This window comes from Flavobacterium sp. WV_118_3 (genome assembly GCF_039778605.1).
Taxonomy (GTDB): domain Bacteria; phylum Bacteroidota; class Bacteroidia; order Flavobacteriales; family Flavobacteriaceae; genus Flavobacterium.
In genome coordinates this window covers 338,187-395,857 of record NZ_CP156060.1, presented here as the reverse complement: position 1 = coordinate 395,857, position 57,671 = coordinate 338,187, and the positions used below count along the sequence as shown (strand labels likewise).

49 protein-coding genes, 4 tRNA genes and 3 rRNA genes (2 of these 56 cut by a window edge) are annotated in these 57,671 nt (G+C 39.3%); 21 read left to right on the top strand and 35 right to left on the bottom strand.

The genetic code is table 11. The annotated features are described in order from the left end of the window. Together ABFU83_RS01805 and lpxK are read right to left on the bottom strand one after the other, a co-directional pair. Positions 1 to 608, bottom strand: the 5' portion of a protein-coding gene (locus ABFU83_RS01805) for a purine-nucleoside phosphorylase (RefSeq protein WP_347068444.1). The gene continues 205 nt to the left of window position 1, outside the view; only the first 608 of its 813 coding nucleotides appear in the window; its start codon is at positions 606 to 608; its stop codon lies off the left edge, out of view. After that, entirely contained in the window at positions 580 to 1,602 is a 1,023-nt protein-coding gene (lpxK, locus tag ABFU83_RS01800; protein ID WP_347068442.1) for a tetraacyldisaccharide 4'-kinase, read from the bottom strand. The genes ABFU83_RS01805 and lpxK overlap by 29 nt, the downstream gene beginning before the upstream one ends. A 106-nt stretch (positions 1,603 to 1,708) precedes the next feature. Here lpxK and ABFU83_RS01795 point away from each other — a divergent pair, with 106 nt between their 5' ends. Genes ABFU83_RS01795 through rluF form a run of 4 tightly spaced genes read left to right on the top strand, consistent with a single transcriptional unit; the run spans position 1,709 to position 5,392 of the window. Continuing rightward, complete coding sequence (locus tag ABFU83_RS01795; protein WP_347068440.1) at positions 1,709 to 2,803, top strand: Nif3-like dinuclear metal center hexameric protein; 1,095 nt, start codon at positions 1,709 to 1,711, stop codon at positions 2,801 to 2,803. Between the two features lie 3 nt (positions 2,804 to 2,806). Further along, positions 2,807 to 3,586 carry a C4-type zinc ribbon domain-containing protein gene (locus tag ABFU83_RS01790; protein WP_347068438.1) on the top strand — a complete coding sequence of 260 codons (780 nt, stop codon included), beginning with the start codon at positions 2,807 to 2,809 and terminating at the stop codon, positions 3,584 to 3,586. Between the two features lie 33 nt (positions 3,587 to 3,619). After that, positions 3,620 to 4,477 (top strand): alpha/beta hydrolase, encoded by an 858-nt coding sequence (locus tag ABFU83_RS01785; protein ID WP_347068437.1) that lies wholly within the window; start codon positions 3,620 to 3,622, stop codon positions 4,475 to 4,477. Between the two features lie 54 nt (positions 4,478 to 4,531). After that, on the top strand, positions 4,532 to 5,392 hold the full coding sequence (rluF, locus tag ABFU83_RS01780) for a 23S rRNA pseudouridine(2604) synthase RluF (protein WP_347068435.1): 861 nt from the start codon (positions 4,532 to 4,534) through the stop codon (positions 5,390 to 5,392). 188 nt (positions 5,393 to 5,580) lie between these two features. On the opposite strand, the gene rrf is transcribed toward rluF, so the two are convergent. The 8 genes from rrf to ffh form a co-directional block, all read right to left on the bottom strand. Beyond that, positions 5,581 to 5,690 (bottom strand): 5S ribosomal RNA (rrf, locus tag ABFU83_RS01775). A gap of 109 nt (positions 5,691 to 5,799) precedes the next feature. Next, positions 5,800 to 8,680 (bottom strand): 23S ribosomal RNA (locus tag ABFU83_RS01770). Between the two features lie 183 nt (positions 8,681 to 8,863). Beyond that, positions 8,864 to 8,937 (bottom strand) — tRNA-Ala (locus ABFU83_RS01765). Positions 8,938 to 9,027: 90 nt separating this feature from the next. Then, a tRNA-Ile gene (locus tag ABFU83_RS01760) sits at positions 9,028 to 9,101 on the bottom strand. Positions 9,102 to 9,275: 174 nt separating this feature from the next. Then, positions 9,276 to 10,791, bottom strand: a 16S ribosomal RNA gene (locus ABFU83_RS01755). The 16S, 23S and 5S rRNA genes sit together here with 2 tRNA genes alongside, the layout of an rRNA operon. Positions 10,792 to 11,608: 817 nt before the next feature. Next, positions 11,609 to 12,103 carry a GNAT family N-acetyltransferase gene (locus ABFU83_RS01750; protein ID WP_347068434.1) on the bottom strand — a complete coding sequence of 165 codons (495 nt, stop codon included), beginning with the start codon at positions 12,101 to 12,103 and terminating at the stop codon, positions 11,609 to 11,611. 1 nt (position 12,104) lies between these two features. Further along, entirely contained in the window at positions 12,105 to 12,992 is an 888-nt protein-coding gene (locus ABFU83_RS01745; protein ID WP_347068432.1) for a tetrahydrofolate dehydrogenase/cyclohydrolase catalytic domain-containing protein, read from the bottom strand. Positions 12,993 to 13,054: 62 nt separating this feature from the next. Continuing rightward, positions 13,055 to 14,392, bottom strand: coding sequence for a signal recognition particle protein (gene ffh / locus ABFU83_RS01740; RefSeq protein WP_136403175.1), 1,338 nt, complete (start codon positions 14,390 to 14,392; stop codon positions 13,055 to 13,057). Positions 14,393 to 14,787: 395 nt separating this feature from the next. Between ffh and ABFU83_RS01735 the strand changes: the two genes are divergently transcribed. After that, positions 14,788 to 16,059: an NAD(P)/FAD-dependent oxidoreductase gene (locus ABFU83_RS01735; RefSeq protein WP_347068430.1), complete on the top strand. Its 1,272-nt coding sequence runs from the start codon at positions 14,788 to 14,790 to the stop codon at positions 16,057 to 16,059. A gap of 283 nt (positions 16,060 to 16,342) precedes the next feature. On the opposite strand, the gene ABFU83_RS01730 is transcribed toward ABFU83_RS01735, so the two are convergent. Continuing rightward, positions 16,343 to 16,465 (bottom strand): hypothetical protein, encoded by a 123-nt coding sequence (locus tag ABFU83_RS01730; protein WP_347068428.1) that lies wholly within the window; start codon positions 16,463 to 16,465, stop codon positions 16,343 to 16,345. Between the two features lie 18 nt (positions 16,466 to 16,483). Here ABFU83_RS01730 and ABFU83_RS01725 point away from each other — a divergent pair, with 18 nt between their 5' ends. The 3 genes from ABFU83_RS01725 to ABFU83_RS01715 all read left to right on the top strand — a co-directional run bounded on the left by ABFU83_RS01725 (position 16,484) and on the right by ABFU83_RS01715 (position 18,221). After that, positions 16,484 to 16,642, top strand: a complete 159-nt coding sequence (locus ABFU83_RS01725; protein ID WP_347068426.1) for a hypothetical protein — start codon at positions 16,484 to 16,486, stop codon at positions 16,640 to 16,642. Between the two features lie 462 nt (positions 16,643 to 17,104). Further along, a complete protein-coding gene (locus ABFU83_RS01720; protein ID WP_347068424.1) occupies positions 17,105 to 17,371 on the top strand; it encodes a helix-turn-helix transcriptional regulator in 267 nt (88 codons plus the stop codon). Next, positions 17,349 to 18,221: a hypothetical protein gene (locus tag ABFU83_RS01715; protein ID WP_347068422.1), complete on the top strand. Its 873-nt coding sequence runs from the start codon at positions 17,349 to 17,351 to the stop codon at positions 18,219 to 18,221. The genes ABFU83_RS01720 and ABFU83_RS01715 overlap by 23 nt, the downstream gene beginning before the upstream one ends. Positions 18,222 to 18,335: 114 nt before the next feature. On the opposite strand, the gene ABFU83_RS01710 is transcribed toward ABFU83_RS01715, so the two are convergent. From ABFU83_RS01710 to argS, 5 genes are all read right to left on the bottom strand, one after another. Continuing rightward, a complete protein-coding gene (locus ABFU83_RS01710; protein WP_347068420.1) occupies positions 18,336 to 18,542 on the bottom strand; it encodes a hypothetical protein in 207 nt (68 codons plus the stop codon). Positions 18,543 to 18,665: 123 nt separating this feature from the next. After that, on the bottom strand, positions 18,666 to 20,351 hold the full coding sequence (locus ABFU83_RS01705) for an MBOAT family O-acyltransferase (protein WP_347070191.1): 1,686 nt from the start codon (positions 20,349 to 20,351) through the stop codon (positions 18,666 to 18,668). Between the two features lie 14 nt (positions 20,352 to 20,365). Then, complete coding sequence (locus ABFU83_RS01700; RefSeq protein ID WP_347068418.1) at positions 20,366 to 21,787, bottom strand: GDSL-type esterase/lipase family protein; 1,422 nt, start codon at positions 21,785 to 21,787, stop codon at positions 20,366 to 20,368. Further along, entirely contained in the window at positions 21,777 to 23,240 is a 1,464-nt protein-coding gene (locus ABFU83_RS01695; RefSeq protein ID WP_347068416.1) for a hypothetical protein, read from the bottom strand. The genes ABFU83_RS01700 and ABFU83_RS01695 overlap by 11 nt, the downstream gene beginning before the upstream one ends. A 29-nt stretch (positions 23,241 to 23,269) precedes the next feature. Next, positions 23,270 to 25,045, bottom strand: a complete 1,776-nt coding sequence (gene argS, locus ABFU83_RS01690; RefSeq protein WP_347068414.1) for an arginine--tRNA ligase — start codon at positions 25,043 to 25,045, stop codon at positions 23,270 to 23,272. 298 nt (positions 25,046 to 25,343) lie between these two features. Here argS and ABFU83_RS01685 point away from each other — a divergent pair, with 298 nt between their 5' ends. Further along, complete coding sequence (locus tag ABFU83_RS01685) at positions 25,344 to 27,734, top strand: TonB-dependent receptor (protein WP_347068412.1); 2,391 nt, start codon at positions 25,344 to 25,346, stop codon at positions 27,732 to 27,734. A 67-nt stretch (positions 27,735 to 27,801) separates the two neighbouring features. Here ABFU83_RS01685 and ABFU83_RS01680 read toward each other — a convergent pair whose 3' ends face one another. Next, positions 27,802 to 28,476, bottom strand: coding sequence for a sterol desaturase family protein (locus tag ABFU83_RS01680; RefSeq protein ID WP_347068410.1), 675 nt, complete (start codon positions 28,474 to 28,476; stop codon positions 27,802 to 27,804). A 235-nt stretch (positions 28,477 to 28,711) separates the two neighbouring features. Between ABFU83_RS01680 and ABFU83_RS01675 the strand changes: the two genes are divergently transcribed. Beyond that, the gene (locus ABFU83_RS01675; RefSeq protein ID WP_347068408.1) at positions 28,712 to 28,918 is read left to right on the top strand and encodes a hypothetical protein; all 207 of its coding nucleotides are present in this window, start codon (positions 28,712 to 28,714) and stop codon (positions 28,916 to 28,918) included. Positions 28,919 to 29,134: 216 nt separating this feature from the next. Here ABFU83_RS01675 and ABFU83_RS01670 read toward each other — a convergent pair whose 3' ends face one another. After that, positions 29,135 to 30,142, bottom strand: coding sequence for a beta-ketoacyl-ACP synthase III (locus ABFU83_RS01670; RefSeq protein ID WP_347068406.1), 1,008 nt, complete (start codon positions 30,140 to 30,142; stop codon positions 29,135 to 29,137). Between the two features lie 222 nt (positions 30,143 to 30,364). On the opposite strand from ABFU83_RS01670, the gene ABFU83_RS01665 reads away from it, so the two are divergent. After that, positions 30,365 to 32,782 (top strand): prolyl oligopeptidase family serine peptidase, encoded by a 2,418-nt coding sequence (locus tag ABFU83_RS01665; RefSeq protein WP_347068404.1) that lies wholly within the window; start codon positions 30,365 to 30,367, stop codon positions 32,780 to 32,782. A 2-nt stretch (positions 32,783 to 32,784) separates the two neighbouring features. On the opposite strand, the gene ABFU83_RS01660 is transcribed toward ABFU83_RS01665, so the two are convergent. The 6 genes from ABFU83_RS01660 to ABFU83_RS01635 all read right to left on the bottom strand — a co-directional run bounded on the left by ABFU83_RS01660 (position 32,785) and on the right by ABFU83_RS01635 (position 37,697). Beyond that, entirely contained in the window at positions 32,785 to 33,000 is a 216-nt protein-coding gene (locus ABFU83_RS01660; RefSeq protein ID WP_347068402.1) for a hypothetical protein, read from the bottom strand. Positions 33,001 to 33,205: 205 nt separating this feature from the next. Beyond that, on the bottom strand, positions 33,206 to 33,607 hold the full coding sequence (locus ABFU83_RS01655; RefSeq protein ID WP_347068401.1) for a hypothetical protein: 402 nt from the start codon (positions 33,605 to 33,607) through the stop codon (positions 33,206 to 33,208). A gap of 10 nt (positions 33,608 to 33,617) precedes the next feature. Further along, positions 33,618 to 34,562, bottom strand: a complete 945-nt coding sequence (locus ABFU83_RS01650) for an ABC transporter ATP-binding protein (RefSeq protein WP_347068400.1) — start codon at positions 34,560 to 34,562, stop codon at positions 33,618 to 33,620. Positions 34,563 to 34,631: 69 nt separating this feature from the next. Further along, positions 34,632 to 35,945, bottom strand: coding sequence for an AarF/UbiB family protein (locus tag ABFU83_RS01645; protein ID WP_347068398.1), 1,314 nt, complete (start codon positions 35,943 to 35,945; stop codon positions 34,632 to 34,634). Between the two features lie 26 nt (positions 35,946 to 35,971). After that, positions 35,972 to 36,643 carry a TetR family transcriptional regulator C-terminal domain-containing protein gene (locus ABFU83_RS01640; RefSeq protein WP_347068396.1) on the bottom strand — a complete coding sequence of 224 codons (672 nt, stop codon included), beginning with the start codon at positions 36,641 to 36,643 and terminating at the stop codon, positions 35,972 to 35,974. A gap of 175 nt (positions 36,644 to 36,818) precedes the next feature. After that, positions 36,819 to 37,697, bottom strand: a complete 879-nt coding sequence (locus ABFU83_RS01635) for an NAD(P)H-binding protein (RefSeq protein WP_347068394.1) — start codon at positions 37,695 to 37,697, stop codon at positions 36,819 to 36,821. Positions 37,698 to 37,777: 80 nt separating this feature from the next. Here ABFU83_RS01635 and ABFU83_RS01630 point away from each other — a divergent pair, with 80 nt between their 5' ends. Both ABFU83_RS01630 and ABFU83_RS01625 read left to right on the top strand, forming a co-directional pair. Beyond that, positions 37,778 to 38,137: a helix-turn-helix domain-containing protein gene (locus ABFU83_RS01630; RefSeq protein WP_347068392.1), complete on the top strand. Its 360-nt coding sequence runs from the start codon at positions 37,778 to 37,780 to the stop codon at positions 38,135 to 38,137. 26 nt (positions 38,138 to 38,163) lie between these two features. Continuing rightward, positions 38,164 to 38,943, top strand: a complete 780-nt coding sequence (locus ABFU83_RS01625; RefSeq protein WP_347068390.1) for an alpha/beta hydrolase — start codon at positions 38,164 to 38,166, stop codon at positions 38,941 to 38,943. A gap of 65 nt (positions 38,944 to 39,008) precedes the next feature. Here the strand turns inward: ABFU83_RS01625 and ABFU83_RS01620 are convergent, their stop codons facing one another. Together ABFU83_RS01620 and ABFU83_RS01615 are read right to left on the bottom strand one after the other, a co-directional pair. Further along, entirely contained in the window at positions 39,009 to 39,704 is a 696-nt protein-coding gene (locus ABFU83_RS01620) for an OmpA family protein (RefSeq protein ID WP_136403155.1), read from the bottom strand. Between the two features lie 20 nt (positions 39,705 to 39,724). Next, positions 39,725 to 40,201, bottom strand: coding sequence for a lipocalin family protein (locus ABFU83_RS01615; RefSeq protein ID WP_136403154.1), 477 nt, complete (start codon positions 40,199 to 40,201; stop codon positions 39,725 to 39,727). 177 nt (positions 40,202 to 40,378) lie between these two features. Between ABFU83_RS01615 and htpG the strand changes: the two genes are divergently transcribed. Then, the gene (gene htpG / locus ABFU83_RS01610) at positions 40,379 to 42,259 is read left to right on the top strand and encodes a molecular chaperone HtpG (protein ID WP_347068387.1); all 1,881 of its coding nucleotides are present in this window, start codon (positions 40,379 to 40,381) and stop codon (positions 42,257 to 42,259) included. Between the two features lie 69 nt (positions 42,260 to 42,328). Here the strand turns inward: htpG and ABFU83_RS01605 are convergent, their stop codons facing one another. Together ABFU83_RS01605 and ABFU83_RS01600 are read right to left on the bottom strand one after the other, a co-directional pair. Then, a complete protein-coding gene (locus tag ABFU83_RS01605) occupies positions 42,329 to 43,114 on the bottom strand; it encodes a hypothetical protein (protein ID WP_347068386.1) in 786 nt (261 codons plus the stop codon). A 4-nt stretch (positions 43,115 to 43,118) separates the two neighbouring features. Then, positions 43,119 to 43,280 carry a hypothetical protein gene (locus ABFU83_RS01600; RefSeq protein WP_168732783.1) on the bottom strand — a complete coding sequence of 54 codons (162 nt, stop codon included), beginning with the start codon at positions 43,278 to 43,280 and terminating at the stop codon, positions 43,119 to 43,121. Positions 43,281 to 43,580: 300 nt separating this feature from the next. On the opposite strand from ABFU83_RS01600, the gene ABFU83_RS01595 reads away from it, so the two are divergent. From ABFU83_RS01595 to ABFU83_RS01565, 7 genes are all read left to right on the top strand, one after another. Next, positions 43,581 to 44,369: a hypothetical protein gene (locus tag ABFU83_RS01595; RefSeq protein WP_347068384.1), complete on the top strand. Its 789-nt coding sequence runs from the start codon at positions 43,581 to 43,583 to the stop codon at positions 44,367 to 44,369. Between the two features lie 172 nt (positions 44,370 to 44,541). Further along, positions 44,542 to 45,438, top strand: coding sequence for a DMT family transporter (locus ABFU83_RS01590; protein ID WP_347068382.1), 897 nt, complete (start codon positions 44,542 to 44,544; stop codon positions 45,436 to 45,438). 382 nt (positions 45,439 to 45,820) lie between these two features. Continuing rightward, complete coding sequence (gene aqpZ, locus ABFU83_RS01585; RefSeq protein WP_347068381.1) at positions 45,821 to 46,504, top strand: aquaporin Z; 684 nt, start codon at positions 45,821 to 45,823, stop codon at positions 46,502 to 46,504. Positions 46,505 to 46,943: 439 nt separating this feature from the next. Then, a complete protein-coding gene (locus tag ABFU83_RS01580) occupies positions 46,944 to 47,225 on the top strand; it encodes a TIGR03643 family protein (protein ID WP_300486143.1) in 282 nt (93 codons plus the stop codon). A 56-nt stretch (positions 47,226 to 47,281) separates the two neighbouring features. Next, positions 47,282 to 48,229 (top strand): alpha/beta hydrolase, encoded by a 948-nt coding sequence (locus tag ABFU83_RS01575; RefSeq protein WP_347068379.1) that lies wholly within the window; start codon positions 47,282 to 47,284, stop codon positions 48,227 to 48,229. Between the two features lie 45 nt (positions 48,230 to 48,274). Further along, positions 48,275 to 50,119, top strand: a complete 1,845-nt coding sequence (locus ABFU83_RS01570; protein WP_347068377.1) for a peptidase M61 — start codon at positions 48,275 to 48,277, stop codon at positions 50,117 to 50,119. A 155-nt stretch (positions 50,120 to 50,274) separates the two neighbouring features. Continuing rightward, positions 50,275 to 51,006 (top strand): DUF4369 domain-containing protein, encoded by a 732-nt coding sequence (locus ABFU83_RS01565; RefSeq protein WP_347068375.1) that lies wholly within the window; start codon positions 50,275 to 50,277, stop codon positions 51,004 to 51,006. A gap of 121 nt (positions 51,007 to 51,127) precedes the next feature. On the opposite strand, the gene ABFU83_RS01560 is transcribed toward ABFU83_RS01565, so the two are convergent. The 7 genes from ABFU83_RS01560 to ABFU83_RS01530 all read right to left on the bottom strand — a co-directional run. After that, on the bottom strand, positions 51,128 to 53,623 hold the full coding sequence (locus tag ABFU83_RS01560; RefSeq protein WP_347068374.1) for a M43 family zinc metalloprotease: 2,496 nt from the start codon (positions 53,621 to 53,623) through the stop codon (positions 51,128 to 51,130). Positions 53,624 to 53,627: 4 nt separating this feature from the next. Next, complete coding sequence (locus tag ABFU83_RS01555) at positions 53,628 to 54,911, bottom strand: hypothetical protein (protein ID WP_347068372.1); 1,284 nt, start codon at positions 54,909 to 54,911, stop codon at positions 53,628 to 53,630. Positions 54,912 to 55,629: 718 nt separating this feature from the next. Then, positions 55,630 to 55,703: transfer RNA gene (locus ABFU83_RS01550), tRNA-Thr, on the bottom strand. A gap of 85 nt (positions 55,704 to 55,788) precedes the next feature. Next, positions 55,789 to 55,862, bottom strand: a tRNA-Thr gene (locus ABFU83_RS01545). Positions 55,863 to 55,941: 79 nt separating this feature from the next. Then, entirely contained in the window at positions 55,942 to 56,208 is a 267-nt protein-coding gene (locus tag ABFU83_RS01540) for a hypothetical protein (protein ID WP_300486244.1), read from the bottom strand. Between the two features lie 56 nt (positions 56,209 to 56,264). Beyond that, entirely contained in the window at positions 56,265 to 57,233 is a 969-nt protein-coding gene (locus tag ABFU83_RS01535; RefSeq protein WP_347068370.1) for a type I phosphomannose isomerase catalytic subunit, read from the bottom strand. A gap of 89 nt (positions 57,234 to 57,322) precedes the next feature. Further along, positions 57,323 to 57,671, bottom strand: partial view of a peroxiredoxin gene (locus ABFU83_RS01530; RefSeq protein ID WP_347068368.1) — the 3' portion only. It continues 107 nt past the right edge of the window; the window shows 349 of its 456 coding nt (coding positions 108-456); the start codon falls outside the window, past its right edge; the stop codon is at positions 57,323 to 57,325.

Here is a 57,671-nt window from a genome sequence, read left to right as displayed (position 1 = left end):
CCAACGGTTTTCACCATACGGTATTCGGCCAGTGTTTCGAAAGTTGGCCCTTGTAAGCCAAGATACACACCGTCCTGTACTTCAATTTCTAAAGTTGCGGCCAGTTCTTTTGCTTTGGCGATCATCTTACGGCTATACGGTTCACTCATATTCACAAAACGCGGTCCGAAACGCTCGTCATTTTTTCCGCGCAGCGGATGTTCCGGCATCATATTGATATGATCTTTAATAATCACAATCGATCCTACTTTATAGTCCGGATTAACACCACCCGAAGCATTCGAAACGATTAATTTTTCCACTCCTAAATATTTCATCACACGAACCGGGAAGGTTACCTCTTTCATCGAATAACCTTCGTAAAAGTGAAAACGGCCTTGCATGGCTACCACTTTCTTAGTCCCGATAGTTCCGAAAACCAAAGCGCCTTTATGTCCCTGAACGGTCGATACCGGAAAATTTGGAATCTCGTTATACGGCAAGGTAAATTCAATTGTAATATCATTGGTGAATCCACCCAGGCCGGAGCCTAAAATCACACCATATTCCGGAGTAAAATTTGTTTTTTCTTTAATGTAACTAACTGTTTCTTGTACTTGCTCCCACATAATCTAAAATAGTTTTATCAAAATCGTTTTCATTATTTAAAAATGCGCTAACGATGGGCAGGTAAAACAATTGCTCCGATGGCAATTTCCCTTCCAGTCGCACATAATCTTTTTCTGTTGTAATAATTTTTCTGGTTCCGGCTTTTTCCAGAATCGCAGCAATATCCTTGTTCGTAAAATGATGATGATCCGGAAAGGTCATACAATTGGACGCCTTTACTTTTAGGTGATCAAAAAAGGGTTGGGGTTTTGCAATTCCGGCTACCAGGAACAGGTTTTCGGGATCCAGGCCGGTAACTTTTAATATTGTTTTTTCCGAATAGACACTGTCGTCGTATTTAATACAGGTAAAAAACAACTGTTGGCAGGACTTCAGTTTTAGTCGTCCTTTTATTTCATTTTGCTGAATCTGTGTTAACGATGGCGGACATTTGGTTACCACAATAATCGCAGCGCGCGCTACACCATCCCGGCTTTCCCTTAAATTTCCGGCCGGCAGGATCAGATCATCAATATACAAATCGTTATAGGCGGTTAGCAAGATATAAAATCCGGCTTTTACTTTACGGTGTTGGTAGGCATCGTCCAGCAAAATCACTTCCGGTTTTACCAATTCCAGTAATTGTGTAATTCCGTTGGTTCGATTGGCATCAACCGCTACGTTTATATTCGGAAACTTTTTATAAAACTGATACGGTTCGTCTCCCAATATTTCCGCAGTAGCTTTTGTATCGGCCAAAACAAAACCTTCCGATTTACGTTTATAACCTCTGCTCAAAGTAGCAACTTTATAGGTACCGGACAACAATCGGATCAAATATTCGATTTGCGGTGTTTTACCGGTTCCGCCAACACTAAGGTTTCCAACGGCAATTACAGGTGTATTGAAAAAACTGGATTTTAGTATGTCTTTGTCATACAAAAAATTACGAACCCCGGTAACGCATCCGTAGAGGATGGAAAAAGGAAAAAGTATTTTTCGCAAAAAATTCATAGTACGAAAGTAGCTATTTTTTATCTTTGAAAATAACTTTTACCGTAAAGTTTAGCCGGTTTGGGCTTAAAACTAACGGTTCCATCCACAAAATAAAACCGTTCTGATGAAAATAAAAGCAATACTCGACGTACTGGAAGAAATGGCGCCACTGGCCTATGCCGAAGACTTTGACAATGTGGGCTTACTCGTTGGCGATGCCAATACCACTGCAACCGGTGTGCTCGTTTGCCACGACGCACTGGAAAATGTAATCGACGAAGCCATCCGACGCGAATGCAATCTTATTGTTTGCTTCCATCCGATTTTATTTTCGGGTCTGAAAAAGATTACCGGAAAAAATTATGTCGAGCGTTCTGTTTTAAAAGCCATCAAAAATGATATTGCAATCTATGCCGTTCATACTGCGTTGGACAACCATCAGCAAGGTGTCAATAAAATCTTTTGTGATGCACTCGGACTTACCAACACCCGTGTATTGATTCCAAAAGCCAATTTTATCCAAAAACTGGTTACGTATACGATTCCGGAAAACGCGACAACACTTCGCAACGCGCTTTTTGAAGCCGGAGCCGGAAAGATTGGAAATTACGAAGACTGTAGTTTTACGTCTCAGGGAATGGGTTCTTATATGGGTAACGAAAACAGCAACCCGGAAATCGGTGAGCGTTTTGAATTTGTAGAAGCAACCGAAATTAAAATCGAAGTAACCTTTGAAAAACACCTTCAGAGCAAAATTTTAAAAGCCTTATTCCAAAACCACGTTTACGAAGAAGTTGCCTATGAAATTTATGCATTGCAAAATGCACATCAGAATATCGGCTTGGGCATGACCGGCGAACTGGAAAATCCGATGGATGAATCCGAATTCCTGCAACTGGTAAAAGACAAAATGCAGGCCGACGGTATCCGTCATAGTGCCTTTTCCGGTAAAAAAATACAAAAAGTAGCGGTATTGGGCGGATCGGGAAGTTTTGCGATTGGAAATGCTATTTCGGCTCAGGCAGATGCTTTTATCACAGCTGATTTGAAATATCATCAGTTTTATGAAGCCGAAAACAAGCTACTTTTAGCCGATATTGGGCATTTTGAAAGTGAAAGGTATACAAAAAACTATATAGTTGATTATCTTACGAAAAAAATTCCTAATTTTGCAATCATTTTATCGGAAGAAAATACAAATCCAGTTAAGTACTTTTAAAATATGGCAAACATCAAAGAACTAAGTGTAGAAGAGAAGTTACGAGCAATTTATGACTTACAGTTAATCGATTCACGCATTGATGAAATTAGAAATGTAAGAGGTGAATTACCTCTTGAAGTGGAAGATTTAGAAGATGAAGTAGCTGGATTAAGCACTCGTTTAGAGAAATTGAAAGCAGATTTAGAGACTATCGAAGAGCAAATCAAAGAAAAAAAGAATGCTATCGACGGTCATAAAGAATCGATTAAAAAATATACCGAACAACAAAAGAATGTTCGTAACAACCGTGAATTTAACTCTTTAACAAAAGAAGTTGAATTTCAGGAATTGGAAATCCAATTAGCGGAAAAACACATCCGTGAGATGAAAGCATCTATCGAGCACAAAAAAGAAGTGATCTCGCAAACAAAAGAAAAATTAGACGGCAGACAATCGCACTTAAAACACAAAAAAGCGGAATTGGAAGACATCATGTCTGAAACCGAAAAAGAAGAAAACTTCTTATTGGAAAAATCAGCTGAATTTCAGGAGCAGATTGAAGAGCGTTTATTAAATGCTTACAACAGAATCCGTACCAGCGTTCGTAACGGATTGGCAGTCGTTTCTATTGAAAGAGGTGCTTCTGCAGGATCTTTCTTTACAATCCCGCCACAAACGCAAATGGAGATCGCTTCCCGTAAAAAAATCATCACCGATGAGCACAGTGGAAGAATCTTAGTTGACAGCGCATTAGCAGACGAAGAAAAAGAGAAAATGCAACAATTATTCTCTAAAATATAAGTAACTTAAAGCCTCCAACCGGAGGCTTTTTTTATGAAACTGTTTGACAAAATATCCTATTTTATACTAACCAAAACCATTGGATTGTATATTAATCTTATGGGCTTTTTATTCCCCGAAAAAGCCACAAAACTGGCGTATCGCTTTTTTACAGAACCCAGGGATGGAAAACTCGACGCTACTAAAATCCCAAAAATACTGAGTGAAGCACATCCGGAAACGGTCGCTTTTGGTCAGCATCAGATTCAAACCTATACCTGGAAAGGGAATGATCATCGTATTTTATTAGTACATGGCTGGGAAAGTAACGCCGCCCGATGGGAACGCTTTATCGGATGGCTTAAAAAATCCGGAAGCACCATTATTGCACTCGACGGTCCGGCTCAGGGATTGTCCAGCGGAACCGAATTCAACATTCCTGAATATGCGCGCTTTGTAGACGCTATCATGCAGAAATTCAACCCTACATCCATCATTGGCCATTCTATGGGCGGTGCTACCTGTATTTATTACCAGTACACCTATCAGAATCCTTTATTGGAAAAAATGGTCATTTTAGGTGCTCCAAGTGAATTTATGATTGTACTGAACAATTATAAAAAAACACTAAGTCTGAATAAAAAAGTATCCCGTCTTCTGGAAAAACGAATCATGGAGCGTTTTAATATCGATCCAAACGAATTTTCAGGCAAACGCTTTGTCTCCGGACTTAACCTTAAAGGCCTGATAGCTCATGATGAAGACGATACTATTGTTTCCTATAACGAAGGAAAACAGATCGCGGAAGCCTGGAAAACAGCCGAGTTTATCTCAACAAAAGGACTGGGACACAGTTTGCACGACGATCAGCTTTACCAACGCATCTATCATTTCCTTTTTGAAGCCGATTAAGCAATTCACCGGCTATAAATTGTCATTCCTTATTATTTAGCGTATTTTTGCCAGATGGAAGAAAATTTAAAACGACTTAACAAATTCTTATCCGAAACCGGATTTTGCTCCCGTAGAGAAGCCGATAGGCTAATCGAAGAAGGAAGAGTTACCATAAACGGAATAGTCCCGGAAATGGGCACTAAAGTCACTCTTGATGACGAAGTAAGAGTCGATGGTAAATTGGTCCGTGAAAAGACTGAAAAACCGGTATATCTGGCTTTTTATAAGCCGGTAGGTATTGAATGTACGACCAACCAATCTGTTCGCAATAACATTGTCGATTATATTAATTATCCGAAACGTATCTTCCCGATCGGACGTCTGGACAAAGCCAGTGAAGGTTTGATTTTTATGACCGATGATGGCGATATTGTAAATAAAATCCTTCGTGCCCGTAACAATCACGAAAAGGAATATATCGTAACCGTAAACAAACCCATAACCGATCGTTTTATACAACGTATGGGTAATGGAATTCCTATTTTAGATACGATTACAAAAAAATGTAAGGTGGAACAAATCAGTAAATTTGTATTCCGGATTATCCTTACGCAGGGACTGAACCGACAAATTAGACGAATGTGTGAATATCTTGATTATGAAGTAACCGCTTTAAAGCGTGTCCGTATCATTAATATTTCCCTTGATATTCCGGTAGGCCGATATCGCGACCTAACAGACGGTGAAATCAAAACCCTTAACGAGCTGATTGCTCCTTCCAGCAAAACCGAAGAAGCCAGTTTGCCCAAAGCAAAAGTACATCAGCAGCCTAAAACACAATCGTCGGCTACTCCTGCAAAAAGATCTTTTAGTAACAATAAAGGCGGTAGTAACAATCGAAATACTTCTTATAACAGAAATAAAAATAAATAACGCATTAAAATAATTACTAAACCGGACTTGATCCGGTTTTTTTATGGTTTATGGTGAACATCTGACAGGTTTTTAGAACTTGTCAGGTGTAGTTTATAGCAAAAAAGGAGCTGATCATTTTATGATAGCTCCTTTTTGGTAATCTTATAAAACAAAAAACCCTATCCGTATGGATAGGGTTTTCAAAAGAAAGGCGGCGACATACTCTCCCACAGGATTGCAGTACCATCTGCGCAGGCGGGCTTAACTTCTCTGTTCGGAATGGGAAGAGGTGAGCCCCGCCGCAATAACCACCTTAAATCGTTGATTATACTTCAGGTATAACACTAATATTGTAACATATTGAGATAAAAAATCAAAAACAATTTTCAGAAAGACTTCCCTTCCGCCCGAAGGCGGAAGGACACGTACATAAGCTTACGGGTTATTAGTACTACTCGACTATGACATTACTGCCTTTACATCTATAGCCTATCAACGTGGTCATCTTCCACGACCCTTTAAAGAAATCTCATCTTGTGGTGGGTTTCGCGCTTATATGCTTTCAGCGCTTATCCCTTCCAAACGTAGCTACTCTGCGGTGCTCCTGGCGGAACAACAGATACACCAGAGGTTTGTCCAACTCGGTCCTCTCGTACTAGAGTCAGATCCACTCAAATTTCTAACGCCCACAGTAGATAGAGACCGAACTGTCTCACGACGTTCTGAACCCAGCTCGCGTGCCACTTTAATGGGCGAACAGCCCAACCCTTGGGACCTTCTCCAGCCCCAGGATGTGACGAGCCGACATCGAGGTGCCAAACCCCCCCGTCGATATGAGCTCTTGGGGGAGATCAGCCTGTTATCCCCGGCGTACCTTTTATCCTTTGAGCGATGGCCCTTCCATGCGGAACCACCGGATCACTATGCTCTACTTTCGTACCTGATCGACCTGTATGTCTCTCAGTCAAGCTCCCTTATGCCATTGCACTCTACGCACGGTTACCAAGCGTGCTGAGGGAACCTTTAGAAGCCTCCGTTACTCTTTTGGAGGCGACCACCCCAGTCAAACTACCCACCAAGCAATGTCCTCTTCATCGAAGAGTTAGGCCTCAGATAAGCAAAGGGTGGTATTTCAACAATGACTCCACAACTCCTGGCGAAGCCGCTTCATAGTCTCCCACCTATCCTACACATCACTTATCCAAGGTCAATACTAAGCTATAGTAAAGGTGCACAGGGTCTTTTCGTCCCACTGCGGGTAATCGGCATCTTCACCGATACTACAATTTCACCGAGCTCATGGCTGAGACAGTGTCCAGATCGTTACACCATTCGTGCAGGTCGGAACTTACCCGACAAGGAATTTCGCTACCTTAGGACCGTTATAGTTACGGCCGCCGTTTACTGGGGCTTCAATTCAATGCTTCTCCGAAGATAACATCTCCTCTTAACCTTCCAGCACCGGGCAGGTGTCAGGCCCTATACTTCATCTTACGATTTGGCAGAGCCCTGTGTTTTTGATAAACAGTCGCCTGGACCTTTTCACTGCGGCCAGCATTGCTGCTGGCGACCTTTCTCCCGAAGTTACAGGTCTATTTTGCCTAATTCCTTAGCCATGAATCTCTCGAGCACCTTAGGATTCTCTCCTCGACTACCTGTGTCGGTTTACGGTACGGGTACTTATAATCTAAGTTTAGAGGTTTTTCTTGGAAGCCCTTAGGTACACTATCACTTTGTCCGAAGACTCCGTGTACTATCGCATTTCACCAGTTCCCGCGGATTTGCCTACGGGACCTATAGCTAGGTGCTTTAACGAACTATTCCGTCAGTTCGCGGTACTTTCATCACTCCGTCACCCCATCACAATTATAAGTAGTACGGGAATATTAACCCGTTGGCCATCGACTGTCCCTTTCGGGTTCGCCTTAGGACCCGACTAACCCTCAGCTGATTAGCATAGCTGAGGAAACCTTAGTCTTTCGGTGTGCGGGTTTCTCGCCCGCATTATCGTTACTTATGCCTACATTTTCTTTTCTAAACAGTCCAGCAATACTCACATATCACCTTCAACCCAGTTTAGAATGCTCCCCTACCACTTGTATATAAATACAAATCCATAGCTTCGGTAGTATACTTATGCCCGATTATTATCCATGCTCGTCCGCTCGACTAGTGAGCTGTTACGCACTCTTTAAATGAATGGCTGCTTCCAAGCCAACATCCTAGCTGTCTGGGCAGACAAACCTCGTTTTTTCAACTTAGCATACATTTGGGGACCTTAGCTGATGGTCTGGGTTCTTTCCCTCTCGGACATGGACCTTAGCACCCATGCCCTCACTGCTGAAAATCATTATATAGCATTCGGAGTTTGTCAGGAATTGGTAGGCGGTGAAGCCCCCGCATCCAATCAGTAGCTCTACCTCTATATAACTAAATCAGCGCTGCACCTAAATGCATTTCGGGGAGTACGAGCTATTTCCGAGTTTGATTGGCCTTTCACCCCTACCCACAGGTCATCCGAAGACTTTTCAACGTCAACCGGTTCGGACCTCCACTGTGTGTTACCACAGCTTCATCCTGCCCATGGGTAGATCACACGGTTTCGCGTCTACCACTACTGACTATAGCGCCCTATTCAGACTCGCTTTCGCTACGGATCCACACCTGAAGTGCTTATCCTTGCCAGCAACGGTAACTCGTAGGCTCATTATGCAAAAGGCACGCCGTCACCCCACTTAAGGGCTCCGACCGCTTGTAGGCGTATGGTTTCAGGATCTTTTTCACTCCGTTATTCACGGTTCTTTTCACCTTTCCCTCACGGTACTGGTTCACTATCGGTCTCTCAGGAGTATTTAGCCTTAGCGGATGGTCCCGCCAGATTCAGACAGGGTTTCACGTGCCCCGCCCTACTCAGGATACCACTATTCTTATCTTCTCTTACTTGTACGGGACTATCACCCTATATCGTTAACCTTTCCAGGTTATTCCAATTCAATCCGCAAGAAATATCGTGGTCCTACAACCCCACAACTGCCGTAACAGCTCTGGTTTGGGCTTTTCCGCGTTCGCTCGCCACTACTTACGGAATCACTTTTGTTTTCTTCTCCTCCGCCTACTTAGATGTTTCAGTTCAGCGGGTTCGCCCATCTATCGATGTACTATGTCTTCAACATAGTGGGTTGCCCCATTCGGATATTTACGGATCAATTCGTATGTGCCAATCCCCGTAACTTTTCGCAGCTTATCACGTCCTTCTTCGCCTCTGAGAGCCTAGGCATCCCCCATACGCCCTTATTTTGCTTATTGTACTTACTTTTTTTAAAATATACCTTAACGGTACACCCTAAATTCTGTGCTTTCTAATTTTTTTGTTTTCTTATCTCAATATGTCAATGAACGGTTTCTTTTAGAGGAAAGAGTCTAGAACAAAGATCAAAGACAACGTCTTTTATCTTGATTCTTGTTTCTCTTTTCTACCTCCTAAGATAGTGGAGAATATCGGAGTCGAACCGATGACCTCCTGCGTGCAAGGCAGGCGCTCTAGCCAGCTGAGCTAATCCCCCATTCTTTTTTTTTGAATGTTGAATTTTGAATGTTGAATCAATCTTTAATTCAATTCTCAACTTCCAGAATTTCCTTATAAGTAAAAATTGTAGTCCCGGGCAGACTCGAACTGCCGACCCCTACATTATCAGTGTAGTACTCTAACCAGCTGAGCTACGAGACTATTTTTAAATTATTTTAAATTTTGAACGTTAAATTTTAAATGATATATCTAAAACCTAAGTATCACTCTTTAAAAATAGTATAAACTCTTTTTTTTACTTATTCTTCTTTTTTTTGAACTAACAGCGAGAGTAAAATCTCTTGTATGCATAAACCCTAATTATCGTGTCTCTAGAAAGGAGGTGTTCCAGCCGCACCTTCCGGTACGGCTACCTTGTTACGACTTAGCCCCAGTTACCAGTTTTACCCTAGGCAGCTCCTTGCGGTCACCGACTTCAGGTACCCCCAGCTTCCATGGCTTGACGGGCGGTGTGTACAAGGCCCGGGAACGTATTCACCGGATCATGGCTGATATCCGATTACTAGCGATTCCAGCTTCACGGAGTCGAGTTGCAGACTCCGATCCGAACTGTGACCGGTTTTATAGATTCGCTCCTGGTCACCCAGTGGCTGCTCTCTGTACCGGCCATTGTAGCACGTGTGTAGCCCAGGACGTAAGGGCCGTGATGATTTGACGTCATCCCCACCTTCCTCTCGGTTTGCACCGGCAGTCTCGTTAGAGTTCCCGACATGACTCGCTGGCAACTAACAACAGGGGTTGCGCTCGTTATAGGACTTAACCTGACACCTCACGGCACGAGCTGACGACAACCATGCAGCACCTTGTAATGTGTCCGAAGAAAAATCTGTTTCCAAATCTGTCACACTACATTTAAGCCCTGGTAAGGTTCCTCGCGTATCATCGAATTAAACCACATGCTCCACCGCTTGTGCGGGCCCCCGTCAATTCCTTTGAGTTTCAAACTTGCGTTCGTACTCCCCAGGTGGGATACTTATCACTTTCGCTTAGCCACTGAGCTTGCGCCCAACAGCTAGTATCCATCGTTTACGGCGTGGACTACCAGGGTATCTAATCCTGTTCGCTCCCCACGCTTTCGTCCATCAGCGTCAATATATTGATAGTAACCTGCCTTCGCAATTGGTATTCCATGTAATATCTAAGCATTTCACCGCTACACTACATATTCTAGTTACTTCCCAATAATTCAAGTCTTGCAGTATCAATGGCCGTTTGATCGTTAAGCGACCAGATTTCACCACTGACTTACAAAACCGCCTACGGACCCTTTAAACCCAATGATTCCGGATAACGCTTGGATCCTCCGTATTACCGCGGCTGCTGGCACGGAGTTAGCCGATCCTTATTCCTACAGTACCGTCAATCTACCACACGTGGTAGGGTTTCTTCCTGTATAAAAGCAGTTTACACACCATAGATGCTTCATCCTGCACGCGGCATGGCTGGATCAGGCTTGCGCCCATTGTCCAATATTCCTCACTGCTGCCTCCCGTAGGAGTCTGGTCCGTGTCTCAGTACCAGTGTGGGGGATCTCCCTCTCAGGACCCCTACCCATCATCGTCTTGGTAAGCCGTTACCTTACCAACTAACTAATGGGACGCATGCTCATCTTGTACCGTTGGAACTTTAATAATCAAATGATGCCATTCGATAATACTATGAGGTATTAATCCAAATTTCTCTGGGCTATCCCTCTGTACAAGGTAGATTGCATACGCGTTACGCACCCGTGCGCCGGTCTCAGGTTAGCAAGCTAACCCTACCCCTCGACTTGCATGTGTTAGGCCTGCCGCTAGCGTTCATCCTGAGCCAGGATCAAACTCTTCATCGTATATTTTTAATATTTTACGATAATTTCTAGGTCTAATTTGTTATACTCGAAAAATCTTACTCTCTCTTTGTATGCTGTCAATCCAATATGTCTATGAACTTAATTCTCTTTGTTTTATCACTAACGCGTCTCCTTGTTAGCGGCTGCAAAACTAAAAATTCTTTTTGTTTCTCGCAAGATTTTTTTGAATTTTTTTTTGAAAAAATTTTCTTCGTTTATCTTACTCAATATCTTTAAGAACTTCCCTGTTTTGCGGGTGGCAAAGGTAAATCACTTTTTTATTTCTCGCAAATCTTTTTTGACTTTTTTTCTAACCTTAGTCAATCCCAATCTGCCGTACTATACTTCAATGAACTCCCTTATTGCGGCTGCAAAACTAGAACCTTTTTCCATCTTTACAAACTTTATCAAACCTTTTTTTAAATCTTTTTCTTAACAACCTCATTACAAAGACGTAACATCAACATGTTTTTTTCGAATATCCGGGCTTTGCTCGCGCAAATCCAAGGATTGGGAAGGTTTTACGCATTTTTAAACTATATATACCGGGTATGACAGGTTCCAAAAACCTGTCAGGTCTTCCGAAATTAGTACAATCATACCTATATATAGGTGCGTTTTCTAAAAAATAATATCTGATCCGTTGTAAAAAATCGGATATCTGTAAATAAAAAAGCTACTACTATATATAGGTAATACTAAATCCCAACCAAAAATTCCTTTGATCAAGATACTTTATATAATAAAAATACCCGACAGCTTTCGAAAACCTGTCAGGTGTAAAAACAAAAAACCGCAGGATTTCCTGCGGCTTCTACTATTTTATTTTCTTCTCCATTATATAATCTTCCATCAGATAACCTTCACCGATAGCAATATCCTCTTCACCGATCACTTCAAAACCTTGTTTCCTATAAAAATCGATAGCTTTATTAAAACGATTCACATTTAACAACAAGGCTGAATTCTTATTTTGATCAACTGTCGATTCCACATATTGCAAAAGTGATTTTCCAACCCCCTTACCTTGTGTTTGTGGCAGGACGTATATTTTATGCAATTTGGTTTTCCCTTCTTTATAATTAACCTGAAAAGAAGCAAATCCATAATACACCCCATCTTCTTCTGCCAAAACAAATTGTTGTCCGTTTTGCCGTTGCTGCTCCAATGCCGGAATTGCATATATTTGATCAAGCATATAATCCAATTGCGCTTCCGATAAAATAGCGCCATAAGCATCCGGCCAGATGGTATAGGCCAAAGACCGTACAATTTCTAATTGCTCTTGGGACGTTACCGTAATAATGGTCATTTTATTTTACTTTTAATCTTTTTTGCTCTCTTGCTAATAATGTATTTTTCATCAACATTGCAATAGTCATCGGACCAACACCTCCCGGTACCGGTGTAATAAAGGATGCTTTTTTACTTACATTATCAAAATCGACATCTCCGGTGATCACATATCCTTTTTCCGATTTTTCATCTGCCACTCGGGTAATTCCCACATCGATGATCACTACATCATCCTTAACCATTTCTGCTTTCAGATAATTAGGAACTCCCAATGCCGTGATAATAATATCCGCCTGACTGGTGATCTGGGTAATATTTTTAGTATGACTATGCGTTAAGGTAACTGTAGAATTTCCAGGAAACCCTTTTCTTCCCATCAAAATACTCATCGGGCGCCCTACAATATGACTTCTTCCGATTACCACCGTGTGCTTTCCTTTTGTTTCTACGTTGTAACGCTCTAACAATTCCAGGATTCCAAATGGTGTCGCCGGAATAAACGTTGACATATCCAATGCCATTTTTCCGAAATTCTCCGGATGAAAACCATCCACATCTTTACTCGGATCGATCGCCATTAATACTTTTTGCGTATCAATCTGATCCGGTAACGGCAATTGCACGATAAATCCATCGATAGCATCGTCTTCGTTTAATTCTTTGATTTTTTTCAGTAATTCCGTTTCTGAGGTCGTACTTGGCAATTTTACCAAAGTCGATTCGAAGCCTACTCTTTCGCAAGCTTTCACTTTACTACCTACATAAGTAAGACTCGCTCCGTCGTTTCCAACGATTACAGCCGCCAGGTGCGGCACCTTTTCTCCGTTTTCTTTCATTTTCTGCACTTCGGCAGCAATTTCATTTTTGATTTCCTCCGAAATCTTTTTTCCGTCTAGTAGTTGCATTCGTGTGTATTTGTGTGTTGTTTTTATCTAAAAAAGAAGACGCGACTAATCGCGTCTTTATTTTATCTCATTCCTTTCATTCCTCCCATCATTCGCATCAGGTTTTTCCCACCTGCTCCCTGCATCATCTTCATCATTTTGCTCATCTGGTCGAATTGTTTCAGCAATTGATTTACCTGCTGAATATTGGTTCCGGATCCTTTCGCGACTCTTGCTTTACGTTTCGCATCCAATAGTGCCGGTTTTTTTCGTTCGTCTGGTGTCATCGAATAAATAATGGCTTCAATATGTTTGAAGGCATCGTCTTCAATTTCCACGTCCTTCAAGGCTTTTCCAGCTCCGGGAATCATTCCGACAAGGTCTTTCATGTTACCCATTTTCTTAACCTGCTGAATTTGTGTCAGGAAGTCATCAAATCCGAATTCATTCTTCGCGATTTTCTTTTGTAATTTTCGTGCTTCTTCCTCGTCATATTGTTCCTGAGCTCTTTCCACTAAGGACACTACATCTCCCATACCTAAAATACGGTCGGCCATACGTGACGGATAGAAAACGTCAATCGCTTCCATTTTTTCTCCGGTTCCGATAAATTTAATCGGTTTGTTTACCACCGATTTAATCGAAATAGCCGCTCCACCACGAGTATCCCCGTCTAATTTTGTTAGCACAACTCCATCAAAATTCAAACGATCGTTAAACGCTTTTGCCGTATTTACCGCATCCTGACCCGTCATGGAATCCACTACAAAAAGGGTTTCCTGTGGTTCGATTGCTTTGTGAACATTGGCAATTTCGGTCATCATCTCTTCGTCAACTGCCAAACGTCCGGCCGTATCGACAATCACCACATTATAACCGTTGGCTTTTGCGTGTTTAATTGCATTTTGTGCAATTTCAACCGGGTTTTTATTTTCCGGTTCGGAATATACTTCCACACCGATTTGATCCCCAACTACGTGCAACTGATTGATCGCTGCCGGTCGGTAGATATCACAGGCTACCAATAAAGGTTTTTTGTTTTTCTTTGTTTTCAGGAAATTTGCCAGCTTTCCGGAGAAAGTGGTTTTACCGGATCCCTGTAAACCGGACATCAAAATCACAGATGGATTTCCAGACAAATTCACTCCGGCTACATCCCCCCCCATCAACTCGGTTAACTCATCTTTAACGATTTTTACCATTAATTGCCCCGGTTGTAAGGTTGTTAATACATCCTCACCAATGGCTTTTTCTTTTACACGTGTGGTAAAATCTTTGGCAATTTTAAAATTAACGTCGGCATCCAGTAACGCTCTACGCACTTCCTTTAAGGTATCGGCAACGTTTACTTCCGTAATTTTTCCATGACCTTTTAATATATGAAAGGCTTTATCGAGTTTATCACTTAAATTATCAAACATGATTCTGTGTTTCGTTTAATGAGGTGCAAATTTAAGAATTTGATTTTGAAGTTCCACAGAATCGTTCCACAAAAAAACAGGAATTGCAACCACAAGTCAATCCTTTTGCGAATTACGCAGCTTTACAAGGGATTCCAACCCAAACACCGACACTTTCAGGTCGATTATATTCCGTTTTTTCAAAAAACACAGGGTCTGATTTTGGCGACTCAATTTTATTTTATTGCTTTTTTTAGTGTATCGATGAAAATAGTGTTTAAAAGTTAATGCTTTGTTATATTTTATATGAAATCGTGTTTTCCAATTGGTTATCCGTTTATAAATGGGTAAATTTATAGTGTTGATTTAACACGAATACTACTGTAAAAAAATTCGTTTTTTAAAACACTACGCGTATGAAAATAGTCATCATAGGAGGTGGTTTTGCCGGTATCAATCTGGCAAAAGCTTTGGCCAACAATCCCAATTTTAAGGTCACGCTGGTCGACAAAAACAATTATAATTTTTTCCCACCGCTCATCTATCAGGTAGCGACCGCTTTTCTGGAACCTTCCAGTATTAGTTATCCGTTTCGAAAATTATTTTCGGGCAAAAAAAACATCACGTTCCGATTGGCAGCACTCCTTCGGGTAGACGCCAACAACAACAAAGTACTCCTTTCGAATGGCGAATTAGAATACGACCAACTGGTATTTGCTACCGGAGCCGAGAGTAATTATTTCGGCATGGAAAATGTTCGCAAAAATGCCATTCCGATGAAAACCTTAAACGATGCCGTCGAAATGCGAAATCGTTTATTGCTACAAATGGAAAAAGCAGCGATTTGCGAAGACCCGCGCAGAAGACGACAGCTATTAACCATCGTAGTTGCCGGTGGTGGACCAACCGGAGTCGAATTATCCGGAATGTTTGCCGAAATGCGTAACGGAATCATGCGAAAAGAATATCCGGAACTGGCCAATACCTTAAGCGACATTTATCTGGTTGACGGCGGGAAGGCTGTTTTGGCTCCGATGAGTGTCAATTCGCAACAAAATACCTATAAAGCGCTAACGAAACTTGGTGTTAAAGTGCGTTTAAATTCACAGGTTAAAGATTATGTAGATGGTACGGTTTATTTTGCCGATGGAAAAACCATTAAAACCGAAACCCTGATCTGGGCGGCTGGTGTAAGTGCCAAACTATTTGACGGTATCCCAGAAACCGTTTACGGTCGTGGCAAACGAATGCAGGTGGACGAACACAACAAACTGAAAGATTTTCCGAATATCTATGCCGTAGGCGATACCTGTATACAGGTTACCGATCCGAAATTTCCAAACGGACATCCGCAGTTGGCACAGGTTGCCATTCAACAAGCGCGCCATCTGGCGAAAAACTTTAAGGCTATGGTGGCCCAAAAACCACTAACTCCTTTTAGCTATAATGACAAAGGATCGATGGCCATTATCGGAAAAAACAAGGCCGTCGTTGACCTCGAAAAACCGAAAGTCCATTTTAACGGATTTTTTGCCTGGTTGGTTTGGTTGTTTATTCACCTGATGTCACTGGTTACCTATCGCAACCGATTGCAAACTTTATATAACTGGACGGTTGCCTATTTTTCAAAAGACCAGCCATTGCGAATGATCATTCGACCGGGTAAAAACGATGATACGTCATCCTAAATCAATATTATAAAACAGCTTCGGCTGTTTTTTTATGATCATAATAGCAGTTCAATGCTACTCTCATTTCGTTATCGTATTATATTCTTTAATTTATAAGATTAATCATAACTTATTTTTAAATTTAATCACAATGAGAATTCTATCCGTCCGGGAAAAGCCGGAATATACAGACACAGCGATCGCCTATTTACAACAAAGCTAGCCGGAAGTACCGGCTATAATTTATAAAGATTGCATCCGTCATTGTATCGATGCAGCTCAACCGTTACCCCAATGGTATTTACTGGAAAAAGATTCCGAAATCACTGGCTGTTCCGGTTTGATCACAAATGATTTTATAAGCCGAATGGATCTTTACCCATGGGTTTGCGCCATATATATTTCCGAAGTTCATCGTGGTCATGCCTAGGGTTCTTCACTATTGGATCAGGCAAAAAAAGATACCCGGGCAGCCGGTTTTAAACACCTGAATCTTTGTACAGATCTTACCGAATATTACGAAAAATACGGCTTCCAGTATATCGGAGATGGTCACCATCCGTGGGAAGAAACTTCAAGGATCTACCAGATAGAAGTGTAAGTACCATTAGTAAGTCATTTGTAAGACTAATCACAATTACATATCAAGAATAAATAAAAATCATCCTTTTTTATTAAACGGATAATAATAACGTTATTATTCCAATTAAAAGATTTACATATCCGGACGCTTTTAATTGATCAATCAATATTTATAATCCGTTTCAAACAGTTTTACATAAAACTACAGGATTGATCACTGTACTTCATTGTCTTTTTAAGACATCTTGTTGCCATTATTACCCCATTCTTTTAAAAAAGAATTCAAAAAAATATAATGTTGATTTTTCAATTTCACAATAACCTTCTCATTTAATCCCTTTTTATAATACTGTTATTATCCTGAGCGGTATATAATTCAGGTCTTTTCAAAATTATAATGGCAAATATTACAACAATTCCCTTGATGTAGCCACAACATCCTGTTTTGGGATATGCGGTAACAATCAATACTTTAGTTCTCATGAATAAAAGTCTTTATAGTAAAGAATACCGAATACTGCGGGAAATCTTATATAATTTAAGAACCGACAACAATATACGACAGCACGATCTGGCGATTCAATTACGCGTCCCTCAGTCATTAATCAGTAAAATTGAGAATGGCGAAAGAAGGATTGATCTTATCGAATTGAAATCCTTTGTTGAAGCAATGAATATGACATTAAGTGAGTTTATAACAAAATTTGAACAGAAATTAAAATCAGATGAAACCAAACGAAAGATTTAAAAACCAGCCGTTGGAATTTTGGGCCAACATTAAAATATTAAATCAAAGGCTTGGTTTTACCAAAAAACCGAGTGCCGCGAATCCACAAACCAATCTGGTAGTTCCGACAATTCAACAAATCATTGAGGCCTTCAAGAACGATCATTACAACTATAGCAAATTGATTAATAATGATGGCCTAACAGAATTTGGCCGGCATATTATTGCTTATATGAAATACCGAAGAGAATTATTAACCAACGTCATTTTTCCGCTATTAATGAATCGGAATGAGGCAGAGGAACTATTTTATTCCTTGAAAAAGGAATTAAATTCCGATTGTCCGTTGCCACTAAACAAACAAAAAAAGGAGAAAAAAGACTATGCTTATTTAAAAGGGATTGTCAATATGCTTATTTGCAAGCATAAAGGAGAATACAGTTGTGATTTTGCACCAAAGGAATTAACAGTCATTACGGAAGATAATTTTCCGGTACGAGTACTACCCCGAAGAGCGAACGGTGTTTTTCCATCGGTAACAAACCCGAGAGCGATATGGGAAATCAAGGAGTACTATTACACCACTACTTTCGGCAGCCGTGTGTCCGACAGTGTTTATGCGGTTCAACTGGATGGCTGGGAATTATCCGAAGCCCAATCTCAAACCGGGAAATCAATAAAAAATTATCTAATAATAGACGACTATTATACCTGGTGGATGAAAGGAAAATCCTATTTGTGCCGGCTGATTGATTTGATGCATATAGGATTGGTCGACGAAGTAATTTTTGGACGTGAAGTTGTAACCCGAATCCCAGAATTAGTGGAAGAATGGAAAAAAGATATAGAATCCAATCGCAACTCCAAATAGGTATCGTGAGCTAACAGTAAAAACTTATCTTATACTTGCTGCCCCAACAAGTTCTGACATAAAAAAAGGGGCTGTCTCAAAAGTGAGTCAGCCCCTTTTAAAGTTGTAATATCCTTATGCTTTTTTAGCATCTTTAGAACAACATGCCTTTTTTTCAGTGCTTGCTGTAGCTTTATCTGCAGAACAACATGCTTTTTTAGCTTCCCCTTTTCCTTTAGCAGAGCAACACTCTTTTTTATCTTTTGTTTTTTGCTCCTGTGCATTAACATTCATCGATACGGTGAAAAGCGCTACCGCTGCAATTGCCATTAATTTTTTCATTGTTTACTTATTTTTGATTAATTATTAGATTGTTTTCAAGGTATCTGCTCTAGCAGAATTGTTTCAAAATTAGCAAAAAAACAGAATGATCCTCATAATACCTTCTTAATATTTCCTTATATTTTAAAACTGGAAATAGATAAACGGTTGTGGTCCTGCCGATGCCGTGGCATAAACCAACCAATATGCCAATCCGAGAATAATTGCTTTTCCTACAATTGGCAACGCCCGGAAACCTGCCTGCATGGTATTTACAATTTTTTCAGGCAGGAAATGCCAGATAAAACCAAACGTCATGAGTATAAACACATTTTTATAGCCCATCGCAATCACTTTCCATTGTTCCGGATCAAATGTCAGGTTACCGATATTATGAATCAGTTCCAAAGCTGTCGTAAAATCTTTAGCCCGGAAAAAGATCCAGCAAAAAGTTACAAAATGGAACGTCAGAATTATAGCAAATACATGCCATATTCTTCCGCCAAAACCTTTCTTTTCCTCTTTTTTGGAAGGAAAATATTCGATAACGATTTTATGAACAGCCAAAGCCACTCCATGTAATGCGCCCCAAATAATAAAACGAAGACTCGCACCATGCCACAAACCGCCCAGTAACATGGTCGTTAACAGGTTCACATTGGTAAACATAGTACGTTCTTTATCGCGCGACAAAAGGAATGTCAGCGAAAATACAACCAATGAACTTATCGCCAGAATTAATGGAACATTACTCGTAGGCGCATAGTTGATTCCCCAAACGATCAATCCAAAGAAAAACAGTGCCGGGAATAAAAAACCTGCAAAGGAACCGTTACGATTTCCTCCAACAGATATATATAAAAAGTCTTTTAACCAGGTTGATAATGAAATATGCCATCTTCTCCAGAACTCGGTAATCGAAGCCGACTGGTATGGTGTGCGGAAATTGGTTGGCAATTTGAATCCCAGTAATAAGGCAACCCCAATAGCCATATCGGAATATCCTGAGAAATCGCAATAGATCTGGATGGCATATCCATAAGACGCCATAAGGTTTTCGAATGCCGTATAACTCGATGGTGCATCAAATACCCTATCGACAAAGTTGATTGATATATAATCGGAGATTACTGTTTTTTTGACCAATCCCCCAATAATCAGTAATAATGCCCGGTTTACATCGTCTTTTGTGATGTTCAGTTTTTGATATATCTGAGGCAGAAAATCTTTAGCTCGTACGATAGGTCCGGCCACCAATTGCGGGAAAAACGATACGAAAAACAGATAATCGACATAACTTTTAGTTGGCTCAATCTCTTTTCGGTATACTTCTATAATATAGCTGATCGACTGAAAGGTATAAAAGGAGATTCCAACCGGAAGGATGATCTTCTGGAAATCGAAATGTTCTCCGGAAAGGGCATTATAGTTTTCAATTATAAAATTGGTATATTTAAAATAACCCAAAAAGCTCAGGTTTAACACCACACTAAAAGCCAGATAGATTTTTTTTATGGCTGCCCTGCTTTCGTGGTGCAGAATATTCCCCAGATTATAATCGACCACTGACGACGCCAGTAGTAACAGGAAATAGATTCCACTGGATTTATAATAGAAAAATAACGAGAAACAGATCACGTAGACCAATCTCAGATGGAACGTTTTTCGGGTTAGAATATAGACCGAATAAAAAACGAGAAATAATCCCAGGAATAATCCGGTATTAAACAACAACGGCTCTTTCGGATTGTATAAAAACCAATTTTTTACTGTTTCCTCAGTAATTCCGGTAAAAAGGGACGTTATATTATGGGCAAACCAATCTTGCATATTCAAAAACGTAATCAATTTTTCAAATTTGTTTTATAATTCTCGTAGGCTTGTAAAAGGGCTTCCGTAAACAGTGTTCCCTGTTTTTCATAGCCCGTTTTGGAATAATGTACCTTATCACCCGACATTAATCCCTGACGGTAATTCCTATTCACCCCGTATAGTCCTCCAAAAATGGAGAACAAATCCCAAACTGCATGTTGCTTACTTTCAGATTGTGTGTTAATTTCACGGGTATAGTCGGCTGCAAATGTATTCAGAGAGCGACGGTATAACAACGATGGTGGCGGTGTCATTACTAATACTTCGGCTTCCGGATTTTTCTGTTTGATCGTCTCCACAAACTGGTTTAACTGTATCATATAGGCCGTAACGTCCATTTTATCAAAGGTTTCATTCGTTCCCAGTGAAACAATCACCAAATCGGGATGTAATGCCGGAACCTGATCAAAAAACAACGGGTATTTATTATAATCCGAAAACTTAGCACCATTAACACCGATACTGTTATAAACAATACCCGGATTATCTTTTTCAAACACCAATCCGTTTAACGCAAACTTTGAAGCATTTTTATTGGGTAACAGGTATATTTTTTTAATCGTTTCGGCATTATAATAACTGTAAACACCATCCTGCTGTTCTAGCGATAATGGAATAAACTCCGAACGTTTGATACTTTTCTTTTGCATTTCATTCGTTGGAATACGCAATGTTTTTCCGGCACGAATATTATTATTTTTTAAACCGTTGGCTCGTTTCAGTTCGGCTACCGAAACATTGTATTTCTCAGCAATGATCGAGATAACTTCACCTTTTTTAATTTTATGATTGATTTTTTTCGGGACATTCGATTCCAATACAATTGTTTTGGAACTGGTTGCCACATCAAAAAGATTCTGACCTTGTGGTGTCAGTATTTTTAAGGTATTAAATTCGTATGCCGGATCTTTTACGTTAATTTCCACAGCAAAATCCTTAGCATTGGTTGTTAATGCTATACCGCTTAATCCTACCGGATTCCCGTTTACCGGGTTGATATTCCGGTAACTGCTCCAGGATTCGTTTGACGAATAGCGAACATAATAATTTCCGTTGGTTTTGGCCAGATTATACGGAAAGGAGAAACCAAGGCCGGCATTACCGAACTTATATTGCAGATTTTTCCGAACCACACCGGTGAACAAATCCGCCTGAATATGCGAATCGCCCACATGTAGAATGTTGATCTTTCCTTTACCGGTGACTTCCAACGTATATAGTTTTTCGAAGAACTTTTGCAACGCAGCTGTATTCGTAATCCTGTTATCGCCGTAAACGACAGGTTGCTCTTCTATAGTCAGTGTATCGACTACTGTTTCAAGGGAATCAACCTGAGAAAAAGCAGGTCCTCCATAAAAGGCATACAGCAGTATAAAAAGGAATTTATTGCACATGAGTAGTGTCTTTTTTAACGGTCACACTGTCTTTTTTAACTACAGCTTTTGGCACTGCCGTTACTTTTCTGGCCGCACGTAGTTTTTTGTACTGCTCATATCCCTGACTGATCTGGTTATAGATCAGGTCGGATATTTTTTTAGCACCTCTATGATTAAAGTGTGTATAGTCTTTATTTGCCGATGCCGGTGCTTCTTCCACCCATTTCACCATGGATCCGTCGCCTCCCATAAGGGTATACAGGTTGATATATCCGGATTGCGACTGGATGGCATATTTTTTCTGTGCATTGGTTAGTGGTACAACAGCCGAATCGGTTTTCATATCCAGGTCGTATTTTGTCGATTTATCAGCTGTAGACACGATTAAAATCGCAACACCAGGGAAGCACTCTCTCAGGTGATTTACCACATTGGTCATTTTGCGTTCATACCATCCATAATTATACGAACCGTAGTTTAACACATTGGTCCCATAGTGCAAAACAATTAGATCGTATCCCAATTTTTCCTGAAATTGGCGCATTACCTCGGTATTGAATGTTGTGATTGGCAAACCGGAATTTCCTCTGTTCGAAAAATTATCCACATGCACCCCTTTACCATCATCAAAATTAAATCCGTAAACCGGGATAGAATCCGCTTTGATAAAATCCACTTTCAGGTTTTTAACCGTGCTACCCAACGTCAAACTATTCACCAGTCGGGATGGATTTAATTTTTTATAAATGGTATCGTTACCTACTTTATAGGCGATTTTAGCTTCTTTATTTCCCGACTTCCCGTAGAACAGGGTTGGGTTGTACAATTCACTAAGATGCTGCAGGTTCGAAGCTTTGTATTTTACCCATTCCACATGAGCAGTATCATTTGCAAAAAACACATGTCCGTTAATTCCGAACGGTTTTTTGGGACGTTTCACATTCAGATACGATTGTGTTTTCCAATTGGTCGAAAATTCGTGTTTTATCGATCCGCGGGATGCTGCTGATTCTGAAGTAATGTTTACAAAACCGACACCATTTCCGCCGAAGCGATTTTGGAAATTCGAACGAAAATCCTGTACAATCATATCACCATCCGTCATCGAATCGCCAAAATAAGCGATACGTACTTTTCCTTCCTTATTGGTTTCCAGTTGGAACAATTTTTCAAAAAATCCAACCAAATGCTGAAACCCTTTATAATCCTGAAAGGTTTCTGTTGGAAAAACGATACCATCCACAGCCTTAAATTGAATTGGCTGTTTGGAAATAGTATCCTCTTCTCCACTATCGATACTATCTTTTTCAATAGCCTCCAGAAGCAAACTGTCGATTACTACATTTTTAGAATTACCTCCTGTTTCCGTAAACAGTTTTTTAGGAAGGAATGATTTAAAAACAATAAAAGCTACAATCGAAATGGCAATAATGGCAAGTGATTGAAAAAAATATGATTTTGGCTGATTCACCGTCTTATTATTTAATCGTTGATCCTGAATTACATTCGCTCCGGTACCTGAATACCCAGAAGTTTAAATGCCGATTCGATGATTTCTCCTACTTTTTTAGATAATTGTACTCGGAATACTTTTTTCTGGTTGTCTTCTTCTCCCAAAATTAAAACCGACTGATAGAAGGAATTGTACTCTCTTACCAAATCATAGGCATAATTTGCAAGTAACGCCGGACTATGATGCGAAGCCGCATTTTGGATCACTTCCGGATATAATGCGATCTGTTTTACAAGTTCTTTTTCTTTTTCGTGTAAGTCAACACGTACTGTTTCGTCCAGACTAAACGTCGCTTTTCTTAAAATGGATTGAATACGGGCATAGGTATACTGAATAAAAGGACCTGTGTTTCCGGCAAAATCCACGGATTCTTCCGGATTAAACATCATATTCTTTTTCGGATCTACTTTTAGCATAAAATATTTTAACGCGCCCATTCCGATTATTTTATAAAGTGCTGCTTTTTCGGCATCGGAATAACCGTCCAGTTTTCCTAATTCTTCCGAAATGGATTGTGCCGTTGCGGTCATTTCCTCCATTAAATCATCGGCATCCACAACCGTTCCTTCGCGGGATTTCATTTTTCCGGAAGGCAATTCGACCATTCCATAAGACAAATGATACAGACTTTCAGCCCAATCAAAGCCTAATTTTTTCAGGATCAGGAATAATACTTTAAAGTGGTAATCCTGTTCATTTCCTACCGTGTATACCATTCCACCTACATCCGGGAAATCTTTTACACGCTGAATCGCGGTTCCGATATCCTGTGTCATATAAACAGCCGTACCATCCGAACGCAATACCAGTTTTTCATCCAGTCCGTCGGCAGTAAGATCGATCCAAACCGATCCGTCCTCTTTTTTATAGAAAACGCCTTTTTCCAGTCCCATTTGTACCACATCTTTTCCTAGCAGGTACGTATTGCTTTCAAAATATTCTTTATCGAAATTAACCCCCAGATTTTTGTAGGTCACAGCAAATCCGTCATATACCCATTGGTTCATTTTTTCCCAAAGTGCTACAACTTCCGCATCGCCAGCTTCCCATTTGCGTAGCATATCCTGAGCTTCCAGAATGATCGGAGCCTGTTTTTTGGCTTCTTCTTCCGTTTTGCCTTCGCTCATTAACGCTGCAATCTGTTGTTTGTATTCTTTATCAAACGTCACATAAAAATTCCCTACCAGCTTGTCGCCTTTTAATCCGGTACTTTCCGGCGTCTGAACCTGACCAAATTTTTGCCAGGCCAACATCGATTTACAGATATGAATTCCTCTATCGTTGATGATTTGTGTTTTATACACTTTTTTACCGGCTGCTTTTAGGATTTCGGCAACCGAATAGCCTAACAGGTTATTACGAACGTGCCCTAAATGCAACGGTTTGTTTGTATTGGGCGATGAATATTCTACCATTATGGCCTTATCGCCTTCTTTTGGCGAGCAAAAACCATACTGCGCCTCATTTTTTATAGTGTTGAAAAAATTCAGATAGTAAACATCGTCAATCACGATATTCAGGAATCCTGAAACCACATTGAATCGCACCACTTCTTCGGTATTATCTACCAGATATTGTCCTATTTTTGTTCCCAGTTCAACCGGATTACTTTTTATCAGTTTTAAAAGCGGAAAAATTACCATTGTAATATCGCCTTCAAACTCCCTGCGTGTTACCTGAAATTCAACTTTTTCGAGTGTAACATCAAATAATGCCTGAATCGCTTTTTGTATAGGAGGCGTAAGAATTTGTGATAGTGTCATGGTGATTTATTTTAAGCGTGCAAAGATACGTTTAATTCAGTAATTTGTAAATTTGAAAATAACAAAAATAACTATTGATTTTCAAGTCTTTATATTTCCCTTCACTTATTTGCATATTTTTTACGTTTTTTTTGTAACAAAACTTGCTTTTTTATGTCTATTCATTGTATCCATTTCCGGGTTTTGTGATGGCTCCTATTTAAACTTGTTATAAATAGTACTTTGCTATACAAACAACCGAAATATTGCGATACATTTGCATCCGGAAAATAATCATCAATTAGAAAAACAATCAAACATGAAACTAAAACTATTCTTAATCTGTATGCTTGCCGCTATCGGTAATCTTTACGCCCAAACCCAGGGATCTGTCACGGGTAAGGTGGTTGATAAAGCTTCAAAAGAGCCGATATCCTATGCCACCATTGCCATTAAAGAAAACAACAAAGTGGTTACCGGAGGTATTACAGAAGATAATGGTTCGTTCACTATTGGCGGACTGGCACCAAAATCGTATGTTTTGGAAATCCAGTATATGGGTTACAAAACCCTGACACGATCGATAACCATCACCCCGGAAAATAAAATCGTTGCTTTGGGCACCCTCACCTTTGAACCGGAAGCCAAACAATTGGAAGGCGTTACCGTAGTAGCCGAACGTTCTACCATCGAACAGAAAATCGACCGAAAAGTCGTAAACGTAGGACGTGATCTGACCACTGCAGGCGCTACAGCATCGGATATTATGAACAATATCCCATCGGTAAACGTCGATCAGGACGGAAAAATTTCGCTACGTGGAAACGAAAACGTACGCGTATTGGTAGATGGAAAACCGACCAATATGGATGCTTCTCAGCTATTAAAGCAAATCCCGTCGACTTCCATTAAAAAAATTGAGTTAATCACTAATCCATCGGCAAAATACAATCCGGAAGGAATGTCCGGTATTATTAATATCGTTTTGCACAAAAACTCCAACGATGGTTTTAACGGAAACTTTAATACCGGTATCACATTTGGTGACGTACCTAAGTACAACAATACGTTGGATATGAACTACCGAAGCGGAAAAGTAAATTTCTTCGGAACCTATGGTAACACTTTGGGAGAACGTTTAAACAAAGGAGAAATCAAACAATTTGACGACAATTCCCTACAACTTTTTGACATCAGTAACGACAACAAAACACATATGTTTAAAGCGGGAATGGATTTTTACATCAACGATAAAAACACCATTTCTGCCTATACCAATCAAAGCTTTACAAGCGGTTTAGGAAATGTTCGTACGGATCTGTTTTTCCCGAACGCAGCCAATAATATCACACAAAAGGACATTTACGATACGGATAACGTAAACAGCACGTATAACCTGGCTTATAAACACCTGTTTGGAAAAGAAGGCCATACTTTGGATGTGGAAGCAAACTACAATCACACTAAAAGTAATCAAGATGCTTCTTTTAACCCTATGGGTGGTGGTTTAAATCCCTATGCCGATTATGTAAAAGACAACCGTAACAGTACGATTATCAACGTGGATTATGTGAATCCATTAAATGAGAAATCGACTTTGGAAATGGGAGCTGAAGCGCGTTTAATGCGTACAGACAACAATTACCTGACGTCCCGTTTAAACACACCAAATGCGAACTTTAATTACGATGTTGATATTTATTCCTTCTACACCACTTTCGGTCAGAAATTTAAAAAATTCAGCTACCAGTTAGGCGCGCGTTTGGAAAGTTATAAAGTTCAGGCAGATTATTTCCAAAACGGAGAGAATGCACCGTTTAAAAATGACTATATCACCGTTTACCCATCGGCTTATTTTACCTATACACCAACGGAAGCAAACCAGTTCCAGATTAGCATGAGTCGTCGTGTAGATCGTCCGAGCGTAGAGCAAACCAAGCCTATCCGTGAATTCAGTACACCAAGAGTAACGTCAATTGGTAACCCGGAATTGGTTCCACAATTTACCAACTCGGTAGAATTGAACTATACCCGAATGCTGAAAAACGGTTCGGTAACAGCCGGAGTATACTACCGTGATATCCACGATGAGATTACCCGTACGTTCTACCCGGATCCAAATGCTGACCCGGATACGAAAAAAATCATTATGAGTTATACCAACTTTGATAAAAACTTAGCGTACGGATTTGAAGTATCGGCCAACTATAAATTCAATTCATGGTGGGATGTTCAGCCGAGTGTTGACTTCTCAAACATTCGTCAGAAAGGTGTTGTAGCGATTAAAAATGACGTAACCGGAGATTTCGATTACACTTTAAAACAGATTGATGCGGCAGCTTTTAACGCCCGTTTAAACAACAACTTTAAAGCTTCAAAAAGTCTGCGTTTCTCTTTATTCGGATTCTACCGGGGACCAGTAGATGGTGTTCAGGCAAACAGCAAAGCCATGTATAAAATTGACGCAGGAACCCGCTATAGCTTCTGGGCAAACAAAGCCTCTTTGAGCATCCGTTTCAACGATATCTTTAAAACGATGAAATACGGATTCGAAAGTCAGAACCCTTATCCGGGTGAAGGAGAATTCCGTTGGGAAAGTCAGTCACTGTTCGTAGGATTTAACTATATGTTCGGTGGCGGAAAAAACAGAGCTTTACAGCGTAAACAACGTGAGGACAACACCAAACAAAGTAGTGGTGGTATGTTCTAATAATCCAAGAGTTTTAGATTTTTATTATAATTTGTTTGAGGAACCCCGGAGTATATCCGGGGTTTTTTCATTCTATTTTTTTCTTCTCAAATTGCAGTGCTTTTGTTTTTTCCGGATCCTCGGCATTTTTTGTCAGATCGAACATGGTTCCGAAAAGGCGATCCCAAAACGTATTGCTCACCCCAAAACCCAAATGTTCATCTTTATAATGATGCAAATGATGATTACGCCACAGCGGTTTCATAAACTTAAAAGGTGGTGCGTAGGCATGAATCGCATAATGCATCGATGCATATAGCAAATAGCCAAACATAAACCCCGGAAAAAAAGCCCAGGTATAATCCCATAAAAAAAGATAATGCAAAAGGAATAGCGTCGTAGCCAGAATCAGGCTGGGCACCGGCGGCATAAACAGCCGTTCCCGATCGCGTGGATATTCGTGATGGTTGCCATGCAACACATATGAGATCCGTTTCATACGTGGGTTGTCTGAAATAAAATGAAACAGGTACCGGTGTGCGATATATTCAAAAAAAGTCCAGAACAGCATTCCCCCGAAAAAAAGGAAAATGACATTCCGGACTTCTATATGATACCGCTGATTTGCAACAAACAACAATCCGGTTACTATCGGGATATACATCCCCCAAATTACGGCCGGATGCGTTTTGGTGAGCATCTCCAGGTATTTATTTCTAAAAAGCTGCGCCTGACCTTTGTTATAAATGGTTTTGTGCTTCATTGTACAAGGGTGTTAAGTGAAACATTGTTCGAAACCGTTGTATAATTTACACTATTTTTTACAGAAATACAAAATATACATTTCTTATATTCCAGGATTAGCGCTTCTCTTATTTCTTTGGTACTCTTTTACCTGGACATTCATCAAACATGAAAGGTCAAAACAATCGTAATCGTAGTAGGTAATCGCTTTATTTTGTAACTTCTATACAAACGAAAATCTTAAAACACGTACTATGCAAGAATTAACACTATCAAAAATGACAACGATAAGTGGAGGACACTTAAGTCCCGATTGCAAAAATGCGTTAATTGGTGCAGGAATCGCATCGGGAGGTCTCTTACTTTCTGCTGCTGGCGGACCCATAACCTTAGCATTTGGTTTTGCAGGTTTTATTTGGGAAGTAGGTCATAATTTAGGGGCATGCCACGGTGAACTATAATACCGTTAAAAAATTAGAGCGGTTACTATTTAACCGCTCTAGTCTATTTAATTTTATCCGATTATGAAACAACTTAAAGTAATTCTAACCCTGATAATGGTTTTAGTTTGCGTTGGATATATGTTGTTTACAAAACAATATAGTATGCCAGCGATTATCATTATAGCCGTGCTTCTGGCATATTATAATAAAACCGGAAAATGTAATTATTGGTAATTACCACTTAATAATCGCACTTGCCCAGGTAAATCCACTACCAAAAGCTGCCAATACTACCGTATCGCCGTCTTTGATTTTCCCTTGTTCCCAGGCTTCGGTCAAAGCGATCGGAATCGAGGCAGCGGTTGTATTTCCATATTTTTGGATATTGTTATGAACCTGATCGTCGGTGAGTTTGAATTTTTGTTGAATAAACTGTGAAATTCTCAGGTTTGCCTGATGCGGAATCAACATATCGATATCGGATACCTGCAGGTTGTTCGCCTGTAATCCTTCCATGATCACTTCGCTAAAACGAACCACCGCGTTTTTAAACACAAATTGTCCGTTCATATACGGATAGTAACTTTCGTCGTTCGGATCATTATCCGCCAGAATATCCGTTACCCAACGTTGTCCCATACCCGGCGCTTTTAACACCAACTCATCGGCATGTTCCCCTTCGGAATGTAAATGCGTTGACAATATACCTTTACCCGGAGTTTCGCTTCGGCTTAAAACCGCAGCTCCGGCACCATCTCCAAAAATTACCGATACGCCACGACCTCTGGTGGTCATGTCTAATCCGGTGGAATGCACTTCAGAACCAATAATCAATATATTTTTATACATACCGGTTTTGATAAACTGATCGGCTACCGAAAGCGCATATACAAATCCGGAACACTGATTCCGCACGTCCAAAGCACCCACTGTACGCAATCCCAAATCTCTTTGTACGGCAACACCCGGCCCTGGGAAATAATAATCCGGACTTAAGGTTGCGAAAACTACAAAATCAATATCTTCTTTAGCCACACCCGAACGTTCGATTGCAATTTTAGCAGCTTTAACGCCCATCGTTGTGGTGGTATCTTCTCCTCTGATTACATGGCGTCGTTCCTGAATACCGGTTCGCTCCTGGATCCACTCATCGTTGGTATCCATAATTTTTGACAAATCATCATTCGTTACCACATTATCGGGAACGTAATAGCCTAATCCTGAAATTTTTGACTGATACATTTTTTTATTTTTTTATTAAAAACAGGGATGCAAATTTACAAATTATAAAAAAACATATTGCCTTATCCTTTTATTTTTCACACAATCTCAGACCGTTAGCACCAACAACCTTCTTTTTTCATAAAACTTACCTCACTTTTGTAACAAGAGTCGGCTATCGGAGACCTATCCTTTATACGAAATCTTCGTAAGTTATAAATCACTATTAATCGTAACACGAATATGAAATTAATGTACAAATCGGTTTTATTTGTGCTATTGGGAATCACCCCACTATTCGCACAGGAAAACACCACCTACCAGAAACCGCCAGCCAGTATCTTACAGTTGGCCGATTTTGAAAGAGCGCCATCCGTTATCATGGATACCAAAAAAGAATGGATGCTACTCACGTATCGCAACACCTACAAAAGTTTGGACGACCTCAACCAGGAAGAATTACGTCTGGGTGGTTTACGAATCAATCCGGTAACCAATATTTCGAGTACGGTTACCTATATGAACAATATAAAAGTGCGCCGTATTAAGGATAAAAACATAATACAGGTACAAGGTTTACCGCAAAATCCGAAGATCAGCAACCTTTCCTGGTCGCCGGATGAGAAAAAAATGACTTTTACCCATACCACTGCCACCGGAGTGGAATTATGGATTTTGGATATTGCAACGGCTAAAGCCACAAAACTAACCGATGCCAATTTGAATGCGAATCTTGGGAATCCTGTTAATTGGTTCCGCGACGGGCAAAGTCTTTTGGTAAAAATGTTACCGAAAAACAGACCGGCTTTAATCGATGCAAAAAAAGACTTACCAAATGGTCCAATTGTATCGACCAGCGAAGGAAAAGTTTCCCAAAACAGAACGTATCAGGATTTGTTAAAAAACAGAACCGATGAAGCCAACTTCGAAAACATAACCACTTCGGAATTATACCGTATCGGATTGGATGGTAAAAGCAGTCTTTTTAAAGCAGCCGATATGTATGCCGGAGAAACATTTTCACCGGACGGAAATTACCTATTGGTAACTGTCCTTCAAAAACCGTTTTCGTATATCGTACCGCTAAACCGTTTTCCACAAAAAACAACCGTTTATGATCTAAACGGAAAAGAAGTTAAAGTGGTAAATGAAGTTCCGTTAACAGAGATCATGCCAAAAGGTTTTATGGCCGTGCGCAAAGGAAAAAGAAGTATGAACTGGAGAAACGATGCTCCGGCGACACTTTTCTTTGCCGAAGCATTGGATGAAGGAAATCCGGAAAACAAAGTGGAATTCCGCGATCAGTTGTATTTATGGTCGGCGCCTTTTACGGCCAATCCGACGCCATTAGTAAAAACACAACAACGTTTTAGCGATATCATTTGGGGTAACGACAAAATCGCCATTGTATCTGACAGTTGGTATGACACACGTAATACCAAAACCTATCTGATCAACCCATCGAATCCATCGGAAGCACCAAAAGTAATCTGGGATCGAAACGAACAGGATATTTATTCCGATCCGGGGAATTTTGAAACCGTTAAAAATGTTTACGGAAAACGTGTATTAGCACTGGAAAATGACAATGCCTTTTTAATTGGTGCGGGTTATACCAAAAACGGACAATTTCCTTTTATCGATGAATTCAACATCAAAACCTTAAAGACAAAACGTCTGTATCAATCGGCTTATACCGATAAAATGGAGAGTATTTTCTCTATTGAGGATTTCAAAAAAGGTGATGTTTTGGTGCTAATTCAGTCCAAAAGTGAGTTCCCGAATTACTACTTCCGTAACATCAAAAAGAAAAATCAGTTAACACAGGTTACCGATTTTGCCAACCCGTTTGAGAGTATTAAAAACGTCTATAAAGAAGTGATCAAATACAAACGTAAAGACGGTGTGGAACTATCGGGTACGCTATACTTACCGGCCGGTTACGACCGTACGGCTAAAAAAGACAAACTACCGTTACTGATCTGGGCCTATCCAACCGAATACAAAGACAAAAACAGCGCCGGACAAAGTTCGTCGAATCCAAATGAGTTTACCTTCCCGTACTACGGATCGTTTATCTATTGGGTAACCCGTGGTTATGCCGTTTTGGATGACGCTGCTTTCCCGATTGTTGGAGAAGGAAAAACCGAACCGAATGATACTTTTATACCGCAATTGGTAGCCAATGCCGAAGCTGCAATCGATGCAGTAGATAAATTAGGCTATATCAACCGTAAAAAAGTTGCCGTTGGTGGCCATTCGTATGGTGCTTTTATGACAGCAAATTTATTAACGCATTCCAACTTGTTTGCTTGTGGTATCGCACGTAGTGGTGCTTACAACCGAACACTAACGCCTTTTGGTTTCCAAAGTGAACAACGTAACTATTGGGAAGTGCCAAACATTTATAACGAGATGTCACCGTTTATGAATGCCGAGAAAATGAAAATACCTCTTTTATTGGTGCATGGCGAAGCCGATAACAACCCGGGAACGTTTACCCTACAAACAGAACGTTACTTCCAGGCTTTAAAAGGTTTGGGCGCACCAGCGAGAATGGTTATCCTACCGAAAGAATCACACGGCTATGTAGCCAAAGAAAATATTTTCCATTTGCTATGGGAACAGGATCAATTCCTTGAAAAATATCTTAAAAATTAATCCTAAAATCCCTCCTGTAACAAGGAGGGATTTTTCTTTTGTGCTGAAATGCTTTTATTTTTCGCTGCATATTCCTTTAGCGATTTCCCATATGCTTTAATTTCTGCTCTACTGATCTCTCTAATCTTGACAATCCCATTTATAATGGTTTTGACGGTAATCACACTTTTATAGTTTGCGGCATTTTCCAAACAAACATGATTATTAGCAATAAGCATACGATTGACTTTCCGAATTGTTCCCGGCTATATTTTAAATTTCAACTCTTGCATCACTCCTTCATTTTAAATTCCTGACTATATCTAAGATACGAAAAAAAATATTTTTATAACAAAAATTTAAAAACAGGATAATTTTACAACATCTCATAAAAACGATGCCCCGTTACTTTATGCTATAAAAAAACTCCAACAAATGGAGTTTTTATTTCAACTTCGATCGAATCGCTTGTATTTTATTTTGTCGTTCCATCGAAAAGGTAGCGGTAGCTTTATTAACATAGTCATAGATAGTAACCGCTTTCCGGTATAGATTTTCCTGATAGTCTTTTCCCTGACCAACTTGCGTTAGATAATCGGCAAAAAGTTCCAGATTGTCCGCCGAAAATCCCGGATTTTCCAACAAGAACGAAATGATATTTTCCGGTTCCACGTTTAGCAACGCATCCAATCCAAAACCTATTTCTTCTGTCAACGCTTTATCGACCGGATCCGAATCCAACGTAAGTCCGCTACCGGATCCTCCGCCTTTCATTCGTTCCATCAATCGTTTTAAAGCAAATCCGAGTTCGCTAATTTGCCGCATTAAGCTATCTTCTCTTGGCATCGTATATTATTTAGCTGATCATTAAGGTTACTTCCTCATTGTTTTCCAGTGCTGCATCGTGTTCAAAAAAGATCACTTTTCGGTCAAAAATACCTTTAATCAGATAGTGACTTCCTTTATAATACGATTGCTTGGCCAGTACTTTCATTTTTCCGCTTTCCACAACCCGCAATTGATGCGGATACAACAATACCACCTCATCTTCTCCTTCGACTTCTACGATATCCGACAACTTCAGTTCGTTAACCTCGCCAAAAAGCGAAGCGGTATATTTATTTACCGGATTATTATAAATGATCGTCGAAGGCCCGCGGTCTACAATTTTACCGTCGAATAACACAAAGGTTTCATCGGCAAAAGACAAAGCATCCGTACTATCATGTGTTGCCACGATACAGGTAATTTTTTTGGCTTTCAAATAGGCAAACAAATTGCGTCGCAGTGCATTTTTTCTAAAATTATCAATGTGACTAAACGGCTCATCCAGCAACATCACTTCCGGTTCCAACGCCAATACCCTTGCCAGCGCGATACGTTGCTGCTGACCACCACTCAGGTATTTTGCCTTTACATTAGCATATTCTGTCATTTCCACAATTTCCAACAACTCCTGAATGCGCTGTTTCTTTTCCTCCGGGTAGAAATTTGATAAAAACTTCCCGACATTTTCGGCCACCGTTACATACGGCATCAGATCAAAATCCTGAGCGAGGTATTTGATAAACGGCATACCGGCTACCAGATTGTATTTGGGTCCGAGTACCTGGGTTTCGCCCCAGAAAATCTGACCTTCATCCAGATCATATAAACCGTAAATCAGTTTTAAAAGGGTACTCTTTCCACATCCGCTTTCACCAATAACCGCAATATGCTGTCCCTTTTCAATGGTAAAATCGATATTCTTAATTATCGTTTTTTCGTTATAACCGAACGAAATATTTTTTACGTGTAGCATTCTTATTTTTTAGAGGCACAAAATTACAAAGTTTCCTTATCCAACAACAGGAAGACAGCGGTAATCCTTTTAGGAGATTTGATATTTTTCAAAATTTCGGGTATCAATCCGTGCTTTAAGGTCGTGCAACAGGTTATACAGTCCAAAAAAAGTACGGTTGATATACAGGAAGTGTTTCGATCCGCGGTTACCGTTCATTTTCCGTAATTGGGTATCTTTCGAAAAAGCTTCCCCCATTTTGGCGATATTCTCAAAAAAATCTGCATTTGAAAAATCGAAATAATCTCCGTGGAAAGGCTGCGTAAACAGACTTAGCAACTGGTGAAACAATTCCGAGAAATACGCAATTTCGTCTGGCGTATCGTCTGGTCGGAGGATTTCAAGCTCGAATAATTTTTCACGGAACAATACCGGGTGGTTGATCACTTCCGGTCGGGCCAATTCAAAATACGGAATATAAAAATCTTCCGGTACCTGTTTGATACAACCGAAATCGATAGCAATCAGATTCGCTTCGGTATCCACCAGAAAATTCCCGGGATGCGGATCGGCATGCACCTGTTTTAACGTATGCATCTGAAACATATAAAAATCCCATAAGGCCTGTCCGATACGATCACCTTTTTGCGGATCGGTATTACTCGCAGCGAACTCCGATAAATGTTGTCCATCCATCCAATCCATCGTGATGATTTTTTCGGACGACCATTCCGGATAATAACCCGGAAATTTCAGGTTTTCTATAGCAGCACAGGCTTTGGCAATGGCCATTCCCTGTTTTAATTCCAATTTGTAATCGGTTTCTTCGAGCAATTTTTGTTCTACTTCCTTAAAATATTTATCCGAGTCCTTTCCTTGCAGGTTAAACATTTTAATGGCAAATGGTTTGACAATAGCCAAATCCGAACTAATACTGTCGGCAACTCCGGGATACTGGATTTTCACAGCCAGTTTTTTTCCGTTTTTGGTCGCCTTATGCACCTGACCGATGCTTGCCGCATTTACCGAATCGGGCGTAAAAGTATCGTATAAGGTTTCCGGATATTCGCCCTGATATTTTTTAAAGGTTTTGCGAACCAACGGCGCCGATAATGGCGGAACGGAAAATTGTGCCAGTGAAAACTTTTCCACATACGCTTTCGGCATGATGTTTTTTTCCATGCTGAGCATTTGCGCTACTTTTAACGCACTTCCCTTCAGATTTTTCAATCCGTCGTAAATATCCTCTGCATTATTTTCGTTGAGTTTGTCTTTAGACAGTGTCGGATTTACCATTTTTTCGCCATAATAAGCCAGATAATTTCCGCCCACTTTCAAACCAGTTTTGACGAGGGCTCCTGCCCGTTCCATTTTGTTTGTCGGGATTTTATTGAGTGTTTTCATAGGGTCAAACGATTTTTAGGAAGGATCTAGTTAAATCTTTCTTTCCAGACAAACTTGCCGAGATCAAAAAGGCTTTCCAAGGGTGTTGTATCCAATACATCGAATGCAGCTTTTACTGCTTTTTCGATCATGATATCCGTTTTTTCGAAACCAACCGATGTATCGTCTATCCAAAACTTCAGGATAAATAGAAATTGTACCCAGGCGGCTTCCGTCAATATCGGTTTGGCCACCTTATCGATTTTTTCATGTTTATCGGCAAACTGAGCCTGTATTTCTTCCTTAAGGAACTTTTTAAATCGATTGCGGAGTTTACGCAGTTGTTTCAGATTATGTAAACCCTTTTCGTTTTCCTTTAGTACAAAGTAGACATAACTTCTGTTTAACGTCAGGATTTCAAAAAAAGTAAAGTACAACGCCAGTAATTTATTCCGGTTGGAATAGGTTGCAAAAGCCTCATCGTTTTTAAGACTTGTCACCGCATTCTCGAACAGCTTGATCCAGATCGTTTCCCGGATTCCATCCAATGAAGTAAAAAAACTGTAAAATGTGGTTTCGTCAATTTTATTTTCTTTGCAAAATAGAAACACACTCACCGGTTCCTGGTGTTTTTCGAGAACCTGGTTCATATAATTGGTAATAATCGTATCTTCTGTAACGGATTCTTTTTTTCCGTTGGTTCTTTTTGTCACCGCCATAATCAAATTATATTTAAGGTTTTGTAAAGTTACAAAGCGATTGATGCGATAATCCAAAAAATAAACAAAATATTTGTTAAATATCTTTCATAAAAATTGAACAACAGAATTGTAAAAACAAGACCTGACCCGTTTTAAAAACTTGTCAGGTCTGTTCATTCCGATTTCGTTATTCTTAGAAACCGGCAGCAAAAATCTTCGCAAAATCTTCCAGTTTCGTTTGCCCGTCTACCGGCGAACCATTGTGTTCGAAATCGGCCGGAATCGTTCCATTTCGGAAACCAGAACCCATTTCGGCATACAATTGCGCCACCTCTTCCGGAAGTCCGGCTTGTTGCATTCCCTGTAAAGCCTGTTCGTCTGTAAATTCAACCCAAGGCAATTCCGGATTTCCAATCGCAGTACCCAGCACCTGAGCTGCTTCATTTGGCGTACGGACATCACTCACAATATAGCGGACATTTTTACCGGTACTGTTTTTTTGCAATTCCTCGGCAGCAGCGGTTGCGATATCACCCGGATATACAAACGGCACACGAATAGCACCCGGATAATTCGCGCCCATAATTCCCATTCCTTTGATCAATGGCACATCGTTGTAAAAATTGGTAAAGAACAAACCGGCACGCAAAAAGGTTACGGAAACCGATTCCAATTCGTTGTAGATTTTCTCGATGTTATGTAATCCCGCGATTGGTCCGTTTCCGGTTGGCAAATCCCCACCAATACTACTCAACATCACTACGCGTTTTACGCCCGATGCGGTAATCGCAGCTGCAAAAGCTTTACCGGCTTCGGTTGTATTGGCAATGATATTGGCTCCGCCCATATTGGGTGGTGTCATGACAAAAACGGCATCTGCGCCGGTAAATACTTTTTTTAAGAAATTGGCATCACTTACCGACCCGATGGCCGCTACAGCGCCTAAATCGGCAATTGCTTGTTGTCTGTCGGCTGTGCTACTGATAACCGTTACGTGATGTCCCGCGGCTACTAATTTTGTGGTTAACGGTTTTCCGATGTTCCCTAAAGAACCTGAGATTGTTATTTTCATGTGAATTGTTTTTTAATTTGACAGGACAAAGGTATATTTGTACTTACTTTTACACAAGTACTTACCCTAAAGTATGTATCATGACAGCGATTAAAGAAACTTCAACCATACAGGAAAACAAACGATATGCCTTGGAACAATGCCCGGTGAGTTATGTTATGGAACGAATAGGCGGTTATTGGAAACCGATTATTCTGTATCATCTTTCCAAAGGCGACAAACGTTATAGTGAATTGAAGAGGGCTATTCCAGCCATTACCGAAAAAATGCTCATCCAGCATTTAAAACAACTGGAAGCCGACAATCTGGTAATCCGCGAGGCCAAACCGGTTGTCCCCCCTTTTGTCACCTACAGACTGAGCAATGCGGGTGTTGGTTTATTACCGGTGATTGAAGCGATGGCGCAATGGGCTTTTCAGGATATGGAAGGGAAATTCTAGATTATTCAATTTTCAGCTTACTTTTTATGTATCAGAATACGATCGAAACACAACTTTCTATAAACGGAAAAACACTTTATATTTATTTTCAAAAGAAGTATCCAGACAAACCGACATTGGTCTTTTTACACGATTCGTTAGGATGCGTGCAACTCTGGCGCGATTTCCCTAAAAAACTGGCCGAAGCCTCGCAATGCAACCTATTGGTTTACGACAGGCCCGGATATGGCAAATCGGCTCCGATACCCACATACGAAAGACCGGTTGCTTATCTGGAAGAAGAAGCCACTGTTTTAAACGAATTACTCGCTCATTTAGAAATTGATCAAGCTATTTTATTCGGACATAGCGATGGTGGTTCGATTGCACTGATTACCGCCAGTAACTATCCAAAACGTATCAAAGCCGTGATTTGTGAAGCGGCTCATATTTTTGTAGAAGAAGTTACCCTAAAAGGAATCCGTGAAGCGATGGAAGCTTATACCACTACAGACTTAGCAGTTCGTTTACAGAAATACCACGGGGATAAGGTGGACACGTTGTTTAAAGCCTGGACATTAACCTGGACCCGTGACGATTTTAGGAGTTGGAACATCGAAAAATTAGTATCCAAAATAAGTTGTCCGCTATTGTTTATTCAGGGAGAAGCCGATGAATACGGTACACTCGAACAGGTTTTTAAAACGATCCGTCAGGTTTCCGGGCGATCGGAACACTATCTTATTCCGGACATTGGTCATACGCCACATAAAGAAGCTCCGGAACTGACATTACATGCCGCAGAATATTTTATCAAAAGCCTTTAATTCCAGCACAAAATAAAAAAGACTGTCGTTTCGACAGTCTTTTATGTTTTATATAATTCGGAATATTAATTTCCGCCTTGTTTTTTAGCATCCTGAACCATTTTCTCATTTGCTGTGATAGCAAACTCAACACGACGGTTTTTGCTACGTCCTTCCGGAGTATCGTTTGTTGCAATCGGATCGGCAATACCCATTCCGGATACTTTAAAACGATTAGAAGACAAGCCTTTTCCGGCCAAATAACTTTTTACGGAAGCCGCTCTTTGCTCAGACAACGACTGGTTGTATTCCACTTTACCGGTATTATCAGTATAACCGTAAATCACGATATCCGTATCGGCATAGCTTTGGAAAACCGGAACCAATTTATCTAGATTCGCTTTGGCAGAAGCTGTCAGTGTCGATTTGTTCGTATCAAAACGAACGGCATTTTCGCCCAATACCAATTTAATACCTTCTCCAACTCTTTCAACTTCGGCACCGGGTACCGCCTGTTCGATTTCACGGGCCTGTTTGTCCATTTTGTTTCCGATAACACCACCGGCAACACCACCAACAACACCACCGAGAACCGCACCTAAAGCACCATTTCCACCTTTACCGATATTGTTTCCAAGTACACCACCCAAAACCGCACCGGCTACAGCACCGATACCGGCACCTTTTTGAGTATTATTTGCGTTTTTAACCGAATCACAGCTTGTAAAAACGGATCCGATCATGAATACCGCTGCTATTGTATAAATTGTTATCTTTTTCATATTCTTAATTTTACTTTTTATTAGTTCAATTTTTCAAACTGGTATACAACGTCTGTCAGTTTACCACCTACGTTGATTTTATCGATCAACTGGAACGATGTTTCCGACTGATTGGCTAATTTCAACACATAGCCTTCTTTTACTTTTTTGGCTTTTTCACCCGCATCCAGAAGTTTTAAAACAAACTCACCTTCTTTATTTACAAACCAGGTAAAAGCAGAAGCGAAAGCCGGACAATTGGCTTTTTCCAGGGCCATATTCCCTTTGTTGTTGTTTGAAATAAATTTCCAGCTGCTTCCTTCAAAGCACTTTGAATCGGCGATCTGAAACGAATTCACCTTAATGTATTCTGAACCCGGGTAACTAACAGAGCTTAAAACCCAGTTACCTTTAATTGCAACCTGTGAAGTTCGGTCTAACTTCGTGTTGGTTACCGACGTTGACTTACATGAAAACAGCATCATGGTAAGTACACTTAAGAAAATTAATTTTTTCATATAGAGCGCTTTAAAATAACTAACACAAATATACTACCTACAGCCTAAATTTGTTAAATTTTGAGTAAGAATTTTTCCATTAAAAGATGCATTTCGGTCATTTTGTCACTTTTTTTCGGTTTGGTACTTAATTTGTATAAATCAGGAAAAGTTTAACAAAAAAAATACAGCTATTATATGACTACAGGAAAAATCAATGTATCGGTAGAAAACATCTTTCCTTTAATCAAGAAGTTTTTATACAGTGACCACGAAATTTTCCTTCGTGAACTTGTATCGAACGCGACGGATGCCACACTAAAATTAAAACACCTTACCAGTATTGGCGAGTCTAAAGTAGAATATGGAAATCCGATTATAGAGGTAAAGATCAACAAAGACGCTAAAAAAATACACATTATCGACCAGGGATTGGGTATGACAGCCGAAGAGGTTGAAAAATACATCAATCAGGTTGCCTTTTCAGGAGCGGAAGAATTTTTGGAAAAATACAAAGATTCGGCTAAAGATTCCGGAATCATCGGGCATTTCGGACTTGGTTTTTACTCGGCCTTTATGGTTGCCGAAAAGGTGGAAATCATCACCAAATCCCACAAAGACGAACCGGCTGCACACTGGACTTGCGACGGAAGCCCGGAATTCACATTAGTAGCATCTGATAAAACCGACAGAGGAACGGAAATTATCCTCCATATTGCTGAGGATTCGCTGGAATTTCTGGAGGAAGGAAAAATCCGTGAGTTACTGATCAAATACAATAAATTTATGCCGGTTCCGATTAAATTCGGAACACGTACTGAAAAAGTAACCACCGGCGAAGGTGACGATGCGACGGAAGAAACCATCACCGTAGACAACATCATCAACAACCCAAATCCGGCCTGGACCAAACAGCCGAGCGATCTTAACGATGCCGATTATAAAAACTTCTACCGCGAATTGTATCCGATGCAATTCGAAGAACCGCTATTCAACATCCATTTAAATGTTGATTATCCATTTAACCTGACCGGTATCTTGTATTTCCCGAAAATGTCGGCCGATTTACAAATTCAAAAAGACAAAATCCAGTTGTATCAAAACCAGGTTTTTGTTACAGATAACGTAGAAGGAATCGTTCCGGAATTTTTAACGATGTTAAAAGGCGTTATCGACTCTCCGGATATTCCGTTAAACGTATCGCGTTCATACTTACAGGCGGATGGAAACGTAAAGAAAATTTCAAACTATATTACCCGTAAGGTAGCCGATAAATTAAAATCGTTGTTTACTGAAAACCGTGAGGATTTCGAACAGAAATGGAACGATATCAAAATCGTTTTGGAATACGGAATGCTATCCGAGCCGAAATTCTATGAAAAAGCAGGTGCTTTCGTATTATATCCTTCTGTAGATGGAAAATACTATACGCTGGACGAATTAAAAGAAGCCCTGAAAGACAAACAAACGGACAAAGACGACAAACTGGTTGTTTTATACGCTTCAAATAAAGATGTACAGCACAGCTATATCGAATCGGCAAAAGAAAAAGGCTACGAAGTATTATTACTGGACAGCCCGATTGTTTCGCACCTGATTCAAAAACTGGAAGCCGACAATGAAAAACTGACGTTCACCCGAGTGGATTCGGATCATATTGACAATCTGATTAAAAAAGAAGATAACCCGATTTCAAAACTATCCGAAGACGAGCAAAACAACCTTAAAACGGTGTTGGAAGAAATCGTACCAAAAACATCCTATACGGTTCAGTTGGAAGCAATGGACAGCAAAGCGGCTCCATTTATGATCACACAACCGGAGTTTATGCGCCGAATGAAAGAAATGAGTCAGTCCGGTGGTGGCGGTATGTTTGGTATGGGTAATTTCCCGGAAATGTATAACCTGATCATCAATACAAATTCCGATCTGGCTACTACCATTTTAAATACAGCCGACAAACAGGCACAGGAAGGTCTTGTAAAACAGGCTTTGGATTTGGCTAAGTTATCTCAGAATCTTTTAAAAGGAGAAGAGCTAACCGCCTTTGTAAAACGTAATTTCGAGTTAATCAAATAACTCCAATTATTATATTCGACTATTTAGGAAAAGCAGCAGGGCAACCTGTTGCTTTTTTTTATATTAGAATTATTCCGACAATTGTATCGCATTGTCCTTTTCTTCCTCCGATAATTCCGCCTCATCAACTTCCTCAAAATTGATATACTTAAAGTTGATATTAATGATATCTGAATTTGGAATCATTAGATAACGACTGGAAATCACATAATAGTCTTCGTCCTCAGCCTTATCATTTTCCAGATACCTCCGAATCGGATACTTTAAATGTACAGCTTCCAAATCGCCTTTACCATCTACATAATAATTAAAATATTCACCGGTGTACAATACCGTACGTCCATTTACTTTACAAAGTACATTGATAATTTTATTGGTGATTTCTTCGTATTCATCCGGAACATCGGGAAAATCCAAACATTCTCCGGAAAAGATATAATGCCATTTATTCGAAAAACGGAAATAGCGAAACTTGCGATCTAATTTAAAAAAGCGAACCATTTTCCGCAACAGATAGCCGGCTACAAAAGAGGTTTTAAAAAGAATAAGATTATAAAAAAATATCGCATATTTATAATCGTTTAATTGAGCAAAACTGGCATCTGCTTTTTGAGAAGTTCCCAAAACCAAATTTCCCAATTGCACAAAATCGACAGAATACCGAGAGGCATTTTGTATGATCGCGACAAAGATGATGTGTAATGTGAGTGCCGGAATGATTGACCAAGTCAATTCGTTAACCAGATTTCTATTGGAATCTGCAACACTTAATTTAGAAGAATTATACGCAATTCGGGCCAAAAACCCCGGAGCAAGGATGATAAACAGTAATACTGTTGTAAAGGCAATATTCATCCCGTTATCCCAATTCCCTTACTCTAAAATAGCGCCCTCCGATTTTTACCAACTGACTCTCTCCGCTAACGGCACTTATTTTATGCGCAATACGAACCAGTCCGCTTCCAATTTCGGGATTAGAAGTAACCGAAGCTTTTCCGCTCTTATGTATAAACTTTAACATTGTAAAAGTATTAGCTCTTACAAATATACAAATAATTTCTACTCGAAAAAACCGGTAAATGGATAACAATCAAAAATATAAGTTCATTCCTGCCATTATTACAGCAAAAAAGTGATTTTTCGCACTAGTAATCTCGATACTCAATCCCACACTATTAAGTTCACAAAACAAACACCATTAAAACCAAAAAACACACAAAATGTCTAAACAATATTTTATTAATACAATAATAACACTCAATACGTAATAATTTTAATACATTTTAATACATTTGGCATATAAAACCTTAAATCTATTTCTATGAAGAAAATTACTTTTTATGCTATGACCTTGTTTGTAGCATTGGTAGGCAGTTCTGTTTTCGCACAAACTGCACAACAAAATTTAGACTACGCAATCCAATCAGCCGAAAACATCCAACAGGATACACCAGCTGCTAAAACAGCAGCAGTACAATTGGCAAAACAAATCGTATTATTAAATGCACCAAATGCACAACAATTTTACGATGCCATGTTTGTTCAGGTAAATTCCATCCAAAACAATTCTGACGATGTAGATTATTTTGCCAGCCTAGCGCGTACAGCATCTCAAAATGCTTTTTCGACAGCCAGCATTAACGCTATCACTGCCGAATTGGTAAACCTAAACGATATCCTTATCGGATTAACATTCCAAATCAACGATGCGTTAGCTGCAAATGATAACGCTACCGCTTTAAACCTGATTCCAAATGTAAAAAGCGTATTGGATCAACAGTACACTACAACTACAAGCCTTATCAACGAAATCAATTCGGTGGCTACTGCTATCAAAACCTACAACGTTTGTATGAAACTGGTAGATCACCTTGGAAATCCTATTACCTACAACGATTTACACGGTTATTATGCCTATAACGATGCAAATGTATATTTCTATCCTGAAAATTACGGTGACTGTTATAGCAACTTAGCTCCGGGCACATACACATTCCGCGCTTATAACGGTTATTTTAGCGGTGCATCAGCAACTACAGTAACCTTATCGGATAGCCTTGTAAATGCCAACGGTGTTATTGAAGTAACTCTAGTATACTGGTCGGAATAATCACTGATCAACAACGATATATCAAAAGGATTGATCGCAGTGTCAATCCTTTTTTTATCTATTTCATTCAAAATCAGCACCTATTTTACCAAAATATCATTTTTTTTCCGATTGATTATTCTAACTAAACGGGATAGCTTATCTTTGCAGGCTGTTTTAAAATCAAATAATAATGTCAGGAAACAAAGTTTTAAAGGGAGTTTTTTTAGTAGGATTAGGTGCTACCAGCTATGGAATGCTGGCAACATTTGTAAAACTAGCCTATCAGGAAAACTATACCACTGCCGAGGTTACGTCGTCTCAATTTATTTTGGGCATCATCGGAATCTTAATCATCAATGCTTTTCAGAAATCCAAAAATAAAGGTACTGTCGTAAAAGCCACCAAAAAGAATATCGCTCAGTTAATGCTGGCCGGAACATCATTGGGAATGACCAGTGTTTTCTATTATCTAGCCGTAAAATACATTCCCGTATCGATTGGTATCGTTTTGTTGATGCAAACGGTATGGATGGGTGTTCTACTGGAAATGTTTATCGACAAAAAGCTACCGTCATTACAAAAAGTAATATCGGTGATCATTGTTTTAGGCGGTACCGCACTGGCCACCAACATCTTTAAAAATGAAATTCAGCTGGACTGGCGCGGATTAATGTGGGGAATGCTTGCAGCCGCTTCCTTCACGACAACCATGTTTACTGCCAACAGTGTTGCCACCGGAATATCGCCGGCACAACGAAGCCTATATATGCTATTAGGTGGTGCCGTGATTGTATTCGGATTCGGGATTTTTACACAAACGACCCCGTATAACTTTGGAATTTTCTTGAAATGGGGAATTGTACTATCCCTATTCGGGACCATCATTCCACCGATGTTGATGAATGCCGGATTTCCACATACCGGAATCGGATTAGGCAGTATCGTATCCTCATTGGAATTACCCGTTTCGGTTATGATGGCTTTTGTGATTCTTAACGAAACCGTAGTCCTAACACAATGGATAGGAATTTTACTCATCATTCTCGCGATTATCATTATGAACATTTCGTTCAAAAAAAAGAATTAATATAGAATTTTCTGGTAAAAATGATTATATTCGTGATACGGATATAATCATTTAACTACCTGAAAATGAGTTTAACCTGGCAATCCCTTTTACCGCTTTCGCCTTGCAGCACATCGGTTGCCGGTCTCTACAGAAGTAGTACATTATATACGCAAAGCCCCTCTTTTACTATCCCGGATTTCCACACGAATAAAGTTTTTATTTCGATTTCGGTTCTACAATCCCTAATTTCCTTTTCCGCCTTTTTACCGGTTTGTCTGTGGCAACAGTATACTTTACTGTTCGACCGCACTACATTTGTATGCTCCAAATATTTTGATCAAGCCTCTCGTTTTCCCTAAAAATACATGTATTACAATTGTTTAACTAATCCCTTTATTTTATGAAAAAACTTATCGCAGAATTCATTGGAACATTTTGGTTGGTTTTAGGAGGTTGTGGTAGCGCAGTGCTGGCCTGTAACTTTCCCGACGCAGGAATTGGTTTTGTTGGAGTCGCTTTGGCTTTCGGACTTACCGTACTGACAATTGCTTATTCGCTTGGGCATATTTCCGGCGCACATCTTAACCCGGCGGTTTCTATCGGATTGTGGGTTGGCGGTCGTTTCGATGCCAAAGAGCTCATCCCTTATATTGTGGCTCAGGTTTTGGGCGGTATAGCCGCTGCGGGTATATTGTACGTAATCGCAACAGGTAACGGTAGTGATATCGGCGGATTTGCTTCGAATGGTTATGGAGAACTTTCGCCGGGCAAATACAGTATGAATGCTGCTTTTCTCACTGAAGTTGTAATGACCTTTATCTTCCTTATTGTGATTCTCGGCGCTACAGACGACAGAGCGCCAAAAGGTTTTGCCGGATTGGCCATCGGATTGGCTTTAACCCTGATTCATTTGATCAGTATTCCGGTTACAAACACCTCTGTTAATCCAGCCCGGAGTATAAGTCAGGCGGTTTTTGTAGGTGGCGAAGTGTTAAGTCAATTATGGCTGTTTATCGTGGCTCCGATTATTGGCGCACTGATTGCCGGTATTGTCTATAAATCCCTATTTAGTAAAGAATCGTGAACCAAAAAATACATTTTGAAAAACGGCCTTATCGATAAGGCCGTTTTTGATCCCCTTTTTTATATTCCTTTTTTATATTCCTTTTGACCTGACAAAAAACTACATTTCGTCCCAGATCTGTCACAACCATTTTAAAACAATCTCAATAAGTCAATTATTTTCATATTATTATAGGAATCATCCACTTTTTAAGCCGGACAACAACTAAAAAGTTCGCTTTACATTGATTTAAAACTGTAAAAAAATTGAGGTATCCGCTAGATAAATACTGCTGAAACACTATTTTTTTGCTCATTTTTCAAAAGCAAAAAACATTTTGGTCTGATTTTTGAAAAATCAAAAAAAATAACACCATCCTTATTGCTCAATTCATTTTTTTAGTAATATTGAGTGTGTAAATAAACCATTAAAAACATTTATTTGATTAATTTTTCATCTGATGAAAAAAAGCAAAGTTTTAGAATTTGACAAGGAAACAATTGATAGAATTGTCACTATGGCTCAGGAGGAAAAAAGACCTTTTGAAGTAATAAAAGAAGAATTTGGAATTTCAGAAAGCGAAGTTACCGAAATGGTTCGCAAAAAGTTATCAAAAGACAATTTTGAACTTTGGAAAAAAAAGGTTACTGCCAATAAGCCAAAACCAAAGCCACAACGCTATAACGATCTGGAAGATGATGACCTGGACAGTAAATACTACTTTAAAAATAAATTCGATTAAATCTACTGAGGCCTGTTAAAACAGGCCTTTTTTATACTCAGACAGTCTTAACAACCATGATCAAAAAAATAGCACTATCGCTTTTCCTTTGTATTTCCATACCTTCGATCGCACAGGAAACACCGTTTAAAATAACCGAAATACAGATCAATTCTTTACTAAAAGGCGATCTGTATACACCGGTTCCTGAAATCAAAAAACCAACATTGATCATCCTAATTGCCGGTTCCGGACCAACCAATCGGAACGGTAATCAGATTGGTATGCAAAACAATTCACTAAAATACCTGGCTGAAGATCTGGCAACAGAACATCGGGCTGTTTTTACCTACGACAAACGGGTGATTGCACAAATCATTTCCGGAACCGTTAACGAAAAAGACATGCGTTTTGAGGATATGATTACCGATGCCGCAACAGTTTTTGATCATTTTAAAAAAACCGGGAACTATAGTAAAATCGTATTTGCCGGTCATAGTGAAGGTTCTCAAATCGGTATGATCGCAGCGCAACAAACCAAGGTCGACGGATTTATATCGATTGCCGGACCGGGAAGACCAATAGACGAAATATTAATTGATCAGATCACCAAACAAGCTCCCGGTGTAAAAGAAGAACTAATAAGTAGTTTAGAAAAAATTAAAAAAGGCGAAACGGTGAGCGTAAAAAGTCCGTTGCTGAGTTCCATTTTTCGGGAAAGCGTTCAACCCTATATGACGTCGTGGATGCAATACAAGCCGCAACAGGAAATCCAGAAATTAAAAATTCCGGTACTACTTCTTAACGGAACCAAAGATTTACAGGTAGCCGAATCGGAAGCCGAACGATTAAAAAAGGCAAAACCGGATGCTTCGCTGACAATAATTCCGAATATGAATCACGTCTTAAAAACCATAACCGGGGACGATGCTGAAAACCGGGCTTCCTATAGTAAGCCCGAAATCCGCAATACACCGGAGCTGGCTCAGGCGATAAATCTTTTCTTAAAAAAGCATAAATTGTAACAAAAAAGCAATTTTAAACACCTATATACAACTAAAAATATTACAATGAAAAGACTTATCTATACATTAGCAATGGCTGCGATGGTAATGAGCTGTAAAACAGCACAACAACCACAGGCAGTTGCAGTAAACGATGTAAAAGTTGCTATTGATTTAAAAAATGTAACGGACGACAAAGTAATGGTTACCATTATGACACCATCGTTTACTACTGAAACCGCAACCTTCCATATCCCTAAAATTATTCCGGGAACCTATTCTGAGGACGATTACGGTAAATTTATCGACGACTTTAAAGCCTATGATACCAAAGGGAATCTCCTTCCGGTAAATAAATCCGATGCGAATTCCTGGCAGATTTCCAATGCCAAAACCTTAAGCAAAGTAACCTATTGGGTAAACGACACCTATGATGTAGAAAGTACGCACGATATTTTTTCGCCGGCCGGAACCAATATTGCCGCAAACGAAAACTTTATGCTGAATACGCATGGATTTGTGGGTTATTTCCAGGGAAAAGGTGAAATTCCATATACGGTAACCGTATCCCATCCGGCAACTTTATGGGGTGCTACTTCGTTAACCGATACCGATCCGAGTAACGAATCGGACACTTTTACTACTTCCCGTTATGCCGAACTGGTAGACAATCCAATTATGTATTCCAAACCCGATTACACCACTTTTACGGTTGACGGAATGGAAATCCTGATCAGCGTATATTCGCCAAACGGAACGTATACCGCAAAAGACATCACTCCGGAAATGGAAACGATGATGCGTGCACAGAAAAAATTCTTAGGTCCGTTTAACACCACTAAAAAATACAGTGTGTTATTATATCTTTCGGATATAAAAAAACCGGACGCTAAAGGATTCGGAGCTTTGGAGCACACGACTTCCACAACCGTGGTTATGCCGGAAATGATGCCAAAAGCGCAGTTGGTGGAACAATTAAAAGACGTGGTTTCCCATGAGTTTTTCCATATTGTAACGCCATTGAGTATCCACTCAAACGAAATTCAGTATTTCGATTACAATACGCCTAAAATGTCCGAGCACTTATGGATGTATGAAGGTGTAACGGAATATTTCGCTAACCTGTTCCAGGTAAACCAGGGTTTAATTTCCGAAGATGATTTTTACGGCAGAATGTCTGAAAAAATAGCAACTTCAAAACGTTTCGACGACAAAATGCCATTTACAAAAATGAGTAAAAACATTTTGGACAAACAATATAAAGATTCGTATTATAACGTATACCAAAAAGGAGCTTTGATCGCCATGTGTATTGACATTCAGATGCGTGAAAGCAGCAATGGTCAGCGTGGTATTTTAAGTCTGATGCAAGCCTTATCCAAAGAATACGGAAATAGCCGACCGTTTAACGACGACGAATTATTTGCTAAAATTACGGCCTTAACCTACCCTGAAGTAGGCGAATTCCTGACTAAATATGTAGCTGGTGACACACCAATTCCATACGACGTCTATTTCGCCAAAGTTGGTGTAAAAGAAGGAACCGTTAAAAAGCCATCCAATCCGTTTTTAAAAGGTGAAATGCCATATATCACGATAAATCCGGCGACCAAAGAGATTGTAGTACTTCCGGAGATCGAACTCAATGCTTTTATGAAAAAGATAGGTTTGAAAAATGGCGACACCATCCTTTCGATCAACGGAACTGCGTATAACCTTGACAACATCTACGAAATGATCATGTCGAGCATGGATTGGAAAGAAAACGACCCGATCACCATGCAGATCAAACGTAAAGACAAAGAGCAAACTTTAAAAGGAAAAGTAACCTTAAGCATGGAAGATGTAGAAGGATTACACTTTACGGATACTTCGAAAGCCAAGCTAAAAGAAGCCTGGTTAAAAGGATAATCCAAAACAGAACCATATCCGGTCTGAATCAAAAAAACCTGTTCTTAAGCAACAGGTTTTTTTATACTCCGAAGTGAAAAACACTATTTGTATCACATCCCTAGTAACTCATTATTTTTTTCTTTACTTTGCACTCTTTAAAAATCGCTTTTACAATGAAAAAAACACTGATAACCTTATGTACTGTCGCTTTACTCGCCACAGCCTGTAAAAAAGAAGCCGAAACGGGCAACAGCCTTCATCTTACAGGAACGGTAGACGGACTCAAACAAGGGAAACTATATCTAAAGAAAATAGTTGACACTTCTTTTGTTACGATCGACAGTTTTACGATTAAAGGGAATTCTAATTTCGAAAGCACTTTAAAAATTGATCATCCGGAAATGTACTATCTGTTTTTAGACCGTGGTACTTCAAAGTCGCTTGACAACAGTCTGATGTTTTTTGCAGAACCTGGAAATATGACGATCAAAACAACCTTAAAAGAATTTTACGCAAAAACTAAGGTTACCGGCTCTAAAAACAACGAGCTGTATGAAGATTACAAAAAAATAAAATCGCGTTATACAGACGAAGAAAATCAGGCATTGAGTATGATGCTATTTGCGGAGAAGATGCGTGACGCCAAAATGCTGGACAGTCTTAAAGATCGCAATGAAAAATTGATAATCCGACGTTATCTGAGTGCGGTTAATTTTGCCGTAAACAATGCGAAATACGACGTAGCTCCTTATATTGCGTTAACCGATATTTACGATGCTAATATCAAATATCTGGATACGATTCAGAAATCATTATCACCGGAAGTGTCGCATTCACATTACGGAAAATTATTACAGGAATTTATCAACAAACGCAAACAACAGGAAGCAGGTACTTCCAAATAAAAACATAAAAAGCGGCTTAATGATAAGCCGCTTTTTTAATCGTTATAGCCAGGTGGAGATACCCAACCCAATTGGAACGGTTATCACTTTCGACATTTTTAGTATATAAGGCACTTTATATTTATTGAGATCGTAAGAACTTTATTTTCTCTGCCCTACCCTCATCACTAATATAGGTTAATAGATATAATTCGTTTTTTTGAAAAAAATGAGACTTTATCGGAAAATAATTCTGTCCCTTTTCTACTGAAATTCGTTTTTTATACACTTGATTGGCATAAATATCAGATATTCGGATTGTTGCTTTTTCGGATATATCAGAAATAATTTCCAAATTATAGTATCCAATTTGAGAATTAGGATATAACATCCTGATAGAAAATTCATCGTTTGCTATACTTCTTTTTCTTCTAGGGTGCTTATCTATTCTTTGATCGATTACGTGAATATCTATCTTATCAGGATCAACACTTCCATCGTAAACATGTGCAATTACGAATAAATTTGGTTTTGTATTGATTCTATGTATCATTCGTTCTACTTGTCCTTTTGTAAAAAGCCATCTGCAAGGTCCATAGTCCATAATATTTTCAATTTGCCTTCTTACTCCGTTACACATAGTAGGGTTCTGGCAGGGATTATCTATACCTCTTTCATTCAAACCGCCGGGATCTCTTAAATACCAAAGTGCTCCTTCTGCGGGTGGAGTATCCGCAACAAGGTCGCCACCACCGGCTTGAGCACATCCGCCATCAAATGGATGATCTAAATCAAAATAGTGACCAAATTCATGCGCTAGAGTACTTCCCGGACTCCCATATACAGCAACAGCATCATTAAACATTCTGCTATACGAAAAAATGGTGTAATCGTTATCCGAAATTGTTGCACCCCCATTACTTGACACTCCTCGGATTACTCGTTCACTTGGTGCTGCAGGAGGATAAAATCTTACTAAAGAATGTATATAGATTAACTGCATTGTTTCTGCATCATTAGAATTCACTCCGGCTTCATTTTCATAAGCATCCATCTGCGACTGTACCTGATAATTATATCTTTCTGCAGTTGCTTTTTTTATAATTAAATCAACCTTTTGAAATAAAATTCTTGCGTTACCAATTTCTGCTGTTATAGCTGCATTTTTTATATTTCCTGTTTTAGCAGTGTAATACTTATTCATCTCTTTTATATAGTTCCCAATTTGTTCCTTATAAAATGTACCCTCTCTGGAATCCTCAGGCGCCTCTAAAACGGTGACTTTTAATTTTTTTATAATTTTATATTCCTGAAGTTCTTCAGTACCATCAATAAAATCCTGCTCTATATTATCGGCTACTCCTGGTATCTTGATGTCATATAACGTAGCATCTTTAATCGTCACCTTTATAAGTATGGGTTGTCTTCCTGTTTTCAAATTCGTTATGACATCCCGGCATGGAGCTGTCTGATCTCTAAATTTGCCATAATCATAAATAGCGCCTATATTCCATGCCAACCATACCACACCTCTAAAAAGAGGATTTTCGCACAGATTGATTTCCCAACCACTTCTGGAATTGCCTCCCAGTAATTTTACATTATTGGAATTGGTTGTTCCTAATACCCGATAGCTTCCATCGCTATTTTTGTCAAATCCGTATGGAACTGTAGTTATTTTTTCTACATAATCATTACTATTTGTAATATCGCTATAGGCTTTATATACTAATTTAGCTCTGTAATCCCCCTCTTTTAGATATATTTTTTGAATTCCATCATACTCAAAAGGGTCATAGGCATAAACTTCAACCGTAATTTTCCCTCCCGGTTTATCAATTGTCCCTTTAATACCTCCGGACAGATCGGCGTTTAAAGCCAGTAAACTACTATAATCAAGGGTAACCATATCCCTCTGAGTACTACCCAGATTGGTTTTCGGGTTTAATGAATAAAAGACCTTCTCTCCGGTTACTTTATTTTTTTTGCTTTTATATACTCTTGGACGACCTGAAAAACCATTAATTTCAGAGAAAGGTGGTTCCAGAACATAGTTATAGGAAACTTCGTGAAATCCTATTTTTTTTAATTCGAGTTCTAATATTGCAACTTCCAAACTCATCTTGCTAAAACCATAAACAATAATTCTCCCCAACCCGTCTTTTCGAATCATCCTGGCCATTTCCTGAGCTGTATTTTTCTGAATGGGTGCTCCCATTAAAGTAATAGTCGTTACTCTGTCATTCTGAACATAGTTGGAAAGTCCCAAATCATCATTATAGCTAGAAACCGGTATTCTATTCGGTATTTTTCTCCCCCTATCAGGCCCTTTACTTACCAATTGATATTGATGATTAATATTATAGGCATTTTTAAATCCTGAAACGACATTATTATCTACAATTCTTCCCTCTCCATAAAAATCAATTAAAGGAATATAAGAATCCGACGACGGAATTGGATTCACTATCGTGCCATATGAAAAATATTCCTGATTAGAATAAGGATATTGAAGATTTTCATTTGTATTATAATTCGGAAGCTGACTATTCAGCCATGTCGATCGGGTTCTACCCTGCGAAAAAAGCAATGTTAATTTTAAAAGTAGTAGCACTATAAAAAATAAATGTTTTTTCATATACTTATTGTTTATAATTGACACATCCTTTTTTCATTTCTTTTATTTCTTCGCTTAACGAAATAGTGTATAACGTAAGTTCTTCTATTTTTTGCAACAAAATCATATTCATTTGATGCGCTGTATAGCCGTTCTCTTTTACGCTTTCTGCCGATGGTATATCCGGTAAATGGTTGTTTTGATTGATAAATTTTTTTACTTCTTCCAAAGGCATCAAATCATAATCGGAATTAAAAACATCATCGCGCCATACAGCGACACCAGCAAATGCAAAATCTTCCGAAACAATACCTTTTTCGACCCAAAGGCAATACTTGGATAAATAGCTCTCATTGAATTTTGATAATTTTCCTGCAGCAGCTAAATCTGCTTTGGGACCTATATAAGTAGTTCCGGCAACTGTTAACGCAGCATCCTTAACATGGCTCATCGTGTTAACCGACATATATATATCATCTGTCAATGTACCGTTATCACAGATAATGTTACTGGATTTTATCATAACATCATCATTGCCATCTCCAATAGTTATTTTATTTCCTGTTTTGGATTCTACAAACATACCTCTCTCATCTCCGGAACTTGTTAAAAAGGTCGCATCTCTTGCAACATGAACATTAAAATTATCTTCCGTATTACTATAATTTCTATCATTAATATAATTCTGAACCCTAAAATCTCCCCTAAGATGAAGTGCTGTAGCTGGTTCTGGTGTTCCAATTCCAACCTTCCCATTTTTTTGAATTCGCATTAATTCCCTTCCGTACGATTCTGGTTCATTGGTAATATCGGCACCTTTAGAATCGATAAAACGAAAACCATCTGCATTGGAAATCGTGGAAGGATTTAGGGGTGACCTAGGATTAATTGTAAGATTCAAAAAGTGATTTTTCCCATAAAATATACAAGATCGTTCATCTCGTTTTGTTAAGAACAGAAATGGTAAAATGCTCTCATCCGTAGTAGATGATCGATGATCGTTTGCAGAAAGTGAGAACAATGCATGCCCTGTTTCAGTAGGTATTTCAAGCGATATGCAATTACCTCTAACGACTCTTAACTGCATAAATAAATCTGCAAAACAGTTACCTCCATGATTCCACCATCTAAAACCTTCTCCTTCGGGAAGATTCTGAGCATCATCAATCGTCCATGACCAACCTTTTCTACTTACATAACTGTCATAGGAATCATCCGAACTTGCATTATATTGTGCATTAATATTCGTGAACAATGGTAACATGAGCGCCATTATCAAAAACTGTAGTTTAAATTTTTGTTTTTTCATTTGATTATACATCTTAAGATTTACTTCTTCTCCTTTGGGATTACAGTATCCCCGTTAGCATAGAATTATCCGGTCATCATGGCTTTTATTTAGAAAAATAAAACTTCAATTATTTATCTTTTTAGCCATTAGCTACCAACCGATGGGAGAATAGGGTACAATAGCATTTTCACTTACTTTTTTTCCCACATTTTAAAAGCGAAGGATCTAAAAAATCTAACATCCGTAAAAGGAATACCTGGAGAAATCCCAAATAAATCATGAACATCTCCGGATATTGTTATTCCGGGAGTTAGTTACTATTCGTTTTTATAAAGGGAAGTACCAGACATTGAATGGTCGTCACGAATTGTATTCGCTAGTTATTGAAGTTTTTCAAAAGGTGTAAACAGAGGAAATTTGTGAGGCATTGTAATTAAAGAAGGGACAATTAATTAAAACTACCATAATACAATTCACCAATATTATATTCGGTTTTAATTTTGACATACTATCGAAGTTATCAAAAAATATACTATTAAAAAAGGTAATCCAGAGACTGTTATAAGACTTTTGCAATCGTACGCTCAATTATCTACTTAGCACGAGCACTACGTCTAATAGAAGGATTCCGGGCGGTATCGTCCTAAAAAACAAAAGGGATTACCTTACGGTAATCCCTTAAACCTTTATAAATAAAAAAACCACTTTCTTCAAGTGGCTTAAAGATAGATGATTGAGCCGATGGAGGGACTCGAACCCACGACCTGCTGATTACAAATCAGCTGCTCTAGCCAGCTGAGCTACACCGGCGTCTCAAATCAGTTTAAATACTAGGTCAATTAAAAATGTCCTGTATTTTATTTTCAATAAAACCACAAAAAGTGGCAAAAAATTGAGCCGATGGAGGGACTCGAACCCACGACCTGCTGATTACAAATCAGCTGCTCTAGCCAGCTGAGCTACACCGGCGTCTCAATTCGGTTGCAAATATAAGGCTGTTTTTGAAACTTCCAAATATTTTTTGAGCACTTTTTATTGATTTTTCAGACTACAGCGCGTTAACTTTATCAACCAACTGATTTGCAGCCTCTTCTAATTCTTTATTAATTTGCTTAAAATGCGCTTTTTTATTTTCAACATTCTTCTGGTTCACTTTAGTAACCAAATTATCGAATGTTGCGATCGCTTCCGTTACCAAGGCATCTGAAGCTTCTGTTGGTTTACCAGTGGTCGTCATCTCCCAAATGTAAACTGCTTCGATAATATCACCTAAAACGTAATTGATGTCTTTTTTTAAATTTCTAACGCTTGCCATTTTTCTAATGTTTAAAATTTCGATGGCAAAATTACAACTATTCTTTTGATTACATATTAAGAAATGAATATTTCTAATAGCGAAGCAGATCCACTAAGCTGAAAATCGGTTATTACAGCCGGAATCAACACCGTATCACCTTTTTGAAAAGCAGTTATCATTCCATGGGTTCGAATGGAAAAAGTACCTTCAGTACAAACCAGAACCGTAAAAGAATCGGCTGTTTTTTGAAAATCCAATGCCCCATCCAATGGAATAAAATTAGTTGTAAAATACGGACAGTCAATTACCGGGTTAGCCGTATTCACTATTTTAGAATACTCACATTTTGTATTTGAAACGGTATAATCGATCGCATCCAAGGCCAAATCGATATGTAATTCCCGCGATTTTCCTTCGGCATCAACACGATCCCAATCGTATACGCGATAGGTAATATCGGATGTCTGTTGTATTTCTGCGATCACGATTCCGGCACCAATTGCATGAATAGTTCCTGTTTCCAGAAAAAAAACATCGCCGGGAGCCACTTTTATTTCTTTCAGTATCTTGGTCAGGGTTTTGTGTTCCAGATGGTACAGGTATTCTTCGGGAGACGCTTCTTTTTCAAATCCTACGATAATCCGCGAATCCGGGTCGGCCTGCATCACATACCACATTTCGGTTTTTCCGAAGGAATTATGACGAATACGCGCCAGTTCATCGTTCGGATGTAACTGAATCGACAAATCCTCTTTGGCATCCAAAAACTTAAATAATAAAGGAAAGGCTGTTCCAAATGTTGCATAAACCTTTTTTCCTAACAAAGCCTCCGGATCCATATCCAAAATTTCTTCCAAAGATTTCCCAGCCAGTTTTCCATTTTCGACAACACTAATATCGCCGGGAACAGTAGATATTTCCCAACTTTCACCAGTAGTTAGTGATACGATGTCTTTATGTAGTAAGGACGATAATTTGGTACCTCCCCAAATTCTGTCTTTTAAAATGGGGGAAAATAATAACGGATACCAATCTATTGCCATAAATCTATTAATTCATTTTATTAGATTAGCAAAAATGCAAAAAAGTTTTGTAAATAACCAACACAAACATTTATTAGTTGCGTTAAAACTTATTCCATCGATCGGATCGCCTCAAGGGCTTTGGGCATATGCTGACTTGCGTTCATACTATTAAACACCAAACGAACAATTCCGGCACGGTCTACAATGTAGGTTACCCGTCCCGGTAATAGCCCTAGCAAATTTGTCGGAACCCCAAATTGTTTTCGGATTACATTTCCTTTATCGGCCAACAAAATAAAAGGGAGTTTATAGCGACTGGCAAATTTCTGATGCGAAGTACTACTATCGCCGCTTATTCCGATTATTTCAGCTCCCAAATCGGAAAAATCTTCATAACTATCCCGGAAAGCACAGGCTTCTTTGGTACAACCAGGTGTATCGTCTTTGGGATAAAAA

Bases quoted from the DNA above. Each gene is read 5' to 3' on its own strand.
- ABFU83_RS01700 (WP_347068418.1), bottom strand. From the start codon at position 21,787: ATGTGCAATAAATTCCTTTTTATACTGCTGTATGCCTTTTATGGAGGA.
- ABFU83_RS01735 (WP_347068430.1), top strand. From the start codon at position 14,788: ATGAAAATAGTCATCATAGGAGGTGGTTTTGCCGGTATCAATCTGGCA.
- ABFU83_RS01590 (WP_347068382.1), top strand. From the start codon at position 44,542: ATGTCAGGAAACAAAGTTTTAAAGGGAGTTTTTTTAGTAGGATTAGGT.
- ABFU83_RS01750 (WP_347068434.1), bottom strand. From the start codon at position 12,103: ATGACCATTATTACGGTAACGTCCCAAGAGCAATTAGAAATTGTACGG.
- ABFU83_RS01630 (WP_347068392.1), top strand. From the start codon at position 37,778: ATGACAGCGATTAAAGAAACTTCAACCATACAGGAAAACAAACGATAT.
- htpG (WP_347068387.1), top strand. From the start codon at position 40,379: ATGACTACAGGAAAAATCAATGTATCGGTAGAAAACATCTTTCCTTTA.
- aqpZ (WP_347068381.1), top strand. From the start codon at position 45,821: ATGAAAAAACTTATCGCAGAATTCATTGGAACATTTTGGTTGGTTTTA.
- ABFU83_RS01565 (WP_347068375.1), top strand. From the start codon at position 50,275: ATGAAAAAAACACTGATAACCTTATGTACTGTCGCTTTACTCGCCACA.
- ABFU83_RS01555 (WP_347068372.1), bottom strand. From the start codon at position 54,911: ATGAAAAAACAAAAATTTAAACTACAGTTTTTGATAATGGCGCTCATG.
- ABFU83_RS01730 (WP_347068428.1), bottom strand. From the start codon at position 16,465: ATGACCACGATGAACTTCGGAAATATATATGGCGCAAACCCATGGGTA.
- ABFU83_RS01625 (WP_347068390.1), top strand. From the start codon at position 38,164: ATGTATCAGAATACGATCGAAACACAACTTTCTATAAACGGAAAAACA.
- ABFU83_RS01570 (WP_347068377.1), top strand. From the start codon at position 48,275: ATGAAAAGACTTATCTATACATTAGCAATGGCTGCGATGGTAATGAGC.
- ABFU83_RS01705 (WP_347070191.1), bottom strand. From the start codon at position 20,351: ATGCAAGATTGGTTTGCCCATAATATAACGTCCCTTTTTACCGGAATT.
- ABFU83_RS01615 (WP_136403154.1), bottom strand. From the start codon at position 40,201: ATGAAAAAATTAATTTTCTTAAGTGTACTTACCATGATGCTGTTTTCA.
- ABFU83_RS01580 (WP_300486143.1), top strand. From the start codon at position 46,944: ATGAAAAAAAGCAAAGTTTTAGAATTTGACAAGGAAACAATTGATAGA.
- ABFU83_RS01635 (WP_347068394.1), bottom strand. From the start codon at position 37,697: ATGAAAATAACAATCTCAGGTTCTTTAGGGAACATCGGAAAACCGTTA.
- ABFU83_RS01595 (WP_347068384.1), top strand. From the start codon at position 43,581: ATGAAGAAAATTACTTTTTATGCTATGACCTTGTTTGTAGCATTGGTA.
- ABFU83_RS01685 (WP_347068412.1), top strand. From the start codon at position 25,344: ATGAAACTAAAACTATTCTTAATCTGTATGCTTGCCGCTATCGGTAAT.
- ABFU83_RS01715 (WP_347068422.1), top strand. From the start codon at position 17,349: ATGAAACCAAACGAAAGATTTAAAAACCAGCCGTTGGAATTTTGGGCC.
- ABFU83_RS01655 (WP_347068401.1), bottom strand. From the start codon at position 33,607: ATGCCAAGAGAAGATAGCTTAATGCGGCAAATTAGCGAACTCGGATTT.
- ABFU83_RS01785 (WP_347068437.1), top strand. From the start codon at position 3,620: ATGAAACTGTTTGACAAAATATCCTATTTTATACTAACCAAAACCATT.
- ABFU83_RS01745 (WP_347068432.1), bottom strand. From the start codon at position 12,992: ATGCAACTACTAGACGGAAAAAAGATTTCGGAGGAAATCAAAAATGAA.
- ABFU83_RS01650 (WP_347068400.1), bottom strand. From the start codon at position 34,562: ATGCTACACGTAAAAAATATTTCGTTCGGTTATAACGAAAAAACGATA.
- ABFU83_RS01560 (WP_347068374.1), bottom strand. From the start codon at position 53,623: ATGAAAAAACATTTATTTTTTATAGTGCTACTACTTTTAAAATTAACA.
- rluF (WP_347068435.1), top strand. From the start codon at position 4,532: ATGGAAGAAAATTTAAAACGACTTAACAAATTCTTATCCGAAACCGGA.
- ABFU83_RS01575 (WP_347068379.1), top strand. From the start codon at position 47,282: ATGATCAAAAAAATAGCACTATCGCTTTTCCTTTGTATTTCCATACCT.
- ABFU83_RS01660 (WP_347068402.1), bottom strand. From the start codon at position 33,000: ATGCTTATTGCTAATAATCATGTTTGTTTGGAAAATGCCGCAAACTAT.
- ABFU83_RS01675 (WP_347068408.1), top strand. From the start codon at position 28,712: ATGCAAGAATTAACACTATCAAAAATGACAACGATAAGTGGAGGACAC.
- ABFU83_RS01605 (WP_347068386.1), bottom strand. From the start codon at position 43,114: ATGAATATTGCCTTTACAACAGTATTACTGTTTATCATCCTTGCTCCG.
- ABFU83_RS01540 (WP_300486244.1), bottom strand. From the start codon at position 56,208: ATGGCAAGCGTTAGAAATTTAAAAAAAGACATCAATTACGTTTTAGGT.
- argS (WP_347068414.1), bottom strand. From the start codon at position 25,045: ATGACACTATCACAAATTCTTACGCCTCCTATACAAAAAGCGATTCAG.
- lpxK (WP_347068442.1), bottom strand. From the start codon at position 1,602: ATGAATTTTTTGCGAAAAATACTTTTTCCTTTTTCCATCCTCTACGGA.
- ABFU83_RS01680 (WP_347068410.1), bottom strand. From the start codon at position 28,476: ATGAAGCACAAAACCATTTATAACAAAGGTCAGGCGCAGCTTTTTAGA.
- ABFU83_RS01665 (WP_347068404.1), top strand. From the start codon at position 30,365: ATGAAATTAATGTACAAATCGGTTTTATTTGTGCTATTGGGAATCACC.
- ABFU83_RS01640 (WP_347068396.1), bottom strand. From the start codon at position 36,643: ATGGCGGTGACAAAAAGAACCAACGGAAAAAAAGAATCCGTTACAGAA.
- ABFU83_RS01620 (WP_136403155.1), bottom strand. From the start codon at position 39,704: ATGAAAAAGATAACAATTTATACAATAGCAGCGGTATTCATGATCGGA.
- ABFU83_RS01720 (WP_347068424.1), top strand. From the start codon at position 17,105: ATGAATAAAAGTCTTTATAGTAAAGAATACCGAATACTGCGGGAAATC.
- ABFU83_RS01535 (WP_347068370.1), bottom strand. From the start codon at position 57,233: ATGGCAATAGATTGGTATCCGTTATTATTTTCCCCCATTTTAAAAGAC.
- ABFU83_RS01795 (WP_347068440.1), top strand. From the start codon at position 1,709: ATGAAAATAAAAGCAATACTCGACGTACTGGAAGAAATGGCGCCACTG.
- ABFU83_RS01790 (WP_347068438.1), top strand. From the start codon at position 2,807: ATGGCAAACATCAAAGAACTAAGTGTAGAAGAGAAGTTACGAGCAATT.
- ABFU83_RS01710 (WP_347068420.1), bottom strand. From the start codon at position 18,542: ATGAAAAAATTAATGGCAATTGCAGCGGTAGCGCTTTTCACCGTATCG.
- ABFU83_RS01670 (WP_347068406.1), bottom strand. From the start codon at position 30,142: ATGTATCAGTCAAAAATTTCAGGATTAGGCTATTACGTTCCCGATAAT.
- ABFU83_RS01600 (WP_168732783.1), bottom strand. From the start codon at position 43,280: ATGTTAAAGTTTATACATAAGAGCGGAAAAGCTTCGGTTACTTCTAAT.
- ABFU83_RS01645 (WP_347068398.1), bottom strand. From the start codon at position 35,945: ATGAAAACACTCAATAAAATCCCGACAAACAAAATGGAACGGGCAGGA.
- ffh (WP_136403175.1), bottom strand. From the start codon at position 14,392: ATGTTTGATAATTTAAGTGATAAACTCGATAAAGCCTTTCATATATTA.